This window comes from Pseudomonas kairouanensis (assembly GCF_004682055.1).
GTDB lineage: Bacteria > Pseudomonadota > Gammaproteobacteria > Pseudomonadales > Pseudomonadaceae > Aquipseudomonas > Aquipseudomonas kairouanensis.
In genome coordinates this window covers 1-57,671 of sequence record NZ_QUZU01000002.1, presented here as the reverse complement: position 1 = coordinate 57,671, position 57,671 = coordinate 1, and the positions used below count along the sequence as shown (strand labels likewise).

49 protein-coding genes (1 of these 49 running past the window's edge) are annotated in these 57,671 nt (G+C 60.8%); 23 read left to right on the top strand and 26 right to left on the bottom strand.

Going from position 1 to position 57,671, the window contains the following annotated elements; all coding sequences use genetic code 11:
* The 8 genes from rpsA to mtnA form a co-directional block, all read right to left on the bottom strand.
* Positions 1-638 carry the beginning of a 30S ribosomal protein S1 gene (gene rpsA, locus DYL59_RS02600; RefSeq protein ID WP_135287770.1) on the bottom strand. It extends 1,054 nt beyond the left edge of the window, so the window shows 638 of its 1,692 coding nt (coding positions 1-638); the start codon lies at positions 636-638; the stop codon falls past the left edge of the window.
* Positions 639-758: 120 nt separating this feature from the next.
* Positions 759-1,448: a (d)CMP kinase gene (gene cmk, locus DYL59_RS02595; protein ID WP_003172653.1), complete on the bottom strand. Its 690-nt coding sequence runs from the start codon at positions 1,446-1,448 to the stop codon at positions 759-761.
* Positions 1,445-3,655: a bifunctional prephenate dehydrogenase/3-phosphoshikimate 1-carboxyvinyltransferase gene (locus DYL59_RS02590; RefSeq protein WP_238340601.1), complete on the bottom strand. Its 2,211-nt coding sequence runs from the start codon at positions 3,653-3,655 to the stop codon at positions 1,445-1,447. The genes cmk and DYL59_RS02590 overlap by 4 nt, the downstream gene beginning before the upstream one ends.
* 28 nt (positions 3,656-3,683) lie before the next feature.
* Complete coding sequence (hisC, locus tag DYL59_RS02585) at positions 3,684-4,796, bottom strand: histidinol-phosphate transaminase (RefSeq protein WP_135287768.1); 1,113 nt, start codon at positions 4,794-4,796, stop codon at positions 3,684-3,686.
* 9 nt (positions 4,797-4,805) lie between these two features.
* Entirely contained in the window at positions 4,806-5,900 is a 1,095-nt protein-coding gene (gene pheA / locus DYL59_RS02580) for a prephenate dehydratase (protein ID WP_135287767.1), read from the bottom strand.
* Positions 5,900-6,985, bottom strand: coding sequence for a 3-phosphoserine/phosphohydroxythreonine transaminase (gene serC, locus DYL59_RS02575; RefSeq protein WP_135287766.1), 1,086 nt, complete (start codon positions 6,983-6,985; stop codon positions 5,900-5,902). The genes pheA and serC overlap by 1 nt, the downstream gene beginning before the upstream one ends.
* 231 nt (positions 6,986-7,216) lie before the next feature.
* Entirely contained in the window at positions 7,217-9,871 is a 2,655-nt protein-coding gene (gene gyrA / locus DYL59_RS02570; RefSeq protein ID WP_135287765.1) for a DNA gyrase subunit A, read from the bottom strand.
* A gap of 424 nt (positions 9,872-10,295) precedes the next feature.
* The gene (mtnA, locus tag DYL59_RS02565) at positions 10,296-11,366 is read right to left on the bottom strand and encodes an S-methyl-5-thioribose-1-phosphate isomerase (RefSeq protein ID WP_135287764.1); all 1,071 of its coding nucleotides are present in this window, start codon (positions 11,364-11,366) and stop codon (positions 10,296-10,298) included.
* Positions 11,367-11,476: 110 nt separating this feature from the next.
* Here mtnA and DYL59_RS02560 point away from each other — a divergent pair, with 110 nt between their 5' ends.
* The 4 genes from DYL59_RS02560 to DYL59_RS02545 all read left to right on the top strand — a co-directional run bounded on the left by DYL59_RS02560 (position 11,477) and on the right by DYL59_RS02545 (position 15,174).
* On the top strand, positions 11,477-12,808 hold the full coding sequence (locus DYL59_RS02560; RefSeq protein WP_135287763.1) for a TRZ/ATZ family hydrolase: 1,332 nt from the start codon (positions 11,477-11,479) through the stop codon (positions 12,806-12,808).
* A 64-nt stretch (positions 12,809-12,872) separates the two neighbouring features.
* On the top strand, positions 12,873-13,571 hold the full coding sequence (ubiG, locus tag DYL59_RS02555; protein WP_003189760.1) for a bifunctional 2-polyprenyl-6-hydroxyphenol methylase/3-demethylubiquinol 3-O-methyltransferase UbiG: 699 nt from the start codon (positions 12,873-12,875) through the stop codon (positions 13,569-13,571).
* Between the two features lie 4 nt (positions 13,572-13,575).
* Complete coding sequence (mupP, locus tag DYL59_RS02550; RefSeq protein WP_135287762.1) at positions 13,576-14,247, top strand: N-acetylmuramic acid 6-phosphate phosphatase MupP; 672 nt, start codon at positions 13,576-13,578, stop codon at positions 14,245-14,247.
* A 186-nt stretch (positions 14,248-14,433) separates the two neighbouring features.
* A complete protein-coding gene (locus tag DYL59_RS02545; protein WP_122486964.1) occupies positions 14,434-15,174 on the top strand; it encodes a YciK family oxidoreductase in 741 nt (246 codons plus the stop codon).
* Between the two features lie 135 nt (positions 15,175-15,309).
* On the opposite strand, the gene DYL59_RS02540 is transcribed toward DYL59_RS02545, so the two are convergent.
* The 6 genes from DYL59_RS02540 to DYL59_RS02515 are packed head-to-tail and all read right to left on the bottom strand — an operon-like array spanning position 15,310 to position 21,466.
* Complete coding sequence (locus DYL59_RS02540) at positions 15,310-16,824, bottom strand: ABC transporter substrate-binding protein (RefSeq protein ID WP_135287761.1); 1,515 nt, start codon at positions 16,822-16,824, stop codon at positions 15,310-15,312.
* A gap of 1 nt (position 16,825) precedes the next feature.
* Positions 16,826-17,824, bottom strand: coding sequence for an ABC transporter ATP-binding protein (locus DYL59_RS02535; protein ID WP_135287760.1), 999 nt, complete (start codon positions 17,822-17,824; stop codon positions 16,826-16,828).
* Positions 17,821-18,777, bottom strand: coding sequence for an ABC transporter ATP-binding protein (locus DYL59_RS02530; protein WP_135287759.1), 957 nt, complete (start codon positions 18,775-18,777; stop codon positions 17,821-17,823). The genes DYL59_RS02535 and DYL59_RS02530 overlap by 4 nt, the downstream gene beginning before the upstream one ends.
* A complete protein-coding gene (locus tag DYL59_RS02525) occupies positions 18,774-19,631 on the bottom strand; it encodes an ABC transporter permease (protein WP_135287758.1) in 858 nt (285 codons plus the stop codon). Before DYL59_RS02525 ends, DYL59_RS02530 begins: the two co-directional genes overlap by 4 nt.
* Positions 19,628-20,575 carry an ABC transporter permease gene (locus tag DYL59_RS02520; RefSeq protein ID WP_135287757.1) on the bottom strand — a complete coding sequence of 316 codons (948 nt, stop codon included), beginning with the start codon at positions 20,573-20,575 and terminating at the stop codon, positions 19,628-19,630. Before DYL59_RS02520 ends, DYL59_RS02525 begins: the two co-directional genes overlap by 4 nt.
* A 3-nt stretch (positions 20,576-20,578) precedes the next feature.
* The gene (locus DYL59_RS02515) at positions 20,579-21,466 is read right to left on the bottom strand and encodes a proline iminopeptidase-family hydrolase (protein ID WP_135287756.1); all 888 of its coding nucleotides are present in this window, start codon (positions 21,464-21,466) and stop codon (positions 20,579-20,581) included.
* Positions 21,467-21,649: 183 nt separating this feature from the next.
* On the opposite strand from DYL59_RS02515, the gene DYL59_RS02510 reads away from it, so the two are divergent.
* Together DYL59_RS02510 and DYL59_RS02505 are read left to right on the top strand one after the other, a co-directional pair.
* A complete protein-coding gene (locus tag DYL59_RS02510; protein ID WP_135287755.1) occupies positions 21,650-22,414 on the top strand; it encodes a LuxR family transcriptional regulator in 765 nt (254 codons plus the stop codon).
* 94 nt (positions 22,415-22,508) lie between these two features.
* The gene (locus tag DYL59_RS02505; protein ID WP_135287754.1) at positions 22,509-23,441 is read left to right on the top strand and encodes a proline iminopeptidase-family hydrolase; all 933 of its coding nucleotides are present in this window, start codon (positions 22,509-22,511) and stop codon (positions 23,439-23,441) included.
* Between the two features lie 32 nt (positions 23,442-23,473).
* Here DYL59_RS02505 and DYL59_RS02500 read toward each other — a convergent pair whose 3' ends face one another.
* The gene (locus DYL59_RS02500) at positions 23,474-24,973 is read right to left on the bottom strand and encodes a nucleobase:cation symporter-2 family protein (protein WP_135287753.1); all 1,500 of its coding nucleotides are present in this window, start codon (positions 24,971-24,973) and stop codon (positions 23,474-23,476) included.
* Between the two features lie 172 nt (positions 24,974-25,145).
* Between DYL59_RS02500 and DYL59_RS02495 the strand changes: the two genes are divergently transcribed.
* On the top strand, positions 25,146-26,096 hold the full coding sequence (locus tag DYL59_RS02495; protein ID WP_135287752.1) for a LysR family transcriptional regulator: 951 nt from the start codon (positions 25,146-25,148) through the stop codon (positions 26,094-26,096).
* Between the two features lie 143 nt (positions 26,097-26,239).
* The gene (locus tag DYL59_RS02490) at positions 26,240-27,073 is read left to right on the top strand and encodes a nucleoside-binding protein (RefSeq protein ID WP_135287751.1); all 834 of its coding nucleotides are present in this window, start codon (positions 26,240-26,242) and stop codon (positions 27,071-27,073) included.
* Between the two features lie 58 nt (positions 27,074-27,131).
* Here the strand turns inward: DYL59_RS02490 and punC are convergent, their stop codons facing one another.
* Positions 27,132-28,316 (bottom strand): purine nucleoside transporter PunC, encoded by a 1,185-nt coding sequence (gene punC, locus DYL59_RS02485; RefSeq protein ID WP_135287750.1) that lies wholly within the window; start codon positions 28,314-28,316, stop codon positions 27,132-27,134.
* Between the two features lie 121 nt (positions 28,317-28,437).
* On the opposite strand from punC, the gene punR reads away from it, so the two are divergent.
* Positions 28,438-29,352, top strand: coding sequence for a DNA-binding transcriptional activator PunR (gene punR / locus DYL59_RS02480; RefSeq protein WP_135287749.1), 915 nt, complete (start codon positions 28,438-28,440; stop codon positions 29,350-29,352).
* A gap of 31 nt (positions 29,353-29,383) precedes the next feature.
* On the opposite strand, the gene DYL59_RS02475 is transcribed toward punR, so the two are convergent.
* Positions 29,384-30,553, bottom strand: a complete 1,170-nt coding sequence (locus tag DYL59_RS02475) for an aspartate aminotransferase family protein (protein WP_135287748.1) — start codon at positions 30,551-30,553, stop codon at positions 29,384-29,386.
* 104 nt (positions 30,554-30,657) lie between these two features.
* Here DYL59_RS02475 and DYL59_RS02470 point away from each other — a divergent pair, with 104 nt between their 5' ends.
* Entirely contained in the window at positions 30,658-31,563 is a 906-nt protein-coding gene (locus DYL59_RS02470; protein WP_135287747.1) for a LysR family transcriptional regulator, read from the top strand.
* On the opposite strand, the gene DYL59_RS02465 is transcribed toward DYL59_RS02470, so the two are convergent.
* Positions 31,560-32,183, bottom strand: coding sequence for an HAD family hydrolase (locus DYL59_RS02465; RefSeq protein ID WP_135287746.1), 624 nt, complete (start codon positions 32,181-32,183; stop codon positions 31,560-31,562). The genes DYL59_RS02470 and DYL59_RS02465 overlap by 4 nt on opposite strands.
* Positions 32,184-32,330: 147 nt before the next feature.
* Complete coding sequence (gene fabV, locus DYL59_RS02460) at positions 32,331-33,524, bottom strand: enoyl-ACP reductase FabV (protein WP_135287745.1); 1,194 nt, start codon at positions 33,522-33,524, stop codon at positions 32,331-32,333.
* Positions 33,525-33,834: 310 nt separating this feature from the next.
* On the opposite strand from fabV, the gene DYL59_RS02455 reads away from it, so the two are divergent.
* The 3 genes from DYL59_RS02455 to DYL59_RS02445 all read left to right on the top strand — a co-directional run bounded on the left by DYL59_RS02455 (position 33,835) and on the right by DYL59_RS02445 (position 36,639).
* A complete protein-coding gene (locus tag DYL59_RS02455; protein WP_135287744.1) occupies positions 33,835-34,659 on the top strand; it encodes an aspartyl/asparaginyl beta-hydroxylase domain-containing protein in 825 nt (274 codons plus the stop codon).
* 150 nt (positions 34,660-34,809) lie between these two features.
* Complete coding sequence (gene ppnN, locus DYL59_RS02450) at positions 34,810-36,183, top strand: nucleotide 5'-monophosphate nucleosidase PpnN (protein WP_135287743.1); 1,374 nt, start codon at positions 34,810-34,812, stop codon at positions 36,181-36,183.
* A gap of 81 nt (positions 36,184-36,264) precedes the next feature.
* Entirely contained in the window at positions 36,265-36,639 is a 375-nt protein-coding gene (locus DYL59_RS02445; RefSeq protein WP_238340597.1) for a hypothetical protein, read from the top strand.
* Between the two features lie 7 nt (positions 36,640-36,646).
* Here the strand turns inward: DYL59_RS02445 and DYL59_RS02440 are convergent, their stop codons facing one another.
* Positions 36,647-36,976, bottom strand: coding sequence for a YXWGXW repeat-containing protein (locus tag DYL59_RS02440; RefSeq protein ID WP_135287742.1), 330 nt, complete (start codon positions 36,974-36,976; stop codon positions 36,647-36,649).
* 91 nt (positions 36,977-37,067) lie between these two features.
* Positions 37,068-37,973, bottom strand: a complete 906-nt coding sequence (locus tag DYL59_RS02435; protein WP_135287976.1) for a LysR family transcriptional regulator — start codon at positions 37,971-37,973, stop codon at positions 37,068-37,070.
* A gap of 120 nt (positions 37,974-38,093) precedes the next feature.
* Between DYL59_RS02435 and DYL59_RS02430 the strand changes: the two genes are divergently transcribed.
* A complete protein-coding gene (locus tag DYL59_RS02430) occupies positions 38,094-38,765 on the top strand; it encodes an NADPH-dependent F420 reductase (protein WP_135287741.1) in 672 nt (223 codons plus the stop codon).
* Between the two features lie 80 nt (positions 38,766-38,845).
* Here DYL59_RS02430 and mqo read toward each other — a convergent pair whose 3' ends face one another.
* A complete protein-coding gene (mqo, locus tag DYL59_RS02425) occupies positions 38,846-40,492 on the bottom strand; it encodes a malate dehydrogenase (quinone) (protein ID WP_135287740.1) in 1,647 nt (548 codons plus the stop codon).
* A gap of 435 nt (positions 40,493-40,927) precedes the next feature.
* On the opposite strand from mqo, the gene DYL59_RS02420 reads away from it, so the two are divergent.
* Genes DYL59_RS02420 through DYL59_RS02395 form a run of 6 tightly spaced genes read left to right on the top strand, consistent with a single transcriptional unit; the run spans position 40,928 to position 46,707 of the window.
* Positions 40,928-41,503: a fimbrial protein gene (locus DYL59_RS02420; protein WP_135287739.1), complete on the top strand. Its 576-nt coding sequence runs from the start codon at positions 40,928-40,930 to the stop codon at positions 41,501-41,503.
* A 54-nt stretch (positions 41,504-41,557) separates the two neighbouring features.
* Positions 41,558-42,256, top strand: a complete 699-nt coding sequence (locus tag DYL59_RS02415) for a fimbrial biogenesis chaperone (RefSeq protein WP_135287738.1) — start codon at positions 41,558-41,560, stop codon at positions 42,254-42,256.
* Between the two features lie 29 nt (positions 42,257-42,285).
* On the top strand, positions 42,286-44,862 hold the full coding sequence (locus DYL59_RS02410; protein ID WP_135287737.1) for a fimbria/pilus outer membrane usher protein: 2,577 nt from the start codon (positions 42,286-42,288) through the stop codon (positions 44,860-44,862).
* A 3-nt stretch (positions 44,863-44,865) separates the two neighbouring features.
* Positions 44,866-45,741, top strand: coding sequence for a fimbrial protein (locus tag DYL59_RS02405; RefSeq protein ID WP_135287736.1), 876 nt, complete (start codon positions 44,866-44,868; stop codon positions 45,739-45,741).
* Between the two features lie 10 nt (positions 45,742-45,751).
* Complete coding sequence (locus DYL59_RS02400) at positions 45,752-46,222, top strand: fimbrial protein (protein WP_135287735.1); 471 nt, start codon at positions 45,752-45,754, stop codon at positions 46,220-46,222.
* Positions 46,219-46,707 carry a fimbrial protein gene (locus DYL59_RS02395; RefSeq protein WP_135287734.1) on the top strand — a complete coding sequence of 163 codons (489 nt, stop codon included), beginning with the start codon at positions 46,219-46,221 and terminating at the stop codon, positions 46,705-46,707. Before DYL59_RS02400 ends, DYL59_RS02395 begins: the two co-directional genes overlap by 4 nt.
* Here the strand turns inward: DYL59_RS02395 and DYL59_RS02390 are convergent, their stop codons facing one another.
* From DYL59_RS02390 to DYL59_RS02375, 4 genes are all read right to left on the bottom strand, one after another.
* The gene (locus tag DYL59_RS02390; RefSeq protein WP_135287733.1) at positions 46,708-47,355 is read right to left on the bottom strand and encodes a response regulator; all 648 of its coding nucleotides are present in this window, start codon (positions 47,353-47,355) and stop codon (positions 46,708-46,710) included. It lies immediately after the preceding gene.
* Entirely contained in the window at positions 47,355-50,267 is a 2,913-nt protein-coding gene (locus DYL59_RS02385; protein ID WP_135287732.1) for a hybrid sensor histidine kinase/response regulator, read from the bottom strand. The genes DYL59_RS02390 and DYL59_RS02385 overlap by 1 nt, the downstream gene beginning before the upstream one ends.
* Positions 50,268-50,391: 124 nt before the next feature.
* On the bottom strand, positions 50,392-51,591 hold the full coding sequence (pvrR, locus tag DYL59_RS02380) for a response regulator cyclic di-GMP phosphodiesterase PvrR (RefSeq protein ID WP_135287731.1): 1,200 nt from the start codon (positions 51,589-51,591) through the stop codon (positions 50,392-50,394).
* On the bottom strand, positions 51,588-54,404 hold the full coding sequence (locus DYL59_RS02375) for an ATP-binding protein (RefSeq protein WP_135287975.1): 2,817 nt from the start codon (positions 54,402-54,404) through the stop codon (positions 51,588-51,590). Before DYL59_RS02375 ends, pvrR begins: the two co-directional genes overlap by 4 nt.
* A gap of 181 nt (positions 54,405-54,585) precedes the next feature.
* Between DYL59_RS02375 and DYL59_RS02370 the strand changes: the two genes are divergently transcribed.
* The 3 genes from DYL59_RS02370 to DYL59_RS02360 all read left to right on the top strand — a co-directional run.
* Positions 54,586-55,773, top strand: a complete 1,188-nt coding sequence (locus tag DYL59_RS02370) for an MFS transporter (RefSeq protein ID WP_135287730.1) — start codon at positions 54,586-54,588, stop codon at positions 55,771-55,773.
* Positions 55,774-55,872: 99 nt separating this feature from the next.
* Complete coding sequence (locus DYL59_RS02365) at positions 55,873-56,529, top strand: Wzz/FepE/Etk N-terminal domain-containing protein (protein ID WP_238340595.1); 657 nt, start codon at positions 55,873-55,875, stop codon at positions 56,527-56,529.
* A gap of 383 nt (positions 56,530-56,912) precedes the next feature.
* A partial coding sequence (locus DYL59_RS02360; protein ID WP_135287728.1) for a protein kinase family protein occupies positions 56,913-57,671 on the top strand: 759 nt, incomplete at its 3' end.

Here is a 57,671-nt window from a genome sequence, read left to right as displayed (position 1 = left end):
AGGTCGACGAATGCGCCGTAGTCGGTGAGGTTTTTGACGATACCTTTGACTTGTTGGCCTTCCTGCAGGGATTCCAGCAGAGCTTCACGCTCGGCGGAGTTCTCTGCTTCCAGGACGCTGCGACGGGAAACGACAACGTTGTTGCGTTTCTGGTCGAGTTTGATGACCTTGAATTCGAGTTCTTTGCCTTCCAGGTGCGTGGTGTCGCGCACAGGACGAACGTCGACCAAAGAACCTGGCAGGAACGCACGGATGCCGTTAACGTCGACAGTGAAGCCGCCTTTAACCTTACCGTTGATAACGCCCTTGACCACTTCTTCAGCTGCGAAGGCTGCTTCGAGAACAATCCAGCATTCAGCGCGCTTGGCTTTTTCACGGGACAGCTTGGTTTCACCGAAACCGTCTTCAACCGAGTCCAGAGCAACGTGAACTTCGTCACCGACATTGATAGTCAGGTCACCAGCATCGTTGTAGAACTGTTCCAGCGGGATCAGAGCTTCAGACTTCAGACCAGCGTGAACGGTTACCCAGCGAGCTTGGTAATCGATATCAACGATAACACCGGTGATGATGGAGCCTGCCTGAAGGTTCAGGGTTTTTAGGCTTTCTTCAAAGAGTTCCGCAAAGCTTTCGCTCATTTTAATTCCTGTTGATAAGGGCGAAGAATACGCCCATCTCCACACCCCAGACGGTGTGGGTCAGTTTCAGTTAAAAGAAGCCACCGCAGGACTATGACTGGTCCCCTGCGGCCTTCTTGATCACCCGGCGATATCGCGAATGGCGATTTCACTCAAGATGCGTTCCAGCACCTGCTCGATGGACAACTCCGTGGAATCCAGCTGTATGGCGTCAGCCGCCGGCTTGAGCGGGGCTACCGCACGCTGGGTGTCACGTTCATCACGTGCACGGATCTCATCTAGCAGACTCGACAGACTAACACCATCGACTTTGCCCTTCAACTGCAAGTAACGGCGACGAGCACGCTCCTCGGCGCTGGCAGTCAGGAAAATCTTCAATGGTGCCTCGGGAAACACCACTGTGCCCATGTCGCGGCCATCGGCCACCAGGCCCGGCGGCTCCTGAAATGCCCGTTGGCGTTGCAGCAGGGCATCACGCACGGCCGGCAGCGCAGCAACCTGGGAGGCCCAGGAGCCGACCTGCTCATTACGCAGGTCATCGGTCACATCGTCGCCTTCGAGGATAATGCGTTGTGGATGACCTTCCGTCGCGCCGACAAACTGCACATCCAAGTGCGCCGCCAGCAGCTTCAGGGATTCTTCGTTGGTGAGATCGACGCCATGGTTGCGTGCGGCAAAGGCCAGCAGGCGATACAGCGCGCCGGAATCCAGCAGGCACCAACCCAGGCGCTTGGCCAGGATGCCGGCGATCGTGCCTTTGCCCGAGCCGCTTGGCCCGTCGATGGTAATCACCGGTGCTTTGATATTCACAATTGAGCCTCTTGGGCAACACGGATGCCGACTTGGGCACACAGTGTAAGAAAGTTCGGAAAAGACGTAGCTACATTGGCGCAGTCACGGATACGAATCGGCGCCGTCGCCAGCAGGGAAGCCACACTGAACGCCATGGCAATCCGATGATCACCCTGGGCATGGACTTCACCCCCCCCTATCAGGCCACCGTCGATGATAATCCCATCAGGGGTCGGTTCACACTTCACCCCCAGCGCCAGCAGACCATCGGCCATGACCTGGATACGGTCAGACTCCTTCACGCGCAGCTCTTGGGCGCCGCGCAACACGGTTCGACCCTCGGCACAGGCTGCCGCAACGAACAGCACCGGAAACTCATCGATAGCCAACGGCACTAGCGCCTCGGGAATCTCGACCCCCTTCAACGGCGCTGCACGTACGCGCAGGTCAGCCACAGGTTCGCCGCCGACTTCGCGAGGGTTTTGCAGGGTGATATCCGCGCCCATCAGCCGCAGGATGTCGATCACCCCGGTACGTGTAGGGTTGATGCCGACATGCTCCAGCAGCAACTCGGAGCCCTCGGCAATCGAGGCGGCCACCAGGAAAAACGCCGCAGAGGAAATATCCCCCGGCACTTCAATATGGGTCGCCGTCAGCGCGTGACCCGACTCTACCGACGCCGTCGCCCCCTCCACCGCCACCGGATAACCAAACCCACGCAACATGCGCTCGGTATGGTCACGGGTCGGCGCAGGTTCGGTCACCGCCGTCTTGCCCTCGGCATACAGCCCAGCCAGCAACAAGCAGGATTTGACCTGGGCGCTGGCCATTGGCATCGAATAAGTCAGACCTTTAAGCACTTGACCGCCACGAATGGTCAGCGGCGGACGCCCTTCTGGCCCCGTCTCGATCACCGCACCCATTTCCCGCAATGGCTTGGCCACGCGACTCATCGGACGCTTGGACAGCGAGACATCACCGGTCAGCACGCTGTCAAAGCTCTGTGCCGCCAGCAACCCGGACAGCAATCGCATCGACGTACCGGAGTTACCCAGGTAAATCGGCCCCGGCGCAGACTTCAAACCATGCAAGCCCACCCCATGAATGGTCACACGCCCATGGTGCGGCCCCTCAATCACCACGCCCATGTCGCGAAACGCCTGCAGGGTCGCCAAGGCATCTTCGCCTTCAAGGAACCCTTCGACCTCTGTCACGCCATCGGCCAGCGAACCCAGCATGATCGACCGATGGGAGATCGACTTGTCGCCCGGCACCCGAATACGCCCGCTCAAGCGGCCACCCGGGTTGGCGATAAAGGTCAGCTCATCGGCGTTCACTGCGGTTTCCACATAGGCCCGGCGCGCCAGGATCTTGCTGAAATGCTCACGCGCCATCCGCGCACGGGTGAACACGCCCAACAATTGGTGGCCATCCCCGGCATCGACCGCGTCACGCAAGGCGTCGAGGTCACTGCGGAAGGTATCCAAGGTACGCAACACCGCTTCGCGGTTGGCGAGGAAGATGTCGTGCCACATCACCGGGTCGCTACCGGCAATGCGCGTGAAATCACGGAAGCCACCGGCGGCGTAACGGAAAATCTCGAGGTTCTCGTTGCGTTTGGCCAGCGAATCCACCAAGCCAAAGGCCAGCAGGTGCGGCAAATGACTGGTCGCCGCCAGCACTTCATCATGGCGCTCGACCTGCATATGCTCCACATCCGCCCCCAGCTCGCGCCAGAGACGATCCACAACGGCCAGCGCGGCCGGATCGGTCTGCTCCAGCGGGGTCAGGATTACCTTGTGGCGACGAAACAGTTGCGCGTTGGACGCTTCCACCCCGCTCTGCTCGGAGCCTGCAATCGGATGCCCCGGTACAAACCGCACAGGCATGCCGCCAAACGCCAGTTTCGCTGCGCGCACCACATTGCCCTTGGCGCTGCCGACGTCCGTGAGGATCGCCTGGCCCAGATCCATGCCAGCCAACAGCGCCAGCAACTTTTCCATGGCCAGGATCGGCACGGCGAGCTGGATCACGTCCGCCCCCTGGCACGCGAGCGCCAGGTCTGCCTCACAGCGATCCACCACACCCAACTCAACCGCCAGCTTGCGCGATTGCGGGTCCAGGTCCACACCGACCACTTCGCCGCACAGCCCGCTTTCACGCAGGCCTTTGGCAAAGGAGCCGCCAATCAATCCAAGGCCGACCACCACCAGGCGACCGATCATAGGCACAGCAGGTTGCAATGCAGTGACATCAACCACGGGCCAGAACCTTGGCCAGCGCCTCCAGGAAGCGGGCGTTTTCTGCCGGCAAGCCGATGGTGATACGCAGGTGATTCGGCATGCCGTAGTTGGCCACCGGACGCACGATCACGCCTTCACGCAGCAGGCCCTGAAACACCGGTGCGGCCACCTGGCCGAGATCGACACAAATGAAGTTGCCCTTGGACGGGATCCAACCCAGGCCCAACTCACGGAAACCTTCCTGCAACTGTTGCATGCCGGTTTCGTTGAGGCGACGACCCTCTTCCAGGTAGTCAGCATCTTTCACTGCCGCACAAGCCGCCGCCAGGGCCAGGCTGTTGACGTTGAACGGCTGGCGTACACGGTTCAGCACGTCGGCGACGACGGCTGTGGAAAGGCCATAGCCAACCCGCAGCGACGCCAGGCCGTAAGCCTTGGAGAAAGTGCGCGACACCAGCAGGTTCGGGTACGCCGCCAGGAAATCCAGGCCGTCTGGCAGGTCGCTGCCTTCGGCGTACTCGATGTAGGCCTCGTCCAGCACCACCAGCACATGCTCGGGCACGTCCTGCAGGAAGTCGTCCAGTGCCTGCGCGTCGAACCAGGTGCCGGTCGGGTTATTCGGGTTGGCGATGAAGACCACACGGGTCTGAGCATCGATGGCGGCCAGCATGGCCGGCAGGTCGTGCCCCCAGTCCTTGGCTGGAATGACGCGCGCATCGGCACCCACTGCCTGGGTAACAATCGGGTAAACGGCAAACGCGTGCTCGCTGAACACGGCGTTCAAGCCCGGCGCCAGATAGGCGCGGCCGACCAGTTCCAGAATGTCGTTGGAGCCGTTGCCCAGGGTGACCTGATTCAGTTCGACCCGGCATTTTTCCGCCAACAACGACTTGAGTGCAAAACCATTGCCATCAGGGTAACGGGTCAGCTCGGCCAACTCCTCACGAATCGCCGCCAGCACCTTAGGATTCGGACCCAGCGGGTTCTCGTTGCTCGCCAGCTTGACGATTTTGGACGGATCCAGATTCAACTCACGCGCCAACTCGTCCACAGGCTTGCCCGGAACGTAAGGCGACAGTTGTTGCACGCCCGGCTGTGCCAGGGCGAGGAAGTTGCCACTCATGTTAAAGCCTCACAAAACCGCTTTCGGGTAAGAGCCCAGCACTTTGAGTGCTACGGCTTCCTGACTGATCTTTTCGAGCACACCCTTGACCAGCGGGTCGCGATGATGGCCGACAAAATCGATAAAGAACACGTAGGTCCATTTACCGCTGCGCGAAGGACGTGTCTCGATGCGCGTCAGGTCAATCCCGTTGTCGTGGAACGGCACCAGCAACTCATGCAGCGCACCGGGCTTGTTGCTCATGGAGACGATGATCGAGGTCTTGTCGTCGCCGGTCGGCGGCACTTCCTGGTTACCGATCATCAGGAAGCGCGTGGAGTTGTCCGGGCGGTCCTCGATTTTCTCAGCCAGGCGCGTCAGGCCGTACAGGCCCGCCGCCATGTCCCCGGCGATGGCCGCCGAGTTCCACTCACCCTTGACCCGCTTGGCCGCTTCGGCGTTGCTGGACGCCGCCACGCGTTCCACATTCGGGTAATGGGCGTCCAGCCACTTGCGGCACTGGGCCAGGGACTGGGCGTGGGAGTAGATGCGGCTGATGCTGTCGGTCTTGGTGTTCTCGCCCACCAGCAGGTGATGGTGAATGCGCAACTCGACTTCGCCGCAGATCACCATGTCGTGCTCAAGGAAGCTGTCGAGGGTGTGGTTGACCGCGCCCTCGGTGGAGTTTTCCACCGGTACCACGCCAAAGTTCACCGCACCAGCCGCCACTTCGCGGAACACCTCGTCAATCGCGGCCATTGGCTTGCTGATCACAGCGTGGCCGAAGTGTTTCATCGCAGCGGCTTGGGTAAAGGTGCCTTCCGGGCCTAGGTACGCCACTTTCAGCGGCTGCTCCAAAGCCAGGCACGACGACATGATTTCACGGAACAACCGCGCCATCTCTTCGTTGCCCAGCGGGCCCTTGTTGCGCTCCATCACACGCTTGAGCACCTGGGCTTCACGCTCAGGCCGGTAAAACACCGGCACCTCGCCTTCCGCCAGGGACGCCATCTTCACCCGTGCCACTTCCTGGGCGCAGCGCGCACGCTCACTGATCAGTTCCAGGACTTTCTCGTCCAGGCTGTCAATGCGAACCCGCAGGGCCTTGAGTTCTTGCTCAGACATTAGCCGTGTTCCTTTTCGAACTCTGCCATGTAGGCCACCAGCGCGTTGATCGCGTTGATGTCGACAGCGTTGTAGATGGAGGCGCGCATGCCACCGACCGAACGGTGACCCTTGAGGTTCAACAGGCCGCGGGCGTCGGCACCGGCCAGGAACGGCTTGTCCAGGCGATCGTCAGCCAGGCGGAACGGCACGTTCATCCACGAGCGGTCGCTGAGGTTGATCGGGTTGCTGTACAGGCCGCTGGCGTCGATAAAGTCGTACAGGGTGCGCTTCTTCTCTTCGTTCAGCTTGCCCATGGCGGCGACACCGCCCTGCTCTTTCAGCCACTCGAACACCAGGCCGGAGAGGTACCAGGCAAACGCCGGCGGGGTGTTGTACATCGAGCCGTTATCGGCCGCGACCTTGTAGTTGAGCATGGTCGGGCACAGCGAACGGGCGCGACCCAGCAGGTCTTCGCGGATAATGTTGACCAGGATGCCGCTGGGGCCGATGTTCTTCTGGGCGCCGGCGTAGATCATGCCGTACTTGGACACATCGATTGGGCGCGAGAGGATGTCCGAAGACATGTCGCACACCAGCGGAACGTCGCCCACTTCTGGCACCCAGTCGAACTCCAGGCCGCCGATGGTTTCGTTCGCCACGTAGTGCACGTAGGCAGCGTCCTTCGACAGCTGCCATTCGTTCTGACCCGGAATGGCGAAGTAGTCGTAGGGCTTGGCAGTGCCTGCTACGTTGACGTTGCCGTAACGAGAGGCCTCTTCAATGGCCTTCTGGCCCCAGATGCCGGTGTCGATGTAGTCGGCAGTGCCGTCTTCCGGCAGCAGGTTCAGCGGCAGCTGGGCGAACTGCTGGCTGGCGCCGCCTTGCAGGAACAGCACTTTGTAGTTGGAAGGGATGTCCAGCAAGTCGCGCAGGTCCTGCTCGGCCTTGGTGGCAATGGACACGAACTCATCGCTGCGATGGCTCATTTCCATCACGGAGAGGCCTTTTCCGTGCCAGTCGAGGAGTTCACCCTGCGCGCGCTGCAGGACTGCTTCAGGAAGCGCCGCGGGACCGGCACAGAAGTTATAGGCTCTCTTGCTCACATCCAATCTCACTCTGATCTGGTGGTAGTCACACGAACATATCAGCCGACAGCCGATCCAATATGGGAGCGGGCTTGCTCGCGAAAGCGATCTGACAGGCGACATCTTTAGTGAATGTCAGTCCGCTTTCGCGAGCAAGCCCGCTCCCACAAGGGATCTCCTTAGCTGTCGATATTTCCATCCGGACAAACAACAAGGGGGCGAATCTTCATCCGCCCCCTGTGTGCCCGCTTATTCCTGCGGTTCTTCTTCGTCTGCGGCAGCATCGAGGGTCGGTTCGTCGACGTTGTCATCGCCGGTTGCGATGACCTCACCTTCAAACTCCTCGCCTTCGAGCTCTTCGCCTTCGACTTCCGACGGTTCCTGCACACGCTCCAGGCCGACCAGTTTTTCGTCCTTGGCCAGCTTGATCAGGGTCACGCCCTGGGTATTACGGCCCAGGCTCGACACCTCGTCAACACGGGTACGCACCAGGGTGCCCTGGTCGGAAATCAGCATGATCTCCTCGCCATCGAGCACCTGCACCGCGCCAACCAGGCGGCCGTTGCGGTCGTTGCTGACCATGGCGATTACGCCCTGGCCGCCACGCTTGTACTCCGGGAACTCGCTGATGGCTGTGCGCTTGCCATAACCACGCTCGGAAGCGGTGAGGATCTGGCTGCCTTCTTCCGGGATCAGCATCGAAATCAGCTTCTGCCCTTCTGGCAGACGCATGCCGCGCACACCGCGGGCGGTACGGCCCATGGCGCGAACGTCGGACTCCTTGAAACGCGTGACCTTGCCACCATCGGAGAACAACATGACTTCACGCTCGCCATCGGTAATGGCAGCGGAAATCAGTACGTCGCCTTCGTCCAGTTCCAGGGCGATCAGGCCCACGCTGCGCTGGCGACTGAAGGATTCCAACGGGGTCTTCTTCACGGTGCCCTTGGCGGTGGCCATGAAGATGAAGTGACCTTCGGTGTATTCCTCAACCGGCAACATGGTGGTGATGTATTCATCACTGTCCAGCGGCAGCAGGTTGACCAGTGGGCGACCACGGGCGGCGCGGGAGGCTTCCGGAATTTCGTAGGTCTTGAGCCAGTACACCTTGCCCTTGCTGGAGAACAGCAACAGCGTGGTGTGGCTGTTGGCGACCAGCAGGTGAGCGATGTAGTCCTCATCCTTCACGCCGGTAGCCGATTTACCTTTACCGCCACGACGCTGGGCCTGGTACGCAGCCAGCGGCTGGGTCTTGGCGTAGCCACCGTGGGAGATGGTCACAACGCGCTCTTCTTCCGGGATCATGTCACCCAGGGTCAGGTCCAGGCGTGCATCGAGGATCTCGGTGCGGCGCACATCGCCGTATTCGGCGCGGATCACTTCCAGTTCTTCGCGGATCACTTCCATCAGGCGCACGGCGCTGCTGAGGATGCGGATCAACTCGCCGATCTGGTTGAGGATCTCCTGGTACTCGGCCAGCAGCTTCTCGTGCTCCAGGCCGGTCAGGCGGTGCAAGCGCAGTTCCAGGATGGCCTGGGCCTGCTCCGGCGACAGGAAGTACTTGCCTTCGCGCAGGCCGTATTGTGGGTCCAGGGTCTCTGGACGGCACGAGTCGGCGCCGGCACGTTCAACCATGGCCACCACAGCGCTGGATTCCCAAGGGGTGCTGATCAGCGCTTCCTTGGCTTCCGACGGGGTTGGCGAGGCTTTGATCAGGGCAATCACCGGGTCGATGTTCGACAGCGCAACCGCCTGGCCTTCCAGGATATGGCCGCGTTCACGGGCCTTGCGCAGTTCAAATACGGTACGACGGGTGACCACTTCGCGGCGGTGACGCACGAAGGCTTCCAGCAGATCCTTGAGGTTCAGGATGCGCGGGCGGCCGTCGATCAGTGCAACCACGTTGATACCAAACACGCTTTGCAGCTGGGTCTGGGCGTAGAGGTTGTTGAGGATCACCTCAGGCACTTCACCACGACGCAGCTCGATCACCACGCGCATACCGTCTTTGTCGGACTCGTCGCGCAGCTCGGTGATGCCTTCGAGCTTCTTCTCTTTGACCAGCTCGGCGATCTTCTCGATCAGACGTGCCTTGTTCAGCTGGTAAGGGAGTTCGGTGATGACGATCTGCTGGCGGCCACCGACCTTGTCGATGTCTTCGATCATCGAGCGGGCGCGCATGTAAATGCGGCCGCGACCGGTGCGGTAGGCTTCGATGATGCCGGCACGACCGTTGATGATCGCGGCAGTCGGGAAGTCCGGGCCCGGGATGTATTGCATCAGCTCATCGACGGTCAGCTCAGGGTTGTCGATGAGGGCCAGGCAACCGTCGATGACTTCACCGAGGTTGTGCGGCGGGATGTTGGTGGCCATGCCCACGGCAATACCGCTGGAACCGTTGACCAGCAGGTTGGGGATCTTGGTGGGCATGACAGCCGGGATCATTTCGGTGCCGTCGTAGTTCGGCACCCAGTCCACGGTTTCTTTATGCAGGTCGGCCAGCAGCTCGTGCGCCAGCTTGGTCATGCGCACTTCGGTGTATCGCATGGCCGCAGCGTTGTCGCCGTCGACCGAACCGAAGTTGCCCTGGCCGTCTACCAGCAGGTAGCGCAGGGAAAATGGCTGGGCCATCCGAACGATGGTGTCGTACACCGCAGTGTCGCCGTGAGGGTGATACTTACCGATCACGTCACCGACAACACGGGCAGATTTCTTGTACGGCTTGTTCCAGTCGTTACCCAGCTCGCTCATCGCGAACAGCACACGCCGGTGCACGGGCTTCAAGCCATCGCGCGCATCAGGCAGTGCCCGCCCGACAATTACGCTCATCGCGTAGTCGAGGTAGGACTGTTTCAGCTCGTCTTCGATATTGACCGGGAGGATTTCTTTGGCCAGTTCGCCCATGAGAAGCCTGATTCCTTTTTCGGGTGAAACCTCGTCACATCCATATGGGACGAACGAAGCTCGCCGCTGCCGGCACGGTGCCTGACAACGACTTACGACAAATCAACGAGTTATGACACGGATCTGCGCGTTATGGGCAACCCCTCGGGGTGGCCCTGGAAACCGCCGGATGTTATCACAATCGCCGCCACGCACCTATCCCCCTGATGCGCATGGAGCATAGTTAGTTGACGGGTGACAGGCTTGAGGGGGACGAGAGGGGCTTAGAGAAGGATCCAGCCTGTTTTTCGAGGGGAGATCCGAAGAATTTATTGACTTAAAGGCCCCTTCGCGAGCAAGCCCGCTCCCACATTTGATTTGTGAACACATTCAAAATGTGGGAGCGGGCTTGCTCGCGAAGGCAATCCAACAGGAACCAAAGCCCTCAATGCAGACGCTTACGGCACATCAACTTGGCCAATTTGGCTGTATCCGGGCGCTCAACGATGCCCTTTTCCGTCACGATCACATCGATCAAATCAGCCGGCGTAACGTCGAACACCGGATTGAACGCCTCCACCCCCAAGCGCTGCCCGACGATCTCCAACAACTCACCCGAGTCACGTTCTTCCAACGCAACGTCATCGCCAGTGGCCAGCATCAAGTCAATGGTCGAACTCGGCGCCACCACCATAAAGCGCACGCCGTGGTGCATGGCACACACGGCAAGCTGGTAGGTGCCGATCTTGCTGATCACATCACCATTGGCGGTGATGCAGTCGGCGCCGACGATCACCCAGGTCACGCCCTTGGTCTTGAGAATGTGCGCACCCGCCGAGTCGGCATTCACCGTCACCGGAATGCCCTCACCTGCCAACTCCCAGGCAGTCAGCCGCGAACCCTGCAACCACGGCCGGGTTTCGTTGGCGTAGACCTGCTCCACCAAGCCCTCCAGGAAGGCCCCGCGAATCACCCCCAGCGCCGTGCCGACGCCGCCTGTCGAGAGCGCACCTGCGTTGCCATGGGTCAGGATCGCCTGGGCGTTGCCCTGATGCTTGCGGATCCGCTCGACCCCCAATTGGGCCATGACCAGATTGGCTTCCCGATCACTCTCATGAATCGCAATGGCCTCGGCTTCCAGCACCGCCACCGGATCGGCGTGCTTCTTGACCCGGTCCAGGCGGTCGCGCATGCGTTTGAGCGCCCAGAACAGGTTCGACGCGGTCGGCCGGGTATCGGCCAAGAGTGCGTAGTCTTCTTCCCACGCAGCCTGCCAGTCACCGCCCTCGGCAATCCGCTCACGGGCGGCGAGCACCAGGCCGTAGGCGGCGCTGATTCCAATCGCTGGCGCACCCCGCACCACCATCGAGCGAATAGCCGCCGCCACTTCTTCTACGGTGCGGCAGGTCACCCAGCTTTCCAGGGACGGCAAGGCACGTTGATCGAGCAGGTGCAGCGTGCCATCGCGCCAATCGATGGCCTTTACTTTCTCCGCAGCCAACAGTCGATCGCGCATTCCCTACTCCGCACTCATGAACAAAAGCCGCCGATTATAGCGATCCGCCAGCCAGGACGCTCGGGTATACTTCGCCCCTCTTTATATAGCTGCCTGGGAAGAAGCCTTCGATGACCACCACTGCCGCCCCGCTCGACTTGCTGCTACTGCCGACCTGGCTGGTACCCGTCGAACCTGCCGGCGTGGTGCTCAAGGAACACGGCCTGGGCATCCGCGACGGACGCATTGCGTTTATCGGCCCACGGGCAGCAGCGCTTAAACTCAAAGCCACTGAAACACGTGAGTTGCCCGGCATGCTGCTCAGCCCTGGCCTGATCAACGCCCACGGGCACGCGGCGATGAGCCTGTTTCGCGGCCTGGCCGATGACCTGCCGCTGATGACCTGGCTGGAAAAGCACATCTGGCCCGCCGAAGCCAAATGGGTCGATGAAGCCTTCGTGCGTGATGGCACCGACCTGGCCATCGCCGAGCAACTCAAGGGCGGTATCACCTGTTTCTCGGATATGTACTTCTACCCTAAGGTGGCCAGCGACTGCGTGCATAACAGCGGTATGCGCGCGCAGATCGCGATTCCGATCCTCGACTTCCCGATCCCCGGCGCCAGCACCGCCGATGAGGCGATCCGCCAGGGCATCGAGTTGTTCGGCGACCTCAAGCACCACCCCCGCATCAAGATCAGCTTCGGCCCCCATGCGCCCTACACCGTGGGCGACGACAACCTGGAAAAAATCCGGGTGATCGCCGAAGAACTCGATGCCGCCATCCAGATGCACGTTCACGAAACCGCCTTCGAAGTGCAGCAAGCGGTCGAGCACACTGGCGAGCGGCCATTGGCGCGCCTGGGTCGCCTGGGGCTGCTGGGCCCACGCTTCCAGGCCGTTCATATGACCCAAATCAGCGAGGACGACCTGGCTTTGCTGGTAGAAAGCAACACCAGCATCATCCACTGCCCGGAATCCAACCTGAAACTGGCCAGCGGCTTCTGCCCGGTGGAGCGTCTGTGGCAGGCTGGCGTCAATGTGGCCATTGGTACCGATGGCGCCGCCAGCAACAATGACCTGGATTTATTGGGGGAAACCCGCACGGCAGCGATGCTGGCCAAGGCCGTCGCCGGTTCTGCCACCGCCCTGGACGCCCACCGCGCGCTGCGCATGGCTACGCTCAACGGTGCGCGAGCCATGGGCCTGGAGAGCGAGATTGGCTCGCTGGAAGTGGGCAAGGCTGCCGATATTGTGGCCTTCGACTTGTCGGGGCTGGCGCAACAACCGATCTACGATCCGGTCTCACAGCTTATCTATGCCACCGGACGCGATTGCGTGAAACACCTTTGGGTCGCCGGCAAGCAGTTGCTCGACGACCGGCAATTGACCCGCATGGATGAACAACAGTTGACCACCACGGCCATTGCCTGGGGCCAGCGCATCAGCGGGCACAGCGAATAACGAAGGGTTTGAGCCCGCATGCTCAAGCCCTGCAACCCGATTTTTCAGCTTTAGAGGATTCACCATGAGCAACGTCGACCACGCCGAAATCGCCAAATTCGAAGCCCTGGCTCACCGCTGGTGGGACCGCGAAAGCGAGTTCAAGCCCCTGCACGACATCAACCCGCTTCGGGTCAACTGGATTGACGAACGCGTCAACCTGGCGGGCAAGAAGGTGCTGGACGTCGGTTGCGGCGGCGGCATCCTCAGCGAGGCCATGGCCCAGCGCGGCGCCACCGTAATGGGCATCGACATGGGTGAAGCGCCATTGGCCGTGGCCCAACTGCACCAGCTGGAATCCGGCGTGAGCGTGGAATACCGCCAGATCACCGCCGAAGCCCTGGCCGAAGAGATGCCCGAGCAGTTCGACGTGGTCACTTGCCTTGAAATGCTGGAACACGTTCCAGACCCTTCCTCGGTGATCCGTGCGTGCTTCCGTATGGTCAAGCCCGGCGGCCAGGTGTTCTTCTCCACCATCAACCGCAACCCCAAGGCCTACCTGTTCGCCATCATCGGCGCCGAATACATCATGAAGCTGCTGCCGCGCGGCACCCATGACTTCAAGAAATTCATCCGCCCATCCGAATTGGGCGCGTGGAGCCGTCAGGCCGGCCTGACCGTCAAGGACATCATCGGCCTGACCTACAACCCGCTGACCAAGCACTACAAGCTGGCCAACGACGTTGACGTCAACTACATGATCCAGACCCTGCGCGAGGAGTAAGCCTGTGAAGTTGCGAGCAGTACTCTTCGACATGGACGGCACCCTGCTGGACACCGCGCCGGACTTTATCGCCATTTGCCAGGCCATGCGCGCCGATCGCGGCCTGGCGCCGATCAACGACCAGCACATCCGCGATGAAATTTCCGGCGGTGCGCGGGCGATGGTCGCCGTGACCTTCTCGATGGACCCCGAGTCCCCAGGCTTTGAAGAACTGCGCCTGGAGTTCCTGGAGCGCTACGTCAAGGGCTGCGCGATCCACAGCAAACTGTTCGACGGCATGGCCGAGTTGCTGGAAGACATCGAGAAAGCCAAGCTGGTCTGGGGCGTGGTCACCAACAAGCCGCTGCGCTTTGCCGAACCAATCATGCAGCAACTGGGCCTGGCTGAGCGTTCGGCGCTGCTGATTTGCCCGGACCACGTAAAAAACAGCAAGCCGGACCCGGAGCCGATGATCCTGGCGTGCAAGATGCTCGGCCTGGACCCGGCCAGCGTGTTGTTCGTGGGCGATGACCTGCGGGACATTGAGTCCGGCCGCGATGCCGGTACGCGCACCGCAGCAGTGACCTATGGCTATATCCACCCGGATGACAACCCGCGCCACTGGGGCGCGGATGTGGTGGTGGATCACCCGCTGGAACTGCGCAAGGTGCTGGATAACGCGTTGTGCAGTTGCTGAGTGTTCGCTAGGTTTGCGGATTGATGGAGATCCAAATGTGGGAGCGGGCTTGCTCGCGAATGCGCAGTGTCAGCCACAGACACTTCAACTGACCCACCGCATTCGCGAGCAAGCCCGCTCCCACAGGGGATCTTCAGCGCTTACAGATTTGGGGTTTAAACCTGCTGAATTTTGTCGAGGCTATTTATGTTTGATTACTCTGCACGTCCAGAACTGCTCAAAGGCCGGGTCATCCTGGTGACCGGCGCCGGTCGTGGGATTGGCGCCGCAGCGGCAAAGACCTACGCCGCCCATGGCGCCACCGTGCTGTTGCTGGGCAAGACCGAAGCCAACCTGGCCCAGGTGTACGACGAGATCGAAGCGGCCGGCCACGCTCAGCCGGTAGTGATCCCCTTCAACCTGGAGACCGCCCTGCCCCATCAATACGATGAGCTGGCAGCGATGATCGAAAAAGAGTTCGGCCACCTCGACGGCCTGCTGCACAACGCCTCGATCATCGGGCCGCGCACGCCCATTGAGCAGTTGTCTGGCGAGAACTTCATGCGGGTGATGCATGTGAACGTCAACGCGATGTTCATGCTGACCAGCACCTTGTTGCCGCTGCTCAAGCTGTCCCAGGATGCGTCGGTGGTGTTCACCTCCAGCAGCGTAGGGCGCAAGGGTCGGGCGTATTGGGGCGCTTATGGCGTGTCGAAATTCGCCACCGAGGGCCTGATGCAAACCCTGGCCGATGAACTCGACACTGTCGCGCCAGTGCGGGCCAACAGCATCAACCCAGGGGCCACGCGCACCAGCATGCGGGCCCAGGCGTATCCGGGGGAGAACCCGACGGACAACCCGACGCCGGAAGAGATCATGCCGGTGTACCTGTACCTGATGGGGCCGGACAGTACGGGCATTAATGGGCAGGCGTTCGACGCGCAATAGCCGGAACGTAGCAGGACTAAATGTGGGAGGGGGCTTGCTCCCGATAGCGGTGGGTCAGTTGAGCAATTCTTCACTGATCCACTGCAATCGGGAGCAAGCCCCCTCCCACATTTGTATTGCGGGGTGTTTAAGAGCTTAGTTTTTCACCACTTCCTCAAGGGTGAAGCGGCCCAGCGGGTTTTGCAGGAAATTGCTGATGTTGCTGCGTGAGATGTTGATGTAGGGGCTGTAGTACAGGTCAATCCAGTTCACATCCTGCTTCGCCAATTTCTGCAACTCCACATACATCTGCTCACGCTTGACCGGGTCGGCTTCGATGCGCGCCTGGGCCACCAGGTCCTTGACCTTGTCGTTCTTGTAGCGGGTCATGTAGTTCTGGTTGGTGTCGTGGCCCAGCACAAAGGTGGTTTTCTGGTCCGGGTCGAGGATGTCGTTGGTCCAGTACATCACTGAGATGTCGTATTCGCCGTCTACCAGCATCTGCCAGCTCTGGGTCGGGTCGACCTTTTGCAGGTTGGCGGTCACGCCGACCTTGGCCAACTGATCTTTGATGATCACCGCAATCTGCTCGTCGGCTTCATTGCCGGCGTTGACCACGTAGTTCAGCTTCAAGTCCTTGGCCCCGGCGGCGGCCAGCAGTTTCTTGGCTTCGGCCGGGTCGTACGGGCGTTGCAGGTTGTTGGCGTAGTGGTACAGCGAGCCCTTGGGGATGTAGGAATAGGCCACGGTGCCTTGACCGAAGGTAGCGGTCTTCACCAGCGATTGCTTGTCGATGGCCATGTCCAGCGCCTGACGCACTTCCGGCTTGGCCAACAGGCCATGTTCGTGGTTGATCAACAGGTGATCTTCACGGGTAGACGGGTCGGAATGCACCACCACGTTTTTGTCTTTCTTCAGCTCTTCAACGCGGGAGAAAGGCACGAAGATCGCAGTGTCCAACTCGTTGTTCTGCACCATGCGCATACGGGTATTGTCGTCGGTGACCGAGACCCACTCCACGCCATCGAGGCTGACGTTCTTGGCCTGCCAGAAATTCGGGTTTTTCTTGAGAATTACCCGATCACCCTTGCGCCACTCGTCCACGGTAAATGCACCGGACGTCACCGGGTTTTCCGCGTAGGCGTCTTCGCCCATTTTGGTCATGGCTTTTTCCGACAGGATCGACACGGTCGGCGAAGCCAGTTGGGACAGGAACGCAACCGCCGGGGTGGCCAGGGTGACCACCAAGGTGTTGGCATCAGTGGCCTTGGCCGTGTCGATCAGCTTGAACGGGTCGCTCCACAGCGAGGCCTTGTTGTCGCGGATACGCAGCAGGCTGAATACCGCGTCTTGGGCGGTGATGGGCGAGCCGTCAGAGAACTTCGCATCGCGCAGTTTGAAGGTGTAGGTCAGGCCGTCCTTGGATATCTCCCAGCTTTCTGCCAGCCCCGGTTCCATCTTGGTGCCCAGGTTGTCGACACGCACCAAGGTGTCATAGACGTTGGCAAAGACCCAGGTATCGCGGTTTTGCGCGCTTTTGATCGGGTCGAACGTGGTGCTGTCTTCACGGCAGCCGATGGTCAGTACACCGGCGGCCTGTGCCAGACCGGCGGTCAACGACCACGCAGTCAATGTTGCAGCGGCAAGCAACTTCAGGTGGCGCGATTGCATGTCATAACTCCTTGTTTATAACGGCAGGTAGGGTCAACGGTTGTTCAAGCACGCAACTGTATCGATGCTCGTGCAGGAAATGGGTGGGCGGCAACACCACGGAACACATGGCGACGGCGTGCCGGCAGCGCGGGTGAAAGGCGCAGCCTGTAGGTAAATTCAGTGGGCTGGGTGGCTCTCCCGGCAAGGGCTCGGTAGGCAGGGGCCGATGGGGATCAATCTCCGGAATCGCCTGGATCAACGCCGCCGTGTAAGGATGGCGCGGCGCGGTAAACACCGCCTCCACCGGCCCCTCCTCGACGATCTTGCCCAGGTACATCACCGCCACCCGGTCGCACAGGCGACGCACGATGGCCAGGTCATGGGCGATAAACAGGATCGCCAGGTTCATGCGCTGTTGCAGTTCCAGCAACAGGTTGATGATCTGCCCCTGAATCGACACATCCAGCGCCGCCACACATTCGTCGGCGATGATCAGGCGCGGCTCCACCGCCAGCGCCCGGGCGATGCCCACACGCTGGCACTGGCCACCGCTCAGAGAGCCGGGCTTGCGGCCAGCCAGTTCGGGGCGCAGGCCCACCAGGTCGAGCAGTTCGCCGACACGAGCGTCGATCTGCCCAGCCGCCACCTTGCGCTGCACCCGCAACACTTCGGCGAGGGTTTCGCCGATGCTATGGCGCGGGTTCAGCGCAGCGTATGGGTCCTGGAAGATCATCGCGGTTTCATGGCGCAGCCGCGCGATATCGATGGGACTGCCGTGGGCCATGTCGATGCCATCGAATACCACTTGCCCGGCGCTGATGGGGCTCAGATGCAGAATCGCCCGGCCCAGGGTGCTTTTACCGCTGCCGGACTCGCCCACCAAGCCCAGGGTTTCGCCCGCCGCCAGGCTCAGTGACACGCCATTCACCGCCCTCACCCACTGTTTGTTCAGCCCGAACAGGCCAGTGCCGGACGCAGCAAACTTCACCTCCAGGTCCTTGATCTGCAACAGGCTCATGGGTGCGCTCCCAACGGGTAGTGACAGGCGACTCGTGCCCCCTCGGGCAAACGCTCGGTGCACAGGGCGCCCGCCTGTGGGCAACGTGGGTTGAAGCGACAGCCGGCGGGCAATGCATCCAGCAACGGCGGCTGCCCAGGGATAGTGCGCAGCAAGGCATGGCCACTGCTGTGGGCCGGTTGGCAGTCGATCAGCCCGGCGGTGTACGGGTGCTGGGGGCGGGCCAACAGGTCGTACTTGCTGCCGTGCTCGCACAGGCGCCCGGCGTACATCACCGCGATGCAATCGCAGGTCTGCGCCACTACGCCGAGGTCGTGGGTGATCATGATGATCGACAGGCCGCGCTGGTCGCGCAGGTCCAGCAACAGACGCAGGATTTGCGCCTGCACCGTCACATCCAGGGCGGTGGTCGGCTCGTCGGCGATCAGGACCTTGGGGTTGCAACCCAGGGCCACGGCGATCATCGCCCGCTGGCGCATGCCCCCGGAAAACTCGTGAGGGTAGTTGTCGACCCGTGCCTGCGGATCGGGAATGCCGACCTGACGCAGCACGTCGATGGCCTGCTGGCGCGCCTCTTTTTTCGACGCGCCTTGGTGCAGGCGAATACCTTCGGCGATCTGCTCACCAATGCGCATCAATGGGTCGAGGTGGCTGCTGGGGTTCTGGAAGATCATGCCCAGTTGCCCGCCGCGTACGGCACGCATCCCGGCATCATCGAGTGACAACAAGTCCTGCCCGGCAAGCCTGACTGCACCGCCCTGCACCCGCAGGTTCGGTGATGGCAACAAGCGCATCAGCCCGCGACACGCCAGGGTCTTGCCCGAACCGCTCTCGCCCACCAGGCCTAGGATCTCACCCTCGGCCAAGTCAAAGGACACGCGGTCCACCAGGGTGACCTCGCGCCCATTGTTGCTGGCAATCACACTTAGGTCCTGCACCTGCAACAGGCTCATGAGCGATCCCCCAGCACTTGCGCCACACCATCGGCCAGCAGGCTGAAACCCATGGCCAGGGTCACAATGGCCAGCCCTGGGAACGTACAGATCCACCACGCGGTGGTGATAAACGCCTGCCCTTCGGCGACCATCGTGCCCCATTCGGCGGTGGGTGGCTGCACGCCAAGGCCCAGGTAGCTCACGGCAGCGCCATTGAGCAGTACCAACACGGCGTCGGACATGGAGAACACAATCGAGCCGAACATCGCATTGGGCAGCAGATGCCGAAACAGGATGCGCCCATGGCCAAAGCCCAGGCTCTTGGCGGCCAGGGCAAAGTCGCTTTCCTTGAGCACCAGGATCTGCGAGCGGATCAACCGCGCATAAGACACCCAGCCCACCAGCGCCATGGCGATGTAAAAACTCTGCAAGCCCGGACCGAGGATGGCCATGATCGCCAGCATCAGCACCAGGAACGGAAACGCCAGGATCACGTCAATGACTCGCATGCAGACGCTGTCAAAACGCCCGCCGATATAGCCGCAAACCGCGCCGATAAAGGTGCCGATCATGAATGGGAAGATCACGCCGATGACCGCCAGTTGCAGGTCGACGCGCGCGCCCCAGATCACCCGCGAGAGAATGTCGCGACCGTAGTTATCGGTACCAAAAGGATGGGCCAGGCTAGGCCCGAGCAGGCTGATATCGGTGTTCTGCGCAATCGGATCATAAGGCGCAACCCATGGCGCAAAGAGCGCCAGGGCGAGCCACAGCAGTAGAATCAACAGCCCCCACGCAGCGGTCAGGCGACCATTACGCAAACCGAAACGCAGGCGCAAACGCCACGGGGCAATCAAGGGGCGGCTGCTCATTGCATTTTCACCCGCGGGTCGAGGGCCACGGTGACCACATCGGCGGCGAAGTTGACCACCACCGTTGCGCAGGCCAGCACCATGGCGACGCCCTGCACCACCATGTAGTCGCGCGTGAAGATGCCACGCACCAGTAACTGACCTATGCCGGGGATGGCGAACAGGCTTTCGATCACCACCGTGCCGCTGATCAGCCAGCCGATATTGACCGCCAGCAGGTTGACCGCCGGCACCAGGGAGTTGGGCAGCACATGGCGACGAAACACCGCCGCTTCCGGCAACCCGCGGGCACGGGCGGCGGTGACATGGTCGGCCTGCAACTCCATCAACATGCTGGCCCGCAGGTTGCGCACCAACACCGCCGACAGCGCCAGGGCGATGGTCAGGCACGGCAGCACCATGTGATGGGCCTTGTCCAACACGGTACGGCCGTAGCCGGACACCGGGAACAAGCCCCACTGCACACTCAGCAACAGGATCAGCATCAAGCCCAGCCAGAACGCCGGCATACCGAGGCCCACGGTGGTGAACACGCGAATCAGTTTGTCAGGCCAGCCGCCTTTATTGCGTGCGGCCAAGGTGGCCAGCGGCACCGCGATCAACAATGCCAGCAGCACGCTGCCGAGCACCAGCACCAGGGTGGGTTCGATGCGGGTGACGATCAATTTCAACGCATCCACCTTGTACAACAGGGATTGGCCAAGATCGCCCTTGAGCAGGTTTTTTAGAAAGTAGAAATACTGCAGCCACAGCGGCTGATCGAGGCCGTACTGGGCGCGGATTTTCAGCAAGGCGTCCGGCGTGCTGCGTGACCCGAGCAAGGCTCGCGCCGGGTCACCGGGGATCGAGCGCACCAGCACGAAGGTAATCAGGCTGATGCCCAGCAGCACCGGCAGCAACTGCAAGGGCCGGGACAGTACAAAGCGATAGCGCGCCAGGTTCATCCGTCAGCCTCGGTGACGTGCGAGGAAATCCAGCAACACCGGGAAATACGCCTGGGGTTCTTCGTAGAACGGCATATGGCTGCTGTTGGGAAACACATGCAACTGGGCGTGTCTGGCGGCCATCTTCATGCGCATGGCGCAGGCCGGGGTGAGTTCGTCGTGCTGGCCGGTGGTGATCAGGATCGGCATCGTGAACTCGGCCATCTCCTTGAGGCGATTCCAGTCCTTGAGGTTGCCGATGTAGAGAAATTCGTTGGGGCCTTGCATGGTTTCGTAGGGGCCCATGTTCCAGTCGCCGAGGGAGCGCTTGACCGGTTCGGGCCATTCGTCGAGGCGGCACACGTGGCGGTAGTTGAGCAAGGTGATCGCGGCCTGGTACTGCGGGTGGTCCAGGGTGCCCATGGCTTCGTGGCGCTGCATCATGGCCACGGTTTCGCTGCCGAGGGCGCCGCGCAGGCGCTCCAGTTCCTGAGACAAGTGGGGGATGTCGCCGACGGTGTTTTCCAGAATCAGGCTTTTCAGCGCATCGGGGTAATGGATGGCGTACTCGATACCGAGCCAGCCGCCCCAGGAATGCCCCAGCAGATGCACGCGCCCCAGCCCCAGGGCCTGGCGTACGGTTTCGACTTCTTCGACATAACGGCGGATTTCCCACAGGGAAACATCGGTCGGTCTGGCTGATGCGCCGGTGCCAAGCTGGTCGAATGCAACCACTCGCAGGTTATGGTCCTTGAGCCAGCCATGGGCGTCGCGCAAGTAGTCACACGGCAGGCCCGGCCCGCCGTTGAGGCACAACAGCACCTCATCGCCTTCGCCAAAGCTGTAGACCACGAGGTTATGGCCGTCGACTTGCACGTTGAATTGCTGGTCGGGGGTAATTTCACGCCACATGCATACATTCCTTGTGTTGTGTCGGCCTGGCAGGTAGCGGCCGTATATCGGGCCAACACTACCGAGGATGCCGTGCGTCCATAACCTAGCATTTCTTATAGGTTTGGCCTGGCAGTCCTTTGCCGGGGCGTGGCATTCTACTTGCAGCAAGTCGAGATTCAAATGAATTCGGGAGCCGAACGGATGCTGGCCAAGCTGACCGCCTTCAATCAACGTCTGATGCCGGGCAGGAGCCTGGACGAGCAGATGGACAACACTTTCATCCTTGCCCAGCAGTTGGGTTTTGATGCCCTGGTGTACGACTACACCCCCGTGCCCATCGACCAGGATGGTGCACTCATTACCCCGTCGGTACTGGAACTGCGCAATACCCCACCCGACTGGCACAGCCTGTGGTGCCGCAAAGGGTTTTACCAGATCGATCCCGTGCAGCATCTGGCCCTGAGCACCGTGTCACCCTTCGTATGGTCCTACGAAGCCAAGGCCGATACCGCCCTGCAGAAGATCATCGACCCCTGCCACGCCCCGGTTTCGTCCTACCTGCACGACCAGCAACTGACCTGCGGCGTCAGCGTACCGATCCACCTGCCCCGTGGCGGCTTCGCGTCGTTGACCGGCCTGCGCACCGGCAAGGCCCATACGGTGTTGCAGGAGGCGCAGCAGACCCTGTCGGACTTCAGCCTTATTACCCACGCATTGCAGGAAGCAGCCTACCCGCTGTTCAGCAAGACGCTACGCAGCTATCCGCATATTCACCTGACCAAACGGGAACGCGAGTGCCTCAAATGGGCCGCCGACGGCCTGACCGCCGCGCAAATCGCCAGCCAGCTGAACCGCTCCTTGGCGGTGGTTACCCTGCACCTTGCTTCGGCGATGCACAAACTGGGGGCCAAGAACCGCGTGCAAGCGGTGGTGCGCGCCACCCACTACCGGCTGCTTGAAGACTGACCCGCGGACAAAACCTAGCTGTTTTGCTAGTTACCGGAATGTCGCGCGCGGATTATCGTACCCCTGATCCTTTTTTTTCAGAGCAGGGTACGAAATGGAATTCATTGAAAAGATCCGCGAAGGGTATGCGGCATTTGGCGCCTACCAGACCTGGTACCGCGTCACCGGTGACCTGTCGAGCGGCCGCACACCGCTGGTGATCATCCACGGTGGCCCCGGCTGCACCCATGACTATGTCGACGCCTTCAAGGATGTGGCTGCCAGCGGCCACGCCGTGATCCACTATGACCAACTGGGCAACGGCCGCTCCACCCACCTGCCAGACGCAGACCCTTCCTTCTGGACGGTAGGCCTGTTCCTCGCAGAGCTGAACAACCTGCTGGACCATCTGCAGATCAGCGATAACTACGCCATCCTCGGCCAGTCCTGGGGTGGCATGCTCGGCAGCGAGCACGCCATCCTGCAGCCAAAAGGCCTGCGCGCATTTATCCCGGCCAACTCGCCGACGTGCATGCGCACTTGGGTCAGCGAGGCCAATCGCCTGCGCAAATTATTGCCCGAAGGCGTGCATGAAACCCTGCTCAAGCACGAAGCCGCCGGTACCTACCAGGACCCGGAATACCTCGCGGCGTCGCGGGTGTTCTATGACCACCACGTTTGCCGGGTCAACCCGTGGCCAGAAGAAGTGGCACGCACCTTTGCCCAGGTGGACGCGGACCCCACGGTTTATCACGCCATGAGCGGCCCGACCGAGTTCCATGTGATTGGCAGCTTGAAAGACTGGAACTCCATCGGCCGCCTGTCAGCCATCAAGGTGCCGACCTTGGTGATTTCCGGTCGCCACGACGAGGCCACGCCGCTGGTGGTCAAGCCGTTCCTGGATGAGATCGCCGATGTGCGCTGGGCGCTGTTTGAAGACTCCAGCCACATGCCCCATGTGGAAGAACGCCAGGCGTGCATGGGGACTGTGGTGAAGTTTCTGGATGAGGTGTGCTCGCTGCCTTACAAAGAACTCAAGGCTGGATGAGTTTCACATGTGGGAGCGGCGCTCCCACACTTTTAGACCTCGGCAGCCTCAGGCACCGCGCTCTTGTGGGTATCCGCCACCAACGGAATCTCCCGGCCCTCGGCATCGAACAACTTGCCGCCCTTGAAATAATCCCCATCGCGCAGCTCCGACACATCGCGAAAGCACAAGCTGCGCTCAGTCCCCGCCACAAACACCGATTGCTGGTCCGAATTACCGGTGGTGAAGTGGTTGAACGCCAGGTTCAGCAAGATCGCCATAATCGCCGACGAACTGATGCCCGAATGGAAAATAGTCGCGAACCAGCTTGGGAAATGATCGTAGAAACTAGGCGCGGCGATGGGAATCATGCCAAAACCGATGGAAGTGGCCACGATGATCAGGTTCATGTTGTTGCGATAGTCCACCTTCGACAGCGTTCGAATACCGCTGGCAGCCACGGTGCCAAACAGCACAATCCCCGCCCCACCGAGTACCGATGTAGGCACCGCCGCAATCACCCGGCCCATGAAGGGCAGCAGCCCGAGGATCACCAGGAACAACCCGCCGGTGGCCACCACAAAACGGCTCTTGACCCCGGTAACCGCCACCAGGCCGACGTTCTGGGCAAACGCACTCTGGGTGAACGAGCCGAAGATCGGCGCGAACATACTCGACAACATATCGGCACGCAGGCCGTTACCCAGGCGTTTGGAGTCGACCTTGGTGTCGATGATTTCGCCCACCGCCAGGATGTCCGCCGAGGTTTCCACCAAGGTCACCATCACCACGATACACATGGAAATGATCGCGGCCACATGGAAGGTTGGCATGCCGAAATGGAATGGCGTAGGAAAACCGAACATCGGCCCCTGGGTGACCCCAGAGAAATCCGCCATGCCCAGGAACACCGCGATCACCGTGCCGATCACCATCGCCAGCAGGATCGACAGACGCGAGATGGTTGCGCTACCGATTTTGCTCAGCAACAGCACCAACACCAGGGTCAACGCCGCCAGACCAATGTTGGACATGCTGCCAAAATCCGCCGCACGGCTGTTGCCGCCCATGGCCCAGCGCGCCGCAACCGGCATCAGGGTCAAGCCGATGGTGGTGATCACGATGCCGGTCACCAGGGGCGGGAAAAACTTGGTGATCCGCGAGAACACCGGGGTGATCAATAACCCGATAAACGACGCCGCCATCACCGCGCCGAGAATCGCTGGCACCCCGCCGGCGCCGTCGCTGCCGACAATCGCCACCATGGTCGCCACACCAGCAAACGACACGCCTTGCACCAGCGGTAACTGGCAGCCAAAGAACGGCAAGCCCAGGGTTTGCAGCAAGGTGGCCAGGCCACCGGCAAACAACGACGCGGCGATCAGCAGGCCGATATCCGCCGGCGACAACCCCGCCGCTTGGCCGACGATCAGAGGGACGGCCACGATGCCGCCGTACATGGTGAGCACATGCTGCAGGCCGTAAGCCATGTTGGCGGCGACGCCCAGATTTTCATCTTCAGGCCGCTGCGGTGACGCCTTCGGGATAGTCATGGTGAGGGGATCTCTGTTTTTGTTGTGCATTCACTGTATGCAAAGCAAACAAGAGATGTCCATAGAGTTGTATACAATCAATCCCACAACAGCCCCTGGCCAACGTTTACAAAAATCCATTCAGCCGCCCTGCCCTGTGGCTTGAAGCCGTGCGCAAAAGGACCTGAAAAAAATGCTCAACCGCAAACTGCGTATCCACGCCCCCGCGATCTACTACTTCGACATGGTGCGGCGCTGTCATTCGATTCGTGAGGCGGCGCGGCGCCTTAACGTGGCGTCATCGGCGGTGAACCGGCAAATCCTCAAGCTGGAAGACGAGATGGGAGCGCCACTGTTCGATCGTTTGCCGGGCGGGCTGCGGGTGACCGCTGCCGGCGAAATCCTCACCCGCCACGTCACGCTGCTGTTGCAGGATGTGGAGCGGATGCGCGGCGAATTGGATGGCTTGCATGGCGTACAGACCGGCCACGTAGAAATTGCCACCGTGGAAGGGGCTGCCGTCGAACTGTTGCCCGCCGCCCTCAAGCGCATGCGCGAGCGTTATCCGCAGGTGACGATTGGCGTGACGGTGCAAGGTTCACAATTGATCCCCAGTGCCGTGATCCAGGGCCAGGCCGACCTGGGGCTGGCGTTTGCCCTGCCTCGCAACGGCGAAATCACGCAGTTGTGCGTCGGGCATTTCCGCTTGGGTGCGCTGATGACGCCCGCGCATCCGTTGGCCGGTGAAACCAGGCTCAGCTACGGGCAATGCTGTGAACACGGAGTGATCCAGGCCAAGAGCGAGCTGTCGGTTCATCACCTGATCGCGCCGTTGCACAAACCCACCGCAGCGGCGAACAAACCCTTGCTGCACAGCAACTCCATGGAGCTGGCCCGGCAGTTGGCGCGTCAGCAATTGGGCATCGCCTTCCAGACCCGTATCGGCATCGAGGCCGACCTGGCACGCGGCGAGTTGCTGCATATCCCCTTGAGTGACCAAGGTGGCATCTTCAGCGACCTGGGCGTGTACGCCCGCAAAGACCGCGACCTGCCAGTGGCCGTGCAAGCCCTGACCCACTTATTGGGGGAGGAAATTGCCTTGCGCGAACGCGAAGAAACACCCTGGACGCCGCGTATTTCCTGACTTTTGCGGCAGTTTCCCTGCTGCCGTTTCGGCATCGGCCCAGGCGAGATTCTGTTCTTTGGCGCGCACCGCCCTTGTGCTGATACTGCGCCCGACGGCCCCTGCAAGGCCGGCATGAGCCAAACGCCAAAGGAACTAAAACAATGAAAAAGGCACTGCACGGCGCAACCGTATTGCTCTCTCTGCTCGGCGGCGGGGAGGCCGTCGCGGTGGAATGGATGAACAACAGCGTAGGGTTTCGCTACGGTCAGCAGTTCACCAATCCGAACAACCCCGACGATTTCAGCAAGCGTATCTACAGCTTCACTCACGCCAGCGGCTATCAGTACGGTAGCAACTTCCTCAACCTGGACGTGTTCCTCTCCGACAGTCGCGACCCACGCAAGGGCACCGACCACGGCGGCAGCGAGGTGTACGCGGTGTACCGGCACCAGCTGTATGCATCCCGCGTGTTCGATGTGCCGCTGGGTACCGGTGTGATCAAGGACTACGCCTTGACCCTGGGCTTCGATGCCAACCGCAACAACAACTTTGCCTCGGCCAAAAAGCGCGCCCTGGTGATCGGCCCGACCTTGAAGTTCAACACCGTGGGCGTGCTGGACCTGAGCCTGATGTACTACAAGGAAAAGAACCACACCGGCATCCCCGGCGCGCAGGAGTCGAACCACACGTTTGACGATACCTACATGCTCAACCTGACCTGGATGCGCCCGTTCGAAATTGCCAACCATGGGGCCAAATTCCAGGGCTTCATCAATTACGTCGGGGAAAAAGGCAAGGATTACCACGGCCGTGATACCGCACCCGAAGCGCTGATGCGTACAGCGCTGATGGTGGCCGTACGACCGGGTAAAAACGTAAAGCCCAACCTTTACCTAGGGGTGGGCTACGAGTATTGGCACAACAAGTTCGGTGTGGACGGCGGCCGGGGTAGCCGTACGTCGACGCCGACGGTGAATATGGAAATCACTTTCTAATGCATGCCGCCTAGCCACTGAAGAAACCCAATCAAAATATGGGAGCGACGGTGCCACATCAGGCCTTTGCCAACTGCGCACTGTCGCTTTTCGGCCGAGCCAACCAATACCCCAACACCGCCAACGGCGCAGTCGCCAGCATCACGATCACGGTAATCAACAGTGGCTGGTCAATCATCGACGACACCAACAAGCTGCTTAAAAAGCACAAACCCAGTTGCAGGGTGTTTTGCAGTGCCGCCGCCTTGCCGGAATTTTCCGCAAAAGGCATCAGCGCATTCGCCACGACGATGGGGTAGCTGGCGCCGTTGACCAGCGCCATCAGGCAGAACGGAATCAGCAAGGTAGTGAGGGTCGGCACCGTCAGTGTGGCGACCAAATACAACGCCACCATGCTGATGCAATAGGCAAGCAGCAACCAGGGCAGCAACGTCTTGCCCTGTAAATGCTGCAGGGCGCTGCGGCAGCTGTAACCGCCCACCAAAAAGGCCAAGGTCGGCAGCACATAGCTCAGGCCGATATCATTCGGGCTGTAGCCCATATCCCCAAGAATGAAGGGTGACGCCGTCAGCCAGGCGAAGAAACTGGCGGAGCATGCCGCAAAGATCATCACGTTGCCGGTAAATACGCGAGAGGTCAGCAATTGGCCGTAGCCCAGGCGTGACGTTTGGCCTTCAACCGCCTGACGTTTCGGTACGGCGCGCAGGAATAATGTCGGCAACAGCAACAACAACGACACGCCCAGCAACACCCCGAAGATCGCCTGCCAGCCAAAGTGATTGAGCACCATTGCCCCCAGCAGTGGCGCCAGGGCGGGGGACAGTGACATCAGCGGCATGATGCTGGCGAACACACGATGGGCCTTGTCCGCCGGATAGCGGTCGATCACCAGTGCCTGCCAGCTCACAGCGGCGGAGCACACACCAATTGCCTGCATAAAACGCAGCGCCAACAATTGCGGCGCGGTCTCGACCCAGAACATTCCCGCACACCCCAGCACAAACAGGCCAAGACCGGCGAGCAGGATGGGCTTGCGCCCCAGTCGATCGGACAACGGCCCCCACAACAACTGCCCCAGCGCAAAGCCGGCGAGGAACACACTCAAGCTGGCGCCCACCGCGCCGGCGCCAATTTGCAACTGCTCGCCCAGGGCGCCGAACGCCGGCAAGTACATGTCCATGGCGAGGTAACCGAGCATGCTCAGCCCCGCCAGGTACCCGGTAAAACCAAAAGAATTTTTCATCACAACCTTGTAGATCCTGCCATCAAACTATTTGCTGACTGGCGCCCATTATGAAGCTGACAGTTTCTGTGTGAAGCGATAATAATTGGACGTTCCCATCAATAATTTTGAAGGCACTGCCATGTGGTCTGAATATTCATTGGATGTTGTCGATGCGGTAGCGCGCCACGGCAGCTTCAGCGCCGCCGCCCAGGAATTGCATCGCGTGCCGTCAGCCATCAGCTACACGGTGCGTCAGATTGAAGAGTGGTTGGCGGTGCCGTTGTTCGTGCGCCGCCATCGCGACGTGGAACTGACCCCGGCTGGCCGTCTCTTTATAGAAGAAGCCCGGGGCGTGATGAAGAAAATGCTCGGCACTCGGCGCCTGTGCCAGCAAGTGGCCAATGGCTGGAGCGGTCAGTTGAAGGTCGCGGTGGACTCCATCGTCAAACCCCAGCGGTGTCGGCAGTTGGTGCTGGACTTCTATCGGCAGTTTCCCGAAGTGGAGTTGTTGCTGGAATACGAGGTGTACAACGGCGTGTGGGACGCCCTGGCCGATGAGCGCACCGACATTGTGATCGGTGCCACCAGCGCAGTGCCTGTGGCCAGCCGCTTTACGTTTCGCGACATGGGCTTGTTGAACTGGTTGTGTGTGGTCAGCGCGACGCATCCTCTGGCAACAGTGAATGGCTTGCTCAGTGATGATCAACTGCGCCCGTTCGCTTCGCTGTGCATGACCGACACCTCGCGCAACCTGCCCAAGCGCGATACCTGGACGCTGGATAACCAGCGGCGACTGGTGGTACCGAACTGGTCGTCGGCCATCGACTGCCTGCGCGATGGCCTGTGTGTCGGCATGGCGCCCGCGCATCAGGTGTTGCCGTGGATCGAACGCGGTGAACTGGTGGCGTTGCAATTGAGCCGGCCATTTCCCGCAAGCCCCTCGTGCGTGGCGTGGGCCCAGGACAAGCTATCGCCGGCGATGGCGTGGTTGTTGGATTACCTGGGGGACAAGGAGACGATGAACCAGGAGTGGCTCAATGGGCATGACCTCTGACACCCACAGAAAGCCCCTGTGGGAGTGCCTATCAAATAAGCAAACGGGTGATGGCCCGCACAATCATTTCCACTTCCTTGGCGTCCAACGTCAGCGGCGGCAGCAACCGAATGATCTTGCCCCGCGTCACGTTGATCAACAAACCGTGCTCCTGAGCCGCCCGTTGGGCCAGGTCGCGATAGGGGCTGGCCAACTCGATGCCAATCATCAAACCCTGCCCGCGAATGGCCAGTACCTGCGGATGCTCAGCCAACTCTACCCGTAACCGCGCCAGCAGGCGCTCACCCTGTTGCGCGGCGTTGTGCAGCAAGCCTTGCTCTTGGATGATATCCAGCACCGTGCACCCCACCCGGCAGGCCAATGGATTGCCACCAAACGTGCTGCCGTGGCTGCCAGGGGTGAACAGTTGGGCCACCCCCGCTCGGGCCAGGCAGGCGCCGATGGGCACGCCGTTGCCTAGGCCTTTGGCCAGGGTCATCACATCGGGCACGATGCCTTCATGCTGAAAGGCAAACCAGGCACCCGTCCGGCCGATGCCGGTCTGGATTTCGTCAAGCATCAACAACCAGCCGTGGCGGGTGCAGTGGTCGCGCAGGGCGTGCAGGTAACCCGGCGGCGCCGGCAACACACCGCTTTCGCCCTGGATCGGTTCCAGCAGGACCGCCGCGATACGTGAACCGAATGTTTGGGTGATGGCCTCAATCGCGGCGATATCACCAAAGCCGACCTTGAGAAAATCCCCCGGCAGCCGCTGGAACCCCAAGCGCACCGATGGCCCGTCACTGGCGGCCATGGTGCCGAGGGTGCGGCCATGAAAGGCGTTTTCCATGACCACCACCAAGGGTTCCTCGATGCCTTTTTTCCAGCCGTGCAACCGCGCCAGCTTGAGTGCCGTCTCGTTGGCTTCGGCACCGGAGTTGTTGAAGAAGGCCCGGTCCAGGCCAGACAACTGGGTCAAGCGCTGGGCCAAGCGTTGTTGCCAGTCGATGCTATAGAGATTGGAGGTGTGCAACAGCAACCCTGCCTGTTCACTGATGGCGGTCACCAGCCTGGGGTGGGAATGCCCCACATTGGTGACCGCCACTCCGGCCACGGCGTCCAGGTATTCGCGGCCTTGCTGGTCCCACAGGCGCGTGCCCAGGCCACGGGTAAAGCTGAGGGCCAAGGGTTGGTAGGTGGTCATCAGGCAGGCGGCGGTCATGGTGGCAGGCTCCAGTGCATCGTTGTGATGGGCACCAGTATCGTTAGCCACCCAGACTGGATAAACTGCGCATTCCTGCAATGACTTTGAACCAGGGCTTGATAATGGATTTGTTCCAGGCGATGTCGGTGTACGTGAAGGTGGTTGAAACTGGCAGCATGACCGCCGCCGCGCACGCCTGCGGTATGTCCACCACCATGGTGGGCAACCACCTGCGCGCCTTGGAACAACGCCTGGGCGTCAGCCTGCTCAAACGCACCACCCGCAAGCAGAGCCTCACGGAGTTTGGCGGGCAGTACTATCAACGCTGCCTGGAGGTGCTGGGATTTGTGGCCGACTCCGAGCAACTGGCCGAACAGGCCCACAGTGACGTTCCCAGGGGCACCCTGCGTATCACTGCCCCACCGGCGTTCGGCACCGAACGCCTGGCGCCGGCCTTGAGCGAATTTTCCCAGCGATATCCGTTGATCAAGCTGTACGTGGTCCTCAGCAACCAGCGCATGGACATGGTCGACAGCGGCTTTGACGTCGCCATCCGCCTGGGAGAGTTGGAGCCCTCCAGCCTGATCGCGCGCCCCATGCAGGACTACACCATCACCCTCTGCGCCTCCCCGGATTACCTCGCGCGGCGCGGCACGCCACAAACGCCCGACGACTTGCAACAGCATGACTGCCTGGCCTTCGCCTACCCCTCCACCGACGACTGGCGCAACGCCGACAAGCTGTGGCGCATGACGGGCGAAGACGGCGAGGTGGAAGTCCCGGTGTCCGGCTCACTGACCATCAACAGTTCGCAAGCCCTGCGCCAGGCGGCCGTGCAAGGCATGGGCATCGTGATGTTGCCCGATGCCCTGGTACAGCCAGACCTGGCGAGCGGCAAGCTGGTGGCCTTGTTGACCACCTACCAACTGCCGAGCCGGCCCATGCATCTGCTGTACGGCCAGGACCGCTACCGCCTGCCGAAGCTGCGGGCGTTCGTCGACTTTGCCATGGAGAAGTGGGCGCGCTAGAAGCCCACTCCCAGCGCACGCAGTTGTGCGCCAGTGCGTTCGGCGGATACATGGTGGATACCTTGCCAACCAAGGGCCACAGCAGCCTCGATGTTCCCGGCAACGTCATCAATGAAGACCACTTCGCCAGGCTGGATGTCTGGCAAGTGCGCACGAACCTGGCCAAGGCTGGCCTGGTAGATCGCGGCGTCGGGCTTGATCAGCCGTAGCTCGCCGGAGACCACGATGTCGCGAAAACACTGTAGGAACGGGTAGTTGGCCAGGGCGTAGGGAAAGGTTTCGGCCGACCAGTTGGTCAACCCGAATAACGGGATGTTGGCTTGATGCAGCGCTTTGAGGATCGCTACGCCTTCGGGCAACGTACCGCGCAGCATTTCATGCCAACGGTCGTAATAGGCCTGGATCAGACGCTCGTGATGGGGATATTGCTCGATCAGGCTGCGAGTGCCTTCGGCCAGGGAGCGGCCGGCGTCCTGCTCGGTGTTCCAGGCCTGGGTGCAGATATTGTCCAGGAACCATTGCCGCTCGTGGTCGTCGGCAATCAGCTTGCGGTACAGGTGCTGCGGGTTCCAGTCGAACAGGACACCGCCGAAATCAAAAACTACTGCACGAATCGTCATCAGATCCTCCGTTAGCATGAGTGATAGCTGGAGGAGTCTGGCAGATCTGAAAGGCGAGAAGGCGCGATTGCGAGTAAGACGATTCTGAAAAAACACAGAGGTCAATGTGGGTGGGGGGCAAGCCCCCTCCCACACTTTTGACCGGGTTTAGGCTTGGACTAAACCATTGATCTTCACGGTTGGATTCACATCAGCTTCGTAATCCACGCCGTCGATCTCAAAGCCGAACAAGCGCAGGAACTCCGCCTTGTAGCCGGCAAAATCGCTGATCTCGTTGACGTTGTCGTCGGTCACCTGGTTCCACAATGCAGCCACGGCGTCCTGCACCTTAGGCTCCAGTTCGGCCAGGTCGGCACGCAGGCGGCCGTCGGCATCGAGCTTCGGCTCGCTGCCGTACAGGCTGTCCTTGAACAGGCCGTAGACCTGCTCGATGCAACCTTCGTGGGTGCCTTGCTCTTTCATCACCTTGAACAGCAGCGACAGGTACAACGGCATGATCGGGATGGCCGAGCTGGCCTGGGTAACCACGGCCTTGAGCACCGACACTCGGGCGTCGCCCTTGAGTGCGGCAAGGTTGTCGCGCAGGGTCAGGACTTTTTTGTCCAGGTCTTTCTTGGCTTCGCCGATGGAGCCGTTCCAGTAGATGTCCTGGGTCAGCTTCTCACCCAGGTAGGTGAACGCGGTGGTTTTGGCGCCTTCGGCCAGTACGTCGGCGTCACGCAGGGCGTCGATCCACAGCTGCCAGTCTTCGCCGCCCATCACTTTGACGGTACCGTCGATTTCTTCCTGGGTGGCAGGCTCAAGCGTGGTGTCGACCACAACGCCTTTGTCGGTGTTGATACCGCGCAGGGTCACAGCCTTGCCGATCGGCTTGAGGGTGGAGTTGTGCACCACGCCTTGCGGGTCGGTACGGCGTGGCGCGGCCAGGCTGTAGACCACCAGGTCGATCTTGCCCAGGTCTTTCTTGATGGTTTCGATGGTCAGGCGCTTGATCTCGTCGGAGAACGCGTCGCCATTGATGCTCTTGGCGTACAGGCCTTTTTCGACAGCAAACTTCTCGAACGCGGCGCTGTTGTACCAGCCGGCCGAGCTGAGCTTGCCTTCCTCGCCTTCTTTCTCAAAAAACACGCCCAGGGTGTCGGCGCCGCAGCCAAACGCAGCACTGATGCGCGCGGCCAGGCCGTAGCCAGTGGAGGCGCCAAGGACCAGCACCTTTTTAGGGCCGCCTTCGATGGTGCCGTGTTGGGTCACGTAGTCGATCTGTTCCTTGACGTTCGCTTCACAGCCAACAGGGTGAGCGGTCACACAGATAAAGCCACGAACCCGCGGTTTGATGATCATAAAATTTCTGCCTCTTCCAAGGGGTCGACGGCCAGTGGTGGCCATTCAACTTCATTCGTACCGGTCTATGACGTCCGAAAAACCGAAGCGTCACGATAGTCGCAAATCTTCTGTTTACAAAATCCAATCGGTAAAACGCGTGTCGGGTTGAAAACTGTGTAAAGCCTTCACAAATTCGCACTATTTATAACGCTCAAACGGCGCAGGACGCCTTATCATGGCGTAGTTGTTTCAATATGTTTCAAAACCCCCACCACTCGCAGCCAGGGATCCGGACCTGTCGAATGGCGTCCTGCTGGAGCTCAGCTGCATGAACAAGCCTGCCTTGCGTAAAAAAGCCCTATCGGTCGCCTGGGTACTCGGCGTACTGCTGATCATTGATGTGTTCCCCGAAACCACCCTGGTGTTTCTTGGCCTGGTGCTGGTCTGCGGCATTTACGACTTCCTGCGCAACGGCCTGTATGACGCGCCGACCTTCAAGAAATACTTTATTGGCAGCGGTCGTAACACCTGGTTGCTGGCGCCGTTCAACACGCTGTTTGACTTGCTGAGTTCGCGCAACCGCCACGTTTATACGATGCGCGACCTGCCGCCCGCCTGGCGTGAAGACCTGCAACAGGTGATCGACGACGCCATGGCCCACAAGGATGAAATCATCGGCTACCTGGACGAACGCATGGCCGAGAAAAAGCGCGGCATGTTGTTTTTCCAGTGGTACGGACGCCCCATCGAAACCGCCCTCGACATCCCGGCACTGCGGGAAAAACTGCCGTTCGTGAAAACCATTGGTGTGTCGGTGTTCAACGAAAACCGCTCCACGTCCTTCCACTTCGGCCCGCTGCGCATGATGTTCCGCGTGCTCTACAACATGGCGCCGGCCCCTCATCACGAGGGCGTGTACATCCAGGTGGGCAAGCACAAGCACTACTGGCACGACGATCCGCTGTTTATCTTCGATGACACGCTGATGCATGCGTCCTTCAACAAAAACGATGCAAAGCGTTACTGCCTGTTTATCGACATCGTGCGGCCGACGCCACTGCCGTCGGTGCTCAACGCCGTGATCGCGGGGTTTGCCGGAATGGTCTTTACCCTGCGTCGGGTTTTCTACAAAAATTGGAAGCTGATTCAGTAGGTTCTGCGGCATGATGGGGGTGGACGGTGTTTGCACCCGGCCTTGAATCTGGGGTAAACATTCGGCTCGTGCGACTGTAATCGTCGCCCACCATTCTCAAGCCATCGCAGCGCCCTTGTGCTGCGGTGGCTGCGCTTTCAAGGAATCAGAATGCCCCAACGTCAAGTCATCAATGCCTCCGTCAGCCCCAAGGGCAGCCTCGAAACCCTGTCCCAACGTGAAGTGCAGCAACTGAGCGAAGCCGGTACCGGCAGCACTTACACCCTGTTCCGCCAGTGCGCCCTGGCCATCCTCAATACCGGCGCGCATATCGACAACGCCAAGACCATCCTCGACGCGTACAAAGACTTTGAAGTGCGCATCCACCAGCAAGACCGCGGCGTACGCCTGGAACTGCTGAATGCCCCGGCCGATGCCTTCGTCGATGGCGAAATGATCGCCAGCACCCGCGAAATGCTGTTCAGTGCCCTGCGCGATATTGTCTATACCGAGAACGAACTGGGCAGCCAGCGCATCGACCTGAGCAACTCCCAAGGCATCACCGACTACGTGTTCCACCTGCTGCGCAACGCCCGCACGCTGCGTCCGGGTGTCGAGCCGAAAATCGTGGTGTGCTGGGGCGGGCACTCGATCAATACCGAAGAGTACAAATACACCAAGAAAGTCGGCCACGAACTGGGCCTGCGCAGCCTGGATGTGTGCACCGGGTGCGGCCCTGGCGTGATGAAAGGTCCGATGAAAGGCGCGACCATTTCCCACGCCAAGCAACGCATCACCGGCGGGCGCTACCTGGGCCTCACCGAGCCGGGCATCATCGCGGCCGAGGCACCGAACCCGATCGTCAACGAGCTGGTGATCCTGCCGGACATCGAAAAGCGCCTGGAAGCCTTCGTGCGCGTGGGCCACGGCATCATCATCTTCCCCGGCGGCGCGGGCACGGCCGAAGAGTTCCTGTACCTGCTGGGCATCCTGATGCACCCGGACAACCGCGACCTGCCCTTCCCGGTCATCCTCACCGGGCCAAAACACGCCGCGCCCTACCTGCAACAATTGCACGCGTTCGTCGGTGCCACCCTGGGTGAAGCCGCGCAGGCGCATTACCAGATCATCATTGATGATCCGGCAGAAGTGGCGCGCCAGATGACGGCCGGCCTCAAGGCGGTGAAGCAGTTCCGTCGCGAGCGCAACGACGCCTTCCACTTCAACTGGTTGCTGAAGATCGACGAGGGCTTCCAACGCCCCTTCGACCCCACCCACGAGAACATGGCCAGCCTGCAGCTGAGCCACGCACTCCCACCCCATGAACTGGCGGCCAACCTGCGCCGCGCGTTCTCGGGGATTGTGGCGGGCAACGTGAAGGACAAAGGCATCCGCCTGATCGAGCAGAACGGCCCGTACGAGATCCATGGTGACCCCGCCATCATGAAGCCGCTGGACGAATTGCTGCAGGCGTTCGTCGCCCAACACCGCATGAAGTTGCCGGGTGGTGCGGCGTATGTACCGTGCTATCGCGTGGTGCAATAGCGCCATCAGATGGTCATAGCTTGTGGCCCCATCCAGGCCTTGGTAAAACTGCGCTCAACCTTGCCCGGGAGAACGCCCTACGTGCGCACGCTTGTCCTTGCTACCTTGCTTATCGCCGCCCTCCAGGCCAATGCCGACGCCATCGCCTGGCCCGACCTGCCGCAAAGCTGCTTTGTCAGCGGCCGGTCCGCCACGTCGGCAGACGTCGACACAGGTTGTGCGGCATTTCTGATCAACGTGAAGGGTCAAGCTGCCGGCACGCCCATCAAGCTGGATATCCCGCAGTACGCGCTGCATGTGGACGAAACCACCGGCAAGGAAACACCGGTGATCATCATCCAGGCCGAAGAAAACGGCGAAATACAGGCAGTGGGCTACCGCGAACTGGGCACCGATCAACTCGGCGCTGCGCTACTGCGGGAGGTGCGCCTGCTGGGTATCAAAAAACCGGGCTAGCCACGGTTCAGCGAACCCAGCCACCACCCTGCCAGTGGTAACCGTCATTGCGCTGGACCCAGTGCGGGTGCACATACCGGTAACCTTCGCGCACCGGCTCCCAATGGCCGTGTACGGCCACGTATCGGCCACCTTCCCAGCGCCAGTATCCGCGCGACCACACATACCCATACCGTGGTGCAGGCTCGACTTCGATCACCTGAACCGGCGGCGGCTGTGGAGCGATGACCTCCACATACTCACGCTGCAACGGCCTGCGCTCATGCACAACCCGCTCCTGCACACACCCGGACGCCGCAACGACGACAGCCGCCAATGCTGCATAACGTAGCAACATACAACCCCCTCGGGCGTGACCGCCCACCACATACACCGGTAAAAATGCCCCCCTTGCTCTAACCGCGCGCCTGCTTGGCCCTGGGATATTTTTAACAGGTCGTGTCTGTCGGGTTGCTGAACCCCTCACGACCGAAGTGCCGCACAACCGCGTCGACAAAATGCCGCAGCTTGGCGGTGCGTTGCCGATTTGCCGTGTAGACCAGATGCATCGGCCGACTCGGCGGAGCAAACCCCGGGAGGACTCGCACAAGCTCTGCGCGCTCCAGGGCCCCGCGCAGAAAGTCTTCTGGCCCAAGGACAATGCCAAAACCATCCAGCGCGGCCGACATGAGGGCCCGGCTTTCATTGACCTGCAAGCGGCTGGACACCTGCACTGCGTGGGCAACCGACCCGTGCTGAAACACCCATTCCCGATCAGCCGGGCGTGACCAAAAGACATAGCCCAGGCACTCATGCTGCTCAAGATCAGCGGGCACCCGGGGTACGCCTCGTTTCGCGAGGTAGGCCGGCGCCGCGCAGGCCACCAATTGATAAGGCGCCAAAGGCCTGGCGGTGAGGCTGGTGGTTGCCAGCGGGCCAATGCGAAAGGCCACCTCATACCCCTCCTCCACCAGGTCGACAAAACGATCCGTCAGGTGCAGGTCGATTTCCACATCGGGATGATCACGCAGGAATTGGGTCACCAAGGGCATCAGGCTGTAGGAGCCGAAGGTCACGGGGGCGGTGATTCTCAGCTTGCCGCGCGGCGTGTCATTCATGATCTGCGCCAGCGAATCGGCAGCCTCGGCTTCCGTCAGAATGTGTTTGCAACGTTCGTAGTACGCACCGCCCAGCTCCGTCAGGCTTTGCCGGCGGGTGGTGCGGTTGAGCAAACGAGCGCCAAGGCGCTGCTCAAGGGCTGTAACGTGCTTGGCCACCATCTGCGGGGACATGTTCAGGCGCTCGGCGGCGCGCGCGTAAGAGCCCAACTCGGCGGCCATCACAAAGGCATTCATGCTGGAAAGACGATCCACTATTCACAACTCCCAGTAACAACATCGACACCAAAACGATTATTTATCGTCATTTGGTTGCCAATCATCATAGCCACTCCTACCCGTTACCGGAGCAACGTGATGAAGATTGGTGTGATTGGAGCAGGTTTTATCGCACGCGCCGTGGCCCAATTGGCATTGGCTGCGGGGCATGAAGTGATGTTGAGCAACTCCCGGGGCCCACACACCATGAGCAGTGTGGTCAGTGGCATCCCCGGCGTGCAGGTGGGCAGCGCTGAAGACGCTGCACGGTTTGGCGATGTGGTACTGGTTGCCATCCCCTTCGAGCATTACCGCAGCGTGCCCGCGCAATGGCTGGAAGGTAAGACGGTGCTCGATTCAAACAACTACTACCCGGACCGCGACGGGCACTGGCCTGCGCTGGACCGTTTTGAAACCACCACCAGCCGGTTGCTCGCCGAGCATTTTTCGCAGTCACATGTGGTGAAGGTGTTCAACGCAATCTTCGCCTCAGACCTCACGCAGGATGCACGCCCCCATGGCGCAGCGGACCGCCGGGCATTGCCGGTGGCCGCCGATGATGCCGCAGCCAAGGCGCAGGTGATCCAGTTGCTCGACGGGCTCGGTTTCGATGCAGTGGATGCGGGCGGGCTGGATGAAAGCTGGCGGTTTGAACGGGCCAAGCCGGCCTATTGCGTGCCGCTGGACAAGGCCGGGTTGAAGGCAGCGCTGGCGGCAGCCGAGCGAACGGTTCAATTGCCGCCTGCTGCACGCCCCCACGTCAAACCCTAGCGACCACAAAAAAGCCCGCTGACCGTTACCGATCAGCGGGCTTTGATGTTTCAGCGTGGTCCTGGGACCACCGCCGATACTTACAGCGCCAGGTCAGACGCTGGCTTGCTCGGCTCGGCCGCAGGCTTGGCAGCCTCGGTCGGCTTTGGAGCAGCCATTTGCGGGATCGCAGGCGGTGGGGTCAGTTGCAGGACTTCGGCCGTGTAGGCCCATTCCTTGGCAACCGCTTCCGGGCTGTCGTTCAGCTTGGTGCCGTAGCTCGGTACGATCTGGTGCAGTTTTGCCTGCCACTCAGGGGTCGCAACCTTGTCCTTGAACACCTTTTGCAGCACGGTCAGCATGATCGGAGCCGCGGTGGACGCGCCTGGCGATGCACCCAACAGGCCTGCAATGCTGTTGTCAGCGGAGCTGACCACTTCGGTACCGAGTTTCAGGACGCCGCCCTGCTCTTCGTCACGCTTGATGATCTGCACGCGCTGACCGGCTTGCCACAAGCGCCAGTCTTCTTTCTTGGCGTTCGGGAAGTACTCTTTGAGGGCGTTGTAGCGGTCGTCATCCGACAGCATCAGTTGGCCGGCAAGGTACTCGACCAGTGGGTATTCACGAATACCGACTTTGGTCATTGGCCAGATGTTGTGGGTGGTGGTGCTGGTCAGCAGGTCCAGGTACGAGCCTTCTTTGAGGAACTTGGTGGAGAAGGTCGCGAATGGGCCAAACAGGATTACACGCTTGCCGTCCAGCACGCGGGTGTCCAGGTGCGGAACCGACATCGGTGGCGCGCCAACCGAAGCCTTGCCGTAGGCCTTGGCCAGGTGCTGCTCGGCGATCGCCGGGTTATCGGTGACGAGGAACGAGCCACCTACCGGGAAGCCAGCGTATTCCTTGGCTTCAGGAATGCCGGACTTTTGCAGCAGGTGCAGTGCACCGCCGCCCGCGCCGATGAACACGAACTTGGCGTCGGTTTCGGTCTTGGTGCCGTCTTTGAGGTTTTTGTAGCTTACGCGCCACGAACCGTCGGCGTTCTTGGTGATGTCCTGCACTTCGCTCGACAGTTTCAGGTCGAACTTAGGGGTGGTTTGCAGGTGGGCGACGAACTGGCGGGTGATCTCGCCAAAGTTCATGTCGGTACCGATCGGCGACCAGGTGGCGGCGATTTTCTGGTTCGGGTCACGCCCTTCCATCATCAGCGGCACCCACTTGGCGATCTGCGCCGGGTCTTCGGAGTACTGCATACCGGCGAACAGCGGGCTGGCTTGCAGGGCTTCGTAGCGTTTTTTCAGGAACTTGATGTTGTCATCGCCCCACACAAAGCTCATGTGCGGCGTGGAGTTGATGAACGAACGTGGGTTCTTCAACACGCCCTGACGGACCTGCCAGGACCAGAACTGACGGGAGATCTGGAACGCTTCGTTGATCTCGACCGCTTTGGGGATCTCAACGTTGCCGTTCTTGTCTTCCGGGGTGTAGTTCAGCTCAGCCAGCGCCGAGTGACCCGTACCCGCGTTGTTCCAGCCGTTGGAGCTTTCCTGGGCAACGCCATCGAGGCGCTCGACCATTTCCATCGACCAGTCCGGCTGCAGCTCATTGAGCCATACACCCAGGGTTGCACTCATGATGCCGCCGCCGATCAGCAGCACATCGACTTTCTTTGCCTCTTCCGCGTGAACGGAGCTGATCCCCAGCGACAAAGCCAGCCCCAGCAAGGCAGTGTTTACTTTTTTAAACATCAGTAGCACCTATGATAAAACGCCATCCGCCCCACTACCCCAGATCATGCGCGCGCCGTCATCACGCTGCGCCAGGCAACGCAGCGCGGGGTTCGCACATTCACTTGAGGGCCGCAGGGTGGGCACACAAGGCCGATGTATCGACCTCACTTTTATGTCCCTTCTGCGCTGACTTCTTATCATTATTGGCTTCAGCTACCTGGGCGACAGCGACCGACCGGAACGTATACGGATGTACGTACCAGAAAGAGACTAGACCAAGATGGCGCGCAGAATATCACGCCCGGCGTCGGATATGGACTCGCCGGTCGGACGGCAGCACTTGGCCAGCTTTTAAGATCCGTCTCATGGGCCTGGCAAACGCGGCAATGCACCATGGATTGGCTTACTCAAGAGGGGTAAGCGGACAACCTTCCACCTCAAAAGGGCATTGCAATGCTGAACAAACTGAGCAAATTCACTCTCGCTTTCGGTGCTTGCTGGGTCATGACGGCCACCTGCGCACAAGCGGCGGACGGCCAGATCGAATTCACCGGTTCCGTGACCGATAACGCCTGCACCATCAAGACCGGCGACGCCAACAAGTCCGTAACCCTGGACCCTGTGCGCATTGCCGACTTCGCGCCAGCGGTGGGCTCCATTGCCAAGGAGAAATCCTTCACCATCAGCCTGGACAACTGCAGCGTCGCCACCAAGAAAAACGTCGCGATCACCTTCAGCGGCCAGCAGGACGCCAACGACTCCACCCTGCTGGGCCTGACCGGTCAAAACCAGGTACGCGGCGTAGCGATCCAGATCGCCGACAGCCGCACGGGCAAAAAACTGCCCCTGAACACGGCAACCGCTGACTACGACCTGCGGATCCAGTCCAACACCTTCAACTTCACCGCTGCCTACGTGCGCACCATCGCCGACACCACTTCCGGCCCCGAAGGCGACGAAGTCACCACCTCCGGTATCGGCACGGGTGAGGTCTATGCCCTGGCCAGCTTCGACGTCACCTACAAGTAAGCACTTGTCACCACCGTGGGCCCGCGTGGCCCACGGACTTCAAAGGTCTTCCCCATGCGTTTGAAACTGTGTTTTCTACTCGCCCTGTTGCCGCTCTGGCACAGCGGCGCAGCCAATGCCGCCGTGACCGTTGGCGCCACGCGGCTGATCTACGATGGCGCGGCCAACGAAGCCAACCTCACCATCAGTAATCGTGAAGATACCTCGCCCTACCTGGTGCAATCCTGGGTCAGCCGTTTCGGCAGCGGTAACGACGAGAGTGTCGACAGTTTTATCGTCACCCCTCCGCTGTTCCGGCTTGATGCCAATAAGGAAAACATCCTGCGCATCATCTTCACCGGCGGAGCCCAGGTGCCCCTGGACCGCGAAAGCCTGTTCCTGATGAACGTCAAGGCGATCCCGGCCATGAGCGACGATCAGAAAGGCAAGAACGTGTTGCAGATCGCCCTCAAGACCACCATCAAACTGTTCTACCGCCCGGCCGGCCTGAAGGCTTCGCTCAAGGATGCGGTGGCGCAGGTGAAGTGGAACGCCCACGCAGGCGCACTGGCCTTCACCAACGCCTCCAAGCTGCATGTGGTGGTCAGCGAACTCAAGCTCAACGGCCAGCCGATCACCCAGGCACCGGATGTGCTGTATCCCGGTGAACACAAGGAATTGCCGATCCAGGCCAAGGCCGGCGATGAACTGGCCCTCAGTTACATCGATGACTACGGCAGCACCGTGGAAGCGCCGCTCATCCACCTCAACTGATTCGCCCGCGCCACCTTCCAGGAACGCCCATGTCCCGTTCATTCCCACTCATGCGCCCACGCGCCGTGAAGGCGTTCGGCTGCCCGTTGCTGGTCGCCACCGCCTTGCACCTGGCGCCTGCCCAGGCCGGTTACCAGTTCGATGCGTCGTTCCTGGAGATCGGCGGAGGGCAGAGTTCGGCCGCAGTGCAGCAGCAAGTGGCCGCCATGAGCGAAGGCCAGTTGCCGGGGATTTACCGAGTGGACGTATCGATCAACCAGCGGTTTGTGGACAAACGCGACCTGCACTTTGTACGTGCCAGCGGCGCGGCGCAGCAATCGGCCACCGGGTTGTTTCCGTGCCTGGATGCCGAGTTCTTTCGCGAACAAGGCGTGGCCGAAAACGCCCTGCAAAACCGTAGCGATGCCGACCCCACCTGCGTCGCCTTCGACCAGGGCCTGGTCGGGGTGAGCTATGACTACGACTTCAATCGCCAGACCCTGTCGATTGAAATCCCCCAGGCCTACATGGGCAGCATCCCCTTCGAAGTGCGCCGCCGCCAGTGGAGCCAGGGCGAGCACGTGGCGTTCACCAACTACAGCTTTTCCGGTAGCCAAGCGGAGTCTGACGGCATGCGCCGCGAGGACCAGTTCGGCAGCCTGCGCAGCGGCGTCAATGCCGGGGCCTGGCGTTTGCGCAACTTTTCCACCTGGAAAAAAGGCAGCGGCGATACCGGCCAGTGGGAGTCCCTGGAAACCTACGCCCAGCGCGACATGGGCAACATGATGGCGATCGCCACCTTGGGCGACTCCACCACCGAGGGCGACCTGTTCGACGCCATCCCCTATCGCGGCCTGGGCATCGCTTCAGACCTGGACATGCTGCCCGACCAGGCGCGGGAATTTGCCCCGGTGGTGCGCGGCATCGCCAACGGCCGTTCGCGGGTGACCATTCGCCAGCGTGGCTACGTGATCCACGAGCAATGGGTGCCCTCGGGGCCGTTCGCCCTGGCCGACCTGTACCCTACCGCCAGCAACGGCGATATCGAAGTGACCGTGGAGGGCCCCGACGGCGAGCGCCAGGTCTATACCCAGTCGTTCTCGTCGGTGCCCTACATGTTGCGCGAAGGCCAACAGAGCTACTCGGTGTTTGCCGGCCGCTACCGCCCGGCGCAATCAACCACGGAGCAGGAAACCCCAACCTTCATCCAGGCGTCCCTGCGCCGTGGCCTTACCGGCAGCACCACGGTGTTCGGCGGTACGCTGCTCAGTGACCGCTACAACGCCGGCCTGCTGGGGTTCGCCCAGGACTTCGCCGGCTTTGGCGCGATCTCCCTGGACGTGACCCACGCCAACAGCCAGGCCCTGGGCACGGACAAACGCAATGCCAGCGGCCAGTCGTTCCGGTTTCGTTATTCCAAATCCCTGACGGCCACCGACACCAACTTCAGCCTGATCGGCTATCGCTACTCCACCGGCGGCTACTACTCGTTCAATGAAGCCTTGAGCAGTCGCACCAACGACACAGGCCTGGCCAACTACCGCAGCGGCCATATGAAAAGCAACTTCACCGCCAACGTGTCCCAACAACTGGGCGAGTACGGCGGCCTGTATGCCAACGTTTCCAAAACCGCGTATTGGAACAAAACCAAGCCGGACACCTCGGTGCAGGTGGGTTACACCCTGAGTTCGGGCAGCATCACGTACTCCCTGGGGCTTGGTGTGAACCGGGGCGCCGAGACGCAAAACCGCACGCTGTCGCTGAACATCAGCATGCCCCTGGGCGGCACGCGCAGCCAGCGGGTCACCGCCAGCACCAGCCAGACCTCCAACGGCTCGGCCTCACGTACCGCCACCCTCAGTGGCAATGCCTTCGAAGACGATACCCTGGCCTACAGCGCGGGCGTCTCGCAACAGGTCAGCGCCAACCAGCGCAGCATCGGTGGCACCTTTGCGGCCCGTTATGAAGCGCCCAACGCCATCCTGCATGGCGCCTATAGCGAGTCGACCGGCAGCCGCCAGTTGGACATGGGCATCGAAGGCTCGGTGGTGGCCTACGACAACAACCTGATGTTCAGCCAACCGTTGGGTGAAACCAACGTGATTGTGGCCACCCCCGGCGCCGCCAATGTGGGCATCGCCAACAAACGCGGCGTGCGCACCAATGCCAACGGCTACACCGTGGTGCCCCAGGCGCTGCCGTATCGCAAGAATCGCGTGTCGCTGGACACCCAATCGATGCCCGAAGACGTCGACATTGCCGAGTTGGTACAGGAAGTGGTGCCCAATCGTGGCGCCTTCGTGCTGGCGGATTTCGAAACCCGGCGCGGCAAGCGCATTTTGTTTCACATCCTCGATACCCACGGTGAAGCCGCGCCCTTCGCCGCCCGCGCCGAGCTGTTCGCGCCGGACGGCCGCGCCCTGGGCTACACCCTGGTGGCGGACAAGGGCCGTGCGTATCTCACCGGCGTCCCCGAACACGCAAGGCTGGTGATCAGCGTGGACGGCCAGCCATGGTGCACTCGCCAATTGCAACTGGCAGACGACAACCGCGCCGAACGCGGAATTACCCAACTCAATATTCAATGTGAGCGCGCGGCCGATGGGTCGGGCGCCAAGGATTCCTAAGTGATGAACCTCAAGACCCTGTTGCTGCTTGGCCTGTTGCTGCCGCTTCAAGCCCACGCGCTCATCGCAGGAAACCTGGAATGCCGGGTGGCTGGCACCAACCTTAACGGCTACGACTTTACCGCCGGTGAGCAGATGGCAGTGCCGCTCGAAGGCACCTGTACGGTCAAACGCACGTTTCCCTACAGCGCTCGACTCAATGTGTCGATCACCCCGCAAAGCGGCACAAACCCGGCAACGTTGTACATCATGAATTTCTACGACAAAAACTACCTGCCAGAGCTTCCGCTGGGCAGCTACAGCGGCGCCTGCCTGGGCGGGCCGTGTGTGCGGCGGCCGATCAACACCCAGATCCCCTACACCTATTTCATCGGCGGAAAGGCACCTGATACGCCGGGACGGCGCGCGGCCTTCGTCTCGTTGGGCGTGACGTCTTACGGGTACCCGAACTATGCGGAGTGGTTCCAGACGGTATGGTTTGTTTACAACGTCGCCGCTGCCGGCTGCACCTTGAGCTCCCCCAGCGCCGTCAACCTGTCGTTCGGCAGCATCAGCAGTGGCGATTTGAGCAACCAGGTGCAATCGACCAGCGTGTCGGTCAATTGCCGCTCTGCGGTGCAGGCTACGGTTTCACTGGCGCCCAGCCAGGCGGTGGTCAGCGCCACCACCGGTGTGTCGCGCACCACGCTGAACGGCCTGAACATGCAGGCGCTATGGACCGACACCCGCAACCCGGTGAACTTCAGCAGCCCGCGTTACATGCAGATGGGGGTGGGCAACAACAACATTAACCTGAGCTTCCAGCCGCAGCTCGCCCCCGGCCAATCCCCCGCCGGCGCATTCCAAAGCCAGTACACCCTGACCATCGACTACCGCTGAGGACATGCCCATGAACGCTTCCCTGCTTGCCCTGTTGCTGCTCGGCGCCAGCGCCCAGGCGGCCGATACGGTCAACATCACCGTACGCGGCACCCTCACCCGGCCGCCCTGTGTGCTGAGCACCAGCACCACCTTGATCGCCGAATTCGGCGAGGTGCGCACCGACCAGGTGGCCAGCGCGTCGACCCGGCCGGTACCGGTGCGCATGGTGTGCCCGGCGAACTCGTCCCTGACCGTGAGCTTCAGCGCCAATAGCGGCACGCACACAGCCACGGTGGCCAAGACCAGCATGGACACCCTCGGCGTGTCACTGCTGTGGGCCGACACCAACCTGCCAGCGACGCTCGACGGTTCAACCAAGGCCTACAGCAACTTGAGCGGCAACGTGGATATCAGCCTCAACGCCAAGCTGATCCCGCTGGGCGTGCAAACGCCGGGGGCGTTCAGCTCGTCCATGGTCATGACGATCAACTACCTATGAAAGCCTTGTTATGGACGCTGCTGGCCCTGAGCAGTGCAGTGGCCGCGCAGCCAGTGGACGAAACCCGTATCGATGTGAGCGGCAAGCTCATTGCCCCACCGTGTTCGCCACGTTTTCCCAGCACCCAACAGGTGGACTTGGGCACGGTGAACATCAGCCAATTGGCCGATAACAGTGCCGTCGCCACCGAGGTGCCGCTGGTGTTCGATTGCCAGGCGGGCAGCCAGGTCAGCCTGACCCTCTCGGCAGGCTTGGGCAGTGTCGACACCCACACCCTGCTCACCAGCCGTCCAGCCCTGGGCCTACGTTTTGCGCTGTTGAATAAAAACGCCAAGGCCGACTTGGGCCTGGGCGACATCGGCACGTGGCCGGTGAGCGACCAGCCGCTGGAGCTGACCTTGCAGGTCACGCCGGTATCGGTGGGGACACTGCCCGAAGCGGGCAGCTACAACGCCATGCTGTTGATGCAAATCACCTACCGCTGATTACTGGAACTGCCGGGCCTCGATGCAATAGGTCAGCAGCGCCTGGTCACTGTCCACCTCCAGTTTGCGCATGGCCGAGATTTTCTGTGCACTGACCGTCTTGTTGCTGCGGCTCAATTGCCGGGCAATATCGCTGACGCTCATGCCCGTCACAAACAGACGCAACACTTCGATCTCTCGGGGCGACAAGCTCTGAAAGCGCTGCGTCACCTGGTTCGAGTTGCCTACCACGGAGGTCGCCGCGGGCTCCGGCGGTTGGTAGCTGCGCTGGGCACTGATCGCGTTCAGGGCTTTTTCGATCTCACCGTGCAAATGGCTTTTCTGAATGACGCCGGCCACGCCCAACTCTTGCAAGCGTGTGAGGATCAGGGTGTTGGAGATCATGGTCAGCACCAGCACCTGGGTGCCTGGAAAGTGACGCAGAATGTACTCGATCAGCTTCAGGCCATCGCCATAGGTGTCGTCGCCGGGCATGTTGAAATCGGTGATCAACACCTGGGGCTGGTGGGCCCGCAGCCGTTCGATCAACTGACTGGAACTGACCGCCTCGCCCACCAGGTGATAGCGTGAGTCGCGCTGCACGATTTCACGCACGCCCACCAGGACGATGGGGTGGTCGTCGGCAATGACAACGTTCATTTTTCGCATTATTTATCTTCCTTGTCGTGAGCGGAGGACTCGGCCAGCAAGCACTGCGCCACCGCCGTCAGCCGCGCGCACAGCACGCGAATCTGTGCGCAGGCGCGTGGATCCAGCGGACCTTCGTAAAGGGCGTTTTCCCAGGCCTGGCAACTGCTCGACAACACGCTGGCACGCACACTGGCCAGCGCGCCGTTGAGACTGTGCAGGCGCTCGCGCACAAAGGGGGTGTCGACCGTGGCCAGGCCCTGCTCGATCTGCTGCACATCAGCGAGCAAGGTTTCGCCCATCAGACGGCGCATGCTCGGCGACAACTCGATCCAGCCATCACGGTCCCCCGGCGGCGGCGTGCTGGCGGTGGTTGCGCGCCGACAGTGAGCCATCAACGCCTGGCGCAACATGCTCAAGCTCAGCGGCTTGACCACCCAGGCATTCATGCCCACGGCCAGGCAGCGTTCGCCCTCTTCGCGAAGAGCGTTAGCGGTGACGCCGATAATCGGCACCTGCACCCCTTGTTCGCGCAGGGCGCGGGCCAGGTCATAGCCGTTGAGGCGTGGCATGTTGATGTCGGTGATCACCAAGTCGAACGGCTGCGAGCCCCAGATTTGCAGGGCGTGCTCGCCGTCACGGGCCACGGTGGGCTGGGCGCCGAGGGCTTCGAGTTGTTCGCGCAGCACGGCTTGGCTGACCGGGTTGTCCTCGGCCACCAGCACCCGCACGTTCAGGCACGGCGCATCCAGGCAAGGCAACGCCAGTTCCGGGGTGGCCACCGACGGTGCGCTGTCGATAACCGGCAACGTGATGAGCAGGGAAAAACTGCTGCCCAGTCCTGGCTCACTGACCACACGCATGCTGCCGCCCATCAGTTCACTTAAACGCGAACAGATCGACAGGCCCAGGCCCGCACCATTGCCGTCCTGGCCGCCAGCCACTTGGTAAAAGGGTTTGAACAACTGCTCCAAGGCTTTTTCGGAGATGCCCACGCCGGTGTCGGTGACTTGCCATTGCAACGCCACTTGCCGCTCAAGCATCTCTTGCACGGTCAGGCGCAGGCGCACCCGGCCCGAGTCGGTGAACTTGATCGCGTTGCCCAGCAAGTTATGCAGGATCTGCCTGATGCGCCCCGCATCGCCGCGCAGTTGCGCGGGCACCTGCCGGTCGATCTCGGCATCGATCTGCAACCCTTTGTTGCGCCCGGTGGCGCTGAACGCCAGCACCGCCTCCTCCACCAATTGGCGCGGGTTGAACGGCGTTGCTTCCACGGCCATTTGCCCGGACTCGATTTTCGATACATCCAACACGTTGCTGATCAATTGGAACAGCACAGTGGATGAGCCTTGGATGATTTCCAGGTATTGGCGCTGGCGCTCGCTCATATCGGTGAGGGCCATCAGTTCCAGATTGCCCAGTACGCCGTAGAGCGGCGTGCGGATTTCATGGCTCATGGTGGCCAGAAACACAGTCTTGGCCTCGTTGGCTGCCGTGGCTTCCTGGCGCGCCTGGTTCAGCAACTGGGCTTCGCCCACATGCCGGGTGATGTCGTTGCAGCCGCAGAGGAACACGTCCTCGCCCTCGTAGCGGGCAGCCACCATCACCACCTGCAAATAGCGCCCTTCTACCGCCAGGCACATCTCGCCAGGGGTGTCGGTGCCGTGGTTGGCCTTGAGCACCTCCAGCAGCGGCGCGGTGCCACCCAAGTGCATGGCGCGCTGGTTTTCCAATAGCAACTGGCAGTCGCTGCGCCGCACCACGCACAGACCGGCCGGGGCGTTATGCAGCATGATGCGGTTGAAGGCTTCACTTTCGAACAAACGCTCCTGGGCGCGCTGGGCCGGGCTGACGATGCGGGTTTTGTACCAGTGGTTGATCCACCAGCCCAGCAGGATCGCAGCAAGAAAGGTCAGGCCCAGCCCCAGCAACGGCCATTTGGCGTAGCGCAAAAAGTCCTGGTAGCTGATGGCGTACAAACCCGTCCAGTGCGCACCGCCCTCGCTGACCATCTTGAAGCGCAAACCCTGGCGGTTGAAGCTCAGGCCCAGGGGCACCGTGCGCTCTTGCCCGAGACTGCCCAGCAACACGTCGCCTTCCGGCGCGATCAAGGTGAACTGGTTGTAGACCGACAACCTGAGCACGCGCTCGATTTCATCCACCTGGGAAGTGTCCACCACTGCGGCCAGCGTCAAGAGGCCCTGGGGCTGGTTGGCTGGCAACACGGCCGCTGGCGCATCCAGGCCGATCATGGCGACCACGCTGCGGCTGTTGCGATACAACTGCAATGGCGCGCGCAACCAACGCACGCGGCTGTCGGTGAGCAAGGTGCGTTGGCTTTGCTGCAGTTGCTGCAAGCGGCTCACCACTTCGCGGTACTGCTCGCGCAATAACGGCTGGTGCTGGCGCAAACCACCAATGCCCGGCACGGCCAGGCTTGCGACGTCGTTGGGGGTAAACACGAACAGTTGGGGCGAGGCGTAGAAGGAGCTGGCCCAGTAGCCGCCATAGTAGTCGGTCAGTTGCACGCCAAAGGCCAGCGCACGACGGGTGTCGTCCGCCGAGAAGCCGTCATCGTGGGCCAGGGTGAACGGCAGCGACAGCGCAAACCCCTTGGCCTGCACCAGCACCTGCCCAGCATCGCGCTGCAACTCCACCATCGACGTGGACTGCACCGCCGGCAGCGGCGGCGCATTGCTGCGGCTGTAACCTTGGGCCACATTGCGCAGGAAGGCTTCGTGCTCATGGATGATTTCCACCACGCGGGCGAAGTGGAACTCGACCTTTTCCTGTTCGGCATCCACCAGGCGCGACACGGCCCAATAGCAACTGCTGGACAGCAACAAAGCCAGCCCCGTCAGCAATAACAGGGCTTTGTTCAGGCGCTGGGAACTTTGCGCCAGTTTATCCAGGCGCAGACTTGCATGTTTCATCGTCAATACCGCGAAAGCCTGAATCAGGACGTGGGGCCTATGCATGATCCCGGCATTGGCCAATAACGCCCGGCGTACCGGACGACCCTTCCTTCGGGCTTCTTGACTGTGTGACCCTGCGCGTTCAGATAAGTGCTGGCGCAGGGCCATCTTCCATTAACAAAGCGCTGAACTTGTCCGCTGCCACACCTTGGGAGATCAGAAAGCCTTGCACCTGGTCGCAGCCGATCCTCCTCAGCACCGCCAGTTCGGCCTGGGTCTCGGCGCCCTCGGCAATGGTGGTCAACCCCAGTTTGCGCCCCAGGTCGACGATGCTTTGCAAGGCTGAGGCCAGGCTGTCGTTGTCGGCACAGCCATGCACCAGCGAGCGGTCGATCTTCACTTCATTGAACGGTGTAGAGACCAGATTGAAGTAGGAACTGAAACCCTTGCCGAAATCATCCTGCGCCAGCCCGAAGCCCATCATGCGCAAGCGGCATGCTCCAGCGTAGTAGTTGCTGGGGAGCAATGTGGTGGAGCTTTCCATCAATTCGAAGGTAATTTGCCGGGGCTCGGCGTCACTTGCCTGCACCTGGGCCAAAAGCTGGTCTACCAAGTCGCACTGGTCGAGCAAATGGGTGGGCAAATTGATCGACACCGGCAGGCGGTAACCGAGCTGTGCCCACTGGGCCTGGGCGGCCAGAGTGTGCTTGAGGATGCAGGTCAGCAGTTGAGCTTCCAGGCCCAGGCGCTCGACTTCCCCGAGGAATTGTCCCGGCATGAGCAAGCCCTCCACCGGGTGCACCCAACGAGCCAGGGCCTCGGCACCGACGATGCGCCCGTCGTGCAGGGATTTCTTGGGTTGGAACCAAGCCTGGATCTCGCCATTGGTCAAGGCGCGCACCAGATTGTCCTGTGCCAGGGTGAGTGTGCGTTGGCAGCACGGGGTGCGGGCCTGCTCCATCAGCTTGTCGAGGCTGTCGCGCAGGGAACGTACCTGGGGTTCGTGCACTGGCTTGGAGAGCAGCCCAGCAACTGTAAGACCCAGGTTATCCGCCACTTGCCCGGCGCCCACCAGCATGCGTCGCGAAGAAACACTCATCAACGCCAGGGCCGGCGGTGCCTGGAGGGTGGCCAGTTGCTGGATCAACTGCACGCCATCCATGCCCGGCATCATCAAGTCACTGAGCAACAGGTCGTAACGTTGGCGGGCCAGGCGCCGCATGGCGGTCGCGCCGTCCCACACGGCATCGACCTCGAAGCCACCGATGGCCTGGAAGAGGTTGATCAGATACTCATGCTGAAAGGGGTGGTCTTCCACGATGAGCACGCGATAAGCACTCAAAGCACACTCCCTTGATAGCGGTGCAGGCATTGGTAAAGCGCGCGCAGGGTAAAGGGCTTGACCAGGCAGTGATCCATGCCCGCATTCAGACAGCGCTCGGCCTCATCGAGCATGGCATTGGCCGTGGCGCCAATTATCGGCAGCGCGCAGCCCAAGCGGCGCAGTTGCTCGGTGAGTTCGTAGCCGTTCATGCGCGGCATGTTGACGTCGGTGAGGATCATGTCGAACGCGGTGTCGCCCCACAGGGACAGCGCTTCCACTCCGTCGCCGGCCAGTACCACGGTGCAGCCGAGTTCTTCAAGCTGATCGCGCAGGATCAACTGGTTGATCAGGTTGTCTTCGGCCACCAACAAGCGCAGGTTCAGGTTCAAATCCGCCGGAACTTCACTGCTGGCGGGCGACAAGTGTTCAGCAATGCCCTGGGCGCGGCTGACCGCGCGATTAAGGGCGTGCAGGTTGTTCAGGCCGATTTGCCAACATGCGCCAGGCCCCTGGCAAAACCCGTGTTCGTCGGCGGCGGCCATGACCCGCGGGCCGGACCAGCCCAGCCGTTGGCCGATATCGGCCGCGCCGGGGTAGAGTTCCACCAGTACCGCGCCAGGGTCGGTCTCCACCGACTCAGGCAAACCCAACTGCACGCGCGCGCCCCAGCGACGCAACCAGCCGCCGATGCTTTCGGCCAGTTCACGTACCGGGGATACCACATAGATCCGTTCACCCAACAGTGGCAGCGCCCAGGGCTCCCCGGCGCTGACCTGCTCCAGCGGCAAAATAAAGGTGAAACTGCTGCCCAGGCCCGGCTCGCTGACCACCCGCAACGTGCCATTCATCAAGTGCACCAGACGCTTGCAGATCGACAGCCCAAGCCCGGTGCCCGCCACCACATTGGCATTGCCACTGGCCTGAAAAAATGGCTCGAACAAATACTGCTGATCCTGGGCCGCAATACCTTTGCCGGTATCCACCACTTGCCATTGCAGCGTGGCGCGCTCTCCTTCGCGGCTCTCCAGGCGCAAACGCAGAACGATGCGCCCGCTCTCGGTAAACTTCAGCGCATTGTTGAGCAGGTTGTTCAGAATCTGGCGGATGCGCGTGACGTCGCCTCGCACTTGGTCGGGCAGCTGCGGGTCCAGGCAGGCAAACAGTTGCAAACCTTTGCTTTGAGCAGCCCCGGCGTAGCCCTGGATGACCTCCTGTACCAGCTCCAATGGCGAAAACACGGCGAGTTCCAGGGACAGTTGCCCTGCCTCGATCTTCGATACATCCAATACGTCGCAGATCAGCTGCAACAGGTTGGCCGAAGAGCCTTCGATGGCATTGAGGTAACCGCGCTGCTGGTTGTTGAGCTCAGTGCGAGCCAGCAGTTCCAGGGTGCCCAGCACACCATACAGCGGGGTGCGGATCTCGTGGCTCATGGTCGCCAAAAACAGGGTCTTGGCCTCGTTGGCTGCGTCCGCCAGGGTGCGCGCCTGCTGCAGGGCCAACTCCACCTGCTTGCGTTCGGTGATATCGCTGAATGCGCAGATCAGCACTTCCTCGCGCTGATAACGGGTGGGCGCAAAGCTCAGGAACAGGTGACGACCGTCGGCCATTTGCAGTTCGTCGGTGCTGCTTTGCTCGGCGTCATCAAACGCCCGGCGGATCCAGTCGTGGCACAGTTGCCGGCGTTCGCGCCCGCTGCCCAGCCATTGGCGCGACAAGGGATTTTCCAATACCACTTCGCCGTCACTGCGGCGCAATACGCACAGCGCAACCGGCGCGATACGAATCACGGCACTGCTGAACGCCTCGCTTTCTACCAGCGCTTCGATGCGGTTGGCCGCCGGAATGATCAGGCGCTGATCGATACGCCGCACCAGTCGCACCATCAGCAGGCTGGCCGACAGACACAACAACGCACAGATCAGCAACGGCAGGGCCAGGCTGGGCAACAACGAGCCCAGTTCCAGGCTGTAGACGATTTGCCAGTGGGAGTAACCCAGGTGCTTGCGAATAGCCAGGCGATCCGGCAACCAGCGGCTACCCTCCCAGCCGAAACGGGCTGTAGCCTGGTGCTGGCGCAATACCTGCGCTGCGTTGGGCTGATGGGGCGCGCTGCTGAAAATCAGCTGACCGGCGCCGTCGAGCAACATGAAGTCGCCGGCTTTTTCGTGTTGCAAGGCACTGATCAGGTCCGGTCCATCCATCTCCAGGCCCAGCCACCCCGAAGCGGGGCTGCGCTCGTCCAAGCGAGTGAAGATATACAGCGGTGAATCCAACTGGCTCTGTTCGGTCAGCCATAACTGGTCGCTGACCGAGACCTTGCCGGTATCCACCCCCATCAGCCGTCGCAGCACCGATTCGGGCACGGGGTCCGGGGTGGCCGCCACTGTGAACAGCCGCTCTACCACAGGCTCGGCACGCTGGGCCACGTAGATCAGGTTGACCTGGTTGGACTGCATGTAATTGAGCATGCGGCGGGTCAACCACAGGCTCCAGCCATTGCCCGCTTCGCCCAAGGTGATGTGCACCTCCTCGGCCGGCACTTCATTGAGGTTGCCCTTGGGTGGCGTGACATGCCGCACGGTAGAGAGGCCCAGGCTCTTGAGCAGCGTCTGACGGCTGACAAAAAAACTCTGCGCATCGGAGATGGCCTCGTTCATGTAACTGCGCCGCAGCGAAATCTCCTCGTTAAGGGCAGCACGCAGGTAACTGTAGGCGCCCACGTACACGCCCAACACCAGCGCAAGGGCAAACAGTCGCAACAATTTGCGGGCGGCCTTGGGGGTGGAGAAGGAAGAATCGAGGGGTTGCAGAAAATGTTTGAGCTTCATCCTCGCAAGGATGAAGGTCGTTGCGGGCTGGTTGAATAAGACGGATCTCAAAGGCTTGACACCGCGCTTACCGAAACGCCATTGAACTCTCAGGCAAAAGGCCGTTCTAGACACCTTCGCCGCTGCCTGCGTAGCATCGGCGCCTCCTTCGTGTGCAACCCATCAAAAAATAGAGCGAGCCATGTCTACCCACCAAACATCCGGCCACCTCCTGCCTGCGCGCAGCGCCGCCAAAATGGAAGCTGCCATGGCCGTAGGCAGCTTTGCGATTGGCACCGGCGAATTCGCCATCATGGGTTTGATGCCCGACATCGCCAGCAACCTGCACCTGAGCGAACCCCAGGTGGGTCATGCCATCAGCGCCTACGCGTTGGGGGTGATGGTCGGCGCGCCGCTGCTGGCGATCCTGGGCGCCAAATTGCTGCGCAAGCATATGCTGCTGTTGCTGATGGCGTTGTATGCCTTGGGTAACCTGGCCACTGCATTTACTCCGACCTTTGGCTCGCTGGTGGCGTTTCGCTTTATCAGCGGCCTGCCCCATGGCGCTTACTTCGGCATTGCCGCCGTGGTGGCGTCTAGCATGGTGCCCAGTGATAAACGTGCAGGCGCCGTCGCCCGGGTCATGATGGGCCTGACCCTGGCGATGCTGCTGGGCAATCCGATTGCAACGTTCCTTGGCCAATACCTGGGCTGGCGTTCGGCGTTTGCGCTGGTGAGCGCTATTGCGCTGTGCACCATCGCACTGGTCTGGCGCTTTGTGCCCAACCGCCACGACGAACCCCGCAGCGACCCACGCAAAGAACTGCGCGCGTTTACCAAACCCCAGGTGTGGATGGCCCTCGCGATTGGTGCCATCGGCTTTGCCGGGATGTTCTGCGTGTTCAGCTACCTGGCCCCCACCATGCTCGAAGTGACCAAGGTCTCACCGCAATGGATACCCTTCGGCCTGGCGGCCTTTGGCGTCGGCGGGATTATCGGCAATATCGCCGGCGGCAAACTGTTCGACCGCCTGCAGTTCCGCGCAGTGGGCTGGATTCTGGTGTGGTCGATGGCCGTGCTGGTGTTCTTCCCGTTTGCGGCAGGGTCTTTGTGGGGGGTGCTGCTGGGCATTGGCCTGGTCGGCACCATGATATCGCTGGCCGCACCGCTGCAGATCCGCCTGATGGACATCGCCCACGAAGCGCCGAGCCTGGCGGCGGCTTCCAACCACGCCGCATTCAACCTTGCGAACGCGCTCGGGCCGTGGTTTGGCGGGATGGCCATTACGGCTGGGCTGGGTTGGACGAGTACCGGCTATATCGGTGCAATGACGGCACTGGTGGGGCTGGGTATTTACCTGATCGCCCGGCGGATGCGGGGCGGGCATTGATGTGACGGGGGCAGCAAAGCCTGCCCCCGAATGACCAATGGCAGATCGTATTTTTTTCTCTACAATCGGGGAACGTCCAATAAGGAATTTTTTGTGAGCATGTCAACCAATCCCAAGCTTCGCCCAAATGACGATGAGATAGATTTGATTCCACTGCTTCAATCACTTTGGGTCCACAAACTAACGATTTTGACAACAACCGTTGCAGGCTCACTTATCGCTCTCTCGGCCTCTACTGTAACGCCCGACCAATGGACAGCGAGCACCTATATCACCAGATCGTCACTTTATAACTTATACAAAGAAATCAATAACAATATGGGTAGCGCCCATGAAGATTCAAAAGCCAGCGAGCTCCGACTGTACAACTCAATACAAAACGACCTTTTTTATACAGCGATGGGGGTGATGGCCTCTCAGTCGATCACATTGAAAGAGACCACGCCCAAAACTGGCAAAAACGAGCCCATCCTCTATATCGTTTCGGCCACTGCGACCACTTCGGAACACGCTGCTGGGCAATTGAAGGCTGCCTTGAACAGCGCAAACAAAGAAGCCATATCGCTCAACCTGCCTGCTTTAGGAGGCGAAAACACTGTCAGAGCCTTCAATACGCTAGATGAAGTCAAGATCATCAACAGTAAGAGCCCCAAGAAACTTACTGCGCTCGGTGCGTTTCTGGGATTCTTGCTTGGAAGTACTTTTGTGATAGGCAGGTTCCTGATTCGGCAATACAAAAATACCCGCGTCGCTTAAGCAAGTTTCATTAACAAAAAACAATCAGCACTGCGCAGCTAGAACATAATCACAAGCATAAATGGCTTCACAAAACGGGTTGCTTTCATAAAAACTTCAGCACTTAAAACGGCTTTACAACACTCCTGCATCCCACTATTGGATTTTCATACATTTCCTGACCGCTCCCCCTGAATTGATACGCGTAAACGCGTAAAAATATCCATTTGGGGGAGTACAGCCACAAGAAAAAACCAGACAAATACCCCAGAGTCAATCAGGGACCCCCTTAATCTCGCCCAAATGAACTTAATTTAATTTTCAGACAGGTAAGGTTCAGGTTGGATCCAATGTCATCAGTCTGTAACATGTCCTACATATTTCATTTATGACAAGGACGTGTTTTGAGCTTTCCTGACAGAAGTGTGCTTCAGAGCTTTCCCACAACACTCAACCATCGCAACGCGACGGTTTTCACCGCGAACAGCACTGACATCAGTGCTCAGCAGGCGATTCAGGATCTGATCGACGCACGCCACCAGTTGCAAGACCGCATCAGTGCCCCACTGAAAGGGATGGAGAGCGACCTGTTCGCCAAATCCCAGCCGCTTGACAGCCTGCGCCCCAAATTGAGAGTCACCTTCGGCCGCGCAAAGCGCGATGGTGCGTTCGACTGGCCGGTGGAGGAAGTGATCAACACCTTCGGCGCCCAGCAACGCGGCGCGCCGGTTGCCAACCTGTACGGCTTCGGCTATCGCAAGTCCGCACTTGGCTTGGTCCAGGAGTTCTTCATATTTACCGAGATGCTGGACGGCCACCTCAATGGGCTTGAGTGGCTCAACGAGGAACGCGGCATTCAGAGCCTGATTCGTGTGTCTTTCGACCTGCTGCATGCCTTGCACAGCAAGAAGATCGTGCACATGGACTTCTGGGCCAACAACGTGATGATCAACCTTGAACAGCCCACGCTCGCCAAAGCCATCGACCTGGAAAACTGCTTCCTCAGCCCTACGGAATACTTGACCGAGGTGCTGGCATTCCAATTCGGCTTCTATTACCGCCGGGAAATTTTCCGATTCGTGATCGAGCGCGACTACGACCAGCTGGTTTACGAAGAACTGGGCAACTATGCCGGCATTGATCGAAACCGCTTTGATGAGATG

Coding starts and splice junctions, on each gene's coding strand:
- DYL59_RS02390 (WP_135287733.1), bottom strand. CDS start 47,355: ATGCGAAAAATGAACGTTGTCATTGCCGACGACCACCCCATCGTCCTG.
- ppnN (WP_135287743.1), top strand. CDS start 34,810: ATGCCCCAACGTCAAGTCATCAATGCCTCCGTCAGCCCCAAGGGCAGC.
- gyrA (WP_135287765.1), bottom strand. CDS start 9,871: ATGGGCGAACTGGCCAAAGAAATCCTCCCGGTCAATATCGAAGACGAG.
- DYL59_RS02535 (WP_135287760.1), bottom strand. CDS start 17,824: ATGAGCCTGTTGCAGATCAAGGACCTGGAGGTGAAGTTTGCTGCGTCC.
- DYL59_RS02440 (WP_135287742.1), bottom strand. CDS start 36,976: ATGTTGCTACGTTATGCAGCATTGGCGGCTGTCGTCGTTGCGGCGTCC.
- DYL59_RS02495 (WP_135287752.1), top strand. CDS start 25,146: ATGCTCAACCGCAAACTGCGTATCCACGCCCCCGCGATCTACTACTTC.
- DYL59_RS02470 (WP_135287747.1), top strand. CDS start 30,658: ATGGATTTGTTCCAGGCGATGTCGGTGTACGTGAAGGTGGTTGAAACT.
- DYL59_RS02430 (WP_135287741.1), top strand. CDS start 38,094: ATGAAGATTGGTGTGATTGGAGCAGGTTTTATCGCACGCGCCGTGGCC.
- DYL59_RS02435 (WP_135287976.1), bottom strand. CDS start 37,973: ATGAATGCCTTTGTGATGGCCGCCGAGTTGGGCTCTTACGCGCGCGCC.
- DYL59_RS02365 (WP_238340595.1), top strand. CDS start 55,873: ATGTCAACCAATCCCAAGCTTCGCCCAAATGACGATGAGATAGATTTG.
- DYL59_RS02545 (WP_122486964.1), top strand. CDS start 14,434: ATGTTTGATTACTCTGCACGTCCAGAACTGCTCAAAGGCCGGGTCATC.
- DYL59_RS02490 (WP_135287751.1), top strand. CDS start 26,240: ATGAAAAAGGCACTGCACGGCGCAACCGTATTGCTCTCTCTGCTCGGC.
- DYL59_RS02515 (WP_135287756.1), bottom strand. CDS start 21,466: ATGTGGCGTGAAATTACCCCCGACCAGCAATTCAACGTGCAAGTCGAC.
- pheA (WP_135287767.1), bottom strand. CDS start 5,900: ATGTCTGAGCAAGAACTCAAGGCCCTGCGGGTTCGCATTGACAGCCTG.
- DYL59_RS02540 (WP_135287761.1), bottom strand. CDS start 16,824: ATGCAATCGCGCCACCTGAAGTTGCTTGCCGCTGCAACATTGACTGCG.
- mtnA (WP_135287764.1), bottom strand. CDS start 11,366: ATGCGCGATCGACTGTTGGCTGCGGAGAAAGTAAAGGCCATCGATTGG.
- DYL59_RS02455 (WP_135287744.1), top strand. CDS start 33,835: ATGAACAAGCCTGCCTTGCGTAAAAAAGCCCTATCGGTCGCCTGGGTA.
- ubiG (WP_003189760.1), top strand. CDS start 12,873: ATGAGCAACGTCGACCACGCCGAAATCGCCAAATTCGAAGCCCTGGCT.
- DYL59_RS02375 (WP_135287975.1), bottom strand. CDS start 54,404: ATGAAGCTCAAACATTTTCTGCAACCCCTCGATTCTTCCTTCTCCACC.
- DYL59_RS02525 (WP_135287758.1), bottom strand. CDS start 19,631: ATGAGCAGCCGCCCCTTGATTGCCCCGTGGCGTTTGCGCCTGCGTTTC.
- DYL59_RS02420 (WP_135287739.1), top strand. CDS start 40,928: ATGCTGAACAAACTGAGCAAATTCACTCTCGCTTTCGGTGCTTGCTGG.
- DYL59_RS02520 (WP_135287757.1), bottom strand. CDS start 20,575: ATGAACCTGGCGCGCTATCGCTTTGTACTGTCCCGGCCCTTGCAGTTG.
- DYL59_RS02475 (WP_135287748.1), bottom strand. CDS start 30,553: ATGACCGCCGCCTGCCTGATGACCACCTACCAACCCTTGGCCCTCAGC.
- punC (WP_135287750.1), bottom strand. CDS start 28,316: ATGAAAAATTCTTTTGGTTTTACCGGGTACCTGGCGGGGCTGAGCATG.
- DYL59_RS02415 (WP_135287738.1), top strand. CDS start 41,558: ATGCGTTTGAAACTGTGTTTTCTACTCGCCCTGTTGCCGCTCTGGCAC.
- DYL59_RS02385 (WP_135287732.1), bottom strand. CDS start 50,267: ATGAAACATGCAAGTCTGCGCCTGGATAAACTGGCGCAAAGTTCCCAG.
- mqo (WP_135287740.1), bottom strand. CDS start 40,492: ATGTTTAAAAAAGTAAACACTGCCTTGCTGGGGCTGGCTTTGTCGCTG.
- DYL59_RS02400 (WP_135287735.1), top strand. CDS start 45,752: ATGAACGCTTCCCTGCTTGCCCTGTTGCTGCTCGGCGCCAGCGCCCAG.
- punR (WP_135287749.1), top strand. CDS start 28,438: ATGTGGTCTGAATATTCATTGGATGTTGTCGATGCGGTAGCGCGCCAC.
- DYL59_RS02530 (WP_135287759.1), bottom strand. CDS start 18,777: ATGAGCCTGTTGCAGGTGCAGGACCTAAGTGTGATTGCCAGCAACAAT.
- DYL59_RS02500 (WP_135287753.1), bottom strand. CDS start 24,973: ATGACTATCCCGAAGGCGTCACCGCAGCGGCCTGAAGATGAAAATCTG.
- DYL59_RS02465 (WP_135287746.1), bottom strand. CDS start 32,183: ATGACGATTCGTGCAGTAGTTTTTGATTTCGGCGGTGTCCTGTTCGAC.
- DYL59_RS02410 (WP_135287737.1), top strand. CDS start 42,286: ATGTCCCGTTCATTCCCACTCATGCGCCCACGCGCCGTGAAGGCGTTC.
- DYL59_RS02370 (WP_135287730.1), top strand. CDS start 54,586: ATGTCTACCCACCAAACATCCGGCCACCTCCTGCCTGCGCGCAGCGCC.
- DYL59_RS02560 (WP_135287763.1), top strand. CDS start 11,477: ATGACCACCACTGCCGCCCCGCTCGACTTGCTGCTACTGCCGACCTGG.
- DYL59_RS02505 (WP_135287754.1), top strand. CDS start 22,509: ATGGAATTCATTGAAAAGATCCGCGAAGGGTATGCGGCATTTGGCGCC.
- hisC (WP_135287768.1), bottom strand. CDS start 4,796: ATGAGTGGCAACTTCCTCGCCCTGGCACAGCCGGGCGTGCAACAACTG.
- fabV (WP_135287745.1), bottom strand. CDS start 33,524: ATGATCATCAAACCGCGGGTTCGTGGCTTTATCTGTGTGACCGCTCAC.
- DYL59_RS02405 (WP_135287736.1), top strand. CDS start 44,866: ATGAACCTCAAGACCCTGTTGCTGCTTGGCCTGTTGCTGCCGCTTCAA.
- DYL59_RS02510 (WP_135287755.1), top strand. CDS start 21,650: ATGCTGGCCAAGCTGACCGCCTTCAATCAACGTCTGATGCCGGGCAGG.
- DYL59_RS02590 (WP_238340601.1), bottom strand. CDS start 3,655: ATGATCGGTCGCCTGGTGGTGGTCGGCCTTGGATTGATTGGCGGCTCC.
- DYL59_RS02395 (WP_135287734.1), top strand. CDS start 46,219: ATGAAAGCCTTGTTATGGACGCTGCTGGCCCTGAGCAGTGCAGTGGCC.